This is a genomic window from Streptomyces sp. NPDC052496 (genome assembly GCF_040679095.1).
Taxonomy (GTDB): Bacteria; Actinomycetota; Actinomycetes; order Streptomycetales; family Streptomycetaceae; genus Streptomyces.
In genome coordinates this window covers 57672-115342 of record NZ_JBFAUH010000011.1, presented here as the reverse complement: position 1 = coordinate 115342, position 57671 = coordinate 57672, and the positions used below count along the sequence as shown (strand labels likewise).

General features: G+C 73.7%; 47 protein-coding genes (2 of these 47 cut by a window edge). 16 read left to right on the top strand and 31 right to left on the bottom strand.

The window, feature by feature from the left end; translation table 11 throughout:
• Window positions 1–1191: the 3' portion of a UbiD family decarboxylase gene (locus AB0L45_RS16840; RefSeq protein WP_365840472.1), read on the top strand. Its footprint begins 279 nt before the window's first position; 1191 of the gene's 1470 nt are visible here — the last part of the coding sequence; the start codon falls outside the window, past its left edge; the stop codon is at window positions 1189–1191.
• 232 nt (window positions 1192–1423) lie between these two features.
• Window positions 1424–2383 (top strand): D-2-hydroxyacid dehydrogenase family protein, encoded by a 960-nt coding sequence (locus AB0L45_RS16835; protein WP_365840470.1) that lies wholly within the window; start codon window positions 1424–1426, stop codon window positions 2381–2383.
• A gap of 93 nt (window positions 2384–2476) precedes the next feature.
• On the opposite strand, the gene AB0L45_RS16830 is transcribed toward AB0L45_RS16835, so the two are convergent.
• From AB0L45_RS16830 to AB0L45_RS16815, 4 genes are all read right to left on the bottom strand, one after another.
• Complete coding sequence (locus AB0L45_RS16830; RefSeq protein ID WP_365840468.1) at window positions 2477–2935, bottom strand: peptidoglycan-binding protein; 459 nt, start codon at window positions 2933–2935, stop codon at window positions 2477–2479.
• A gap of 304 nt (window positions 2936–3239) precedes the next feature.
• Window positions 3240–4448 carry a thiopeptide maturation pyridine synthase gene (locus tag AB0L45_RS16825; protein WP_365840466.1) on the bottom strand — a complete coding sequence of 403 codons (1209 nt, stop codon included), beginning with the start codon at window positions 4446–4448 and terminating at the stop codon, window positions 3240–3242.
• Entirely contained in the window at window positions 4445–5485 is a 1041-nt protein-coding gene (locus AB0L45_RS16820; protein WP_365840464.1) for a thiopeptide-type bacteriocin biosynthesis protein, read from the bottom strand. The genes AB0L45_RS16825 and AB0L45_RS16820 overlap by 4 nt, the downstream gene beginning before the upstream one ends.
• A gap of 204 nt (window positions 5486–5689) precedes the next feature.
• Window positions 5690–6766, bottom strand: a complete 1077-nt coding sequence (locus AB0L45_RS16815) for a glutamate--cysteine ligase (protein ID WP_365840462.1) — start codon at window positions 6764–6766, stop codon at window positions 5690–5692.
• A 326-nt stretch (window positions 6767–7092) separates the two neighbouring features.
• Between AB0L45_RS16815 and AB0L45_RS16810 the strand changes: the two genes are divergently transcribed.
• The gene (locus AB0L45_RS16810; RefSeq protein WP_365840460.1) at window positions 7093–7908 is read left to right on the top strand and encodes an alpha/beta hydrolase; all 816 of its coding nucleotides are present in this window, start codon (window positions 7093–7095) and stop codon (window positions 7906–7908) included.
• A 24-nt stretch (window positions 7909–7932) separates the two neighbouring features.
• Here AB0L45_RS16810 and AB0L45_RS16805 read toward each other — a convergent pair whose 3' ends face one another.
• From AB0L45_RS16805 to AB0L45_RS16770, 8 genes are all read right to left on the bottom strand, one after another.
• Window positions 7933–9492 (bottom strand): AMP-binding protein, encoded by a 1560-nt coding sequence (locus AB0L45_RS16805; RefSeq protein ID WP_365840458.1) that lies wholly within the window; start codon window positions 9490–9492, stop codon window positions 7933–7935.
• Window positions 9493–9625: 133 nt separating this feature from the next.
• Window positions 9626–10309, bottom strand: coding sequence for a DUF305 domain-containing protein (locus AB0L45_RS16800; protein WP_365840457.1), 684 nt, complete (start codon window positions 10307–10309; stop codon window positions 9626–9628).
• Between the two features lie 269 nt (window positions 10310–10578).
• A complete protein-coding gene (locus tag AB0L45_RS16795; RefSeq protein WP_365840455.1) occupies window positions 10579–11253 on the bottom strand; it encodes a CBS domain-containing protein in 675 nt (224 codons plus the stop codon).
• A gap of 185 nt (window positions 11254–11438) precedes the next feature.
• Window positions 11439–11837 carry a cyclic nucleotide-binding domain-containing protein gene (locus AB0L45_RS16790; protein WP_365840595.1) on the bottom strand — a complete coding sequence of 133 codons (399 nt, stop codon included), beginning with the start codon at window positions 11835–11837 and terminating at the stop codon, window positions 11439–11441.
• A 217-nt stretch (window positions 11838–12054) separates the two neighbouring features.
• Window positions 12055–13602 (bottom strand): ATP-binding cassette domain-containing protein, encoded by a 1548-nt coding sequence (locus AB0L45_RS16785; RefSeq protein ID WP_365840453.1) that lies wholly within the window; start codon window positions 13600–13602, stop codon window positions 12055–12057.
• 47 nt (window positions 13603–13649) lie between these two features.
• Window positions 13650–14498: an ABC transporter permease subunit gene (locus tag AB0L45_RS16780; protein WP_365840451.1), complete on the bottom strand. Its 849-nt coding sequence runs from the start codon at window positions 14496–14498 to the stop codon at window positions 13650–13652.
• On the bottom strand, window positions 14495–15505 hold the full coding sequence (locus AB0L45_RS16775) for an ABC transporter permease (protein WP_365840449.1): 1011 nt from the start codon (window positions 15503–15505) through the stop codon (window positions 14495–14497). The genes AB0L45_RS16780 and AB0L45_RS16775 overlap by 4 nt, the downstream gene beginning before the upstream one ends.
• A complete protein-coding gene (locus tag AB0L45_RS16770) occupies window positions 15502–16998 on the bottom strand; it encodes an ABC transporter substrate-binding protein (protein WP_365840593.1) in 1497 nt (498 codons plus the stop codon). Before AB0L45_RS16770 ends, AB0L45_RS16775 begins: the two co-directional genes overlap by 4 nt.
• A gap of 376 nt (window positions 16999–17374) precedes the next feature.
• On the opposite strand from AB0L45_RS16770, the gene AB0L45_RS16765 reads away from it, so the two are divergent.
• The 5 genes from AB0L45_RS16765 to AB0L45_RS16745 all read left to right on the top strand — a co-directional run bounded on the left by AB0L45_RS16765 (window position 17375) and on the right by AB0L45_RS16745 (window position 23323).
• Window positions 17375–18370, top strand: coding sequence for a TauD/TfdA family dioxygenase (locus AB0L45_RS16765; RefSeq protein WP_365840447.1), 996 nt, complete (start codon window positions 17375–17377; stop codon window positions 18368–18370).
• A 25-nt stretch (window positions 18371–18395) separates the two neighbouring features.
• On the top strand, window positions 18396–19418 hold the full coding sequence (locus tag AB0L45_RS16760) for an ornithine cyclodeaminase family protein (protein WP_365840445.1): 1023 nt from the start codon (window positions 18396–18398) through the stop codon (window positions 19416–19418).
• Window positions 19409–20791 carry a Y4yA family PLP-dependent enzyme gene (locus tag AB0L45_RS16755; RefSeq protein ID WP_365840443.1) on the top strand — a complete coding sequence of 461 codons (1383 nt, stop codon included), beginning with the start codon at window positions 19409–19411 and terminating at the stop codon, window positions 20789–20791. The genes AB0L45_RS16760 and AB0L45_RS16755 overlap by 10 nt, the downstream gene beginning before the upstream one ends.
• Window positions 20792–20870: 79 nt before the next feature.
• Complete coding sequence (locus tag AB0L45_RS16750) at window positions 20871–21899, top strand: cysteine synthase family protein (protein ID WP_365840441.1); 1029 nt, start codon at window positions 20871–20873, stop codon at window positions 21897–21899.
• A 14-nt stretch (window positions 21900–21913) separates the two neighbouring features.
• Window positions 21914–23323 carry an MATE family efflux transporter gene (locus tag AB0L45_RS16745; protein WP_365840440.1) on the top strand — a complete coding sequence of 470 codons (1410 nt, stop codon included), beginning with the start codon at window positions 21914–21916 and terminating at the stop codon, window positions 23321–23323.
• Window positions 23324–23335: 12 nt separating this feature from the next.
• Here AB0L45_RS16745 and AB0L45_RS16740 read toward each other — a convergent pair whose 3' ends face one another.
• The 8 genes from AB0L45_RS16740 to AB0L45_RS16705 all read right to left on the bottom strand — a co-directional run bounded on the left by AB0L45_RS16740 (window position 23336) and on the right by AB0L45_RS16705 (window position 37409).
• Window positions 23336–24847: an ABC transporter substrate-binding protein gene (locus tag AB0L45_RS16740; protein ID WP_365840438.1), complete on the bottom strand. Its 1512-nt coding sequence runs from the start codon at window positions 24845–24847 to the stop codon at window positions 23336–23338.
• Between the two features lie 7 nt (window positions 24848–24854).
• Window positions 24855–26891 (bottom strand): ATP-binding protein, encoded by a 2037-nt coding sequence (locus AB0L45_RS16735; RefSeq protein ID WP_365840436.1) that lies wholly within the window; start codon window positions 26889–26891, stop codon window positions 24855–24857.
• Between the two features lie 162 nt (window positions 26892–27053).
• Entirely contained in the window at window positions 27054–28226 is a 1173-nt protein-coding gene (locus AB0L45_RS16730) for an FAD-dependent monooxygenase (RefSeq protein ID WP_365840434.1), read from the bottom strand.
• Complete coding sequence (locus tag AB0L45_RS16725; RefSeq protein WP_365840432.1) at window positions 28223–29569, bottom strand: AMP-binding protein; 1347 nt, start codon at window positions 29567–29569, stop codon at window positions 28223–28225. The genes AB0L45_RS16730 and AB0L45_RS16725 overlap by 4 nt, the downstream gene beginning before the upstream one ends.
• Before the next feature lie 48 nt (window positions 29570–29617).
• Entirely contained in the window at window positions 29618–31072 is a 1455-nt protein-coding gene (locus AB0L45_RS16720; RefSeq protein ID WP_365840430.1) for a 3-deoxy-7-phosphoheptulonate synthase, read from the bottom strand.
• Window positions 31073–31074: 2 nt separating this feature from the next.
• On the bottom strand, window positions 31075–32244 hold the full coding sequence (locus AB0L45_RS16715; protein WP_365840428.1) for a 3-deoxy-7-phosphoheptulonate synthase: 1170 nt from the start codon (window positions 32242–32244) through the stop codon (window positions 31075–31077).
• A 59-nt stretch (window positions 32245–32303) separates the two neighbouring features.
• A complete protein-coding gene (locus tag AB0L45_RS16710; RefSeq protein ID WP_365840426.1) occupies window positions 32304–34277 on the bottom strand; it encodes a multicopper oxidase domain-containing protein in 1974 nt (657 codons plus the stop codon).
• A 171-nt stretch (window positions 34278–34448) separates the two neighbouring features.
• The gene (locus AB0L45_RS16705; RefSeq protein WP_365840424.1) at window positions 34449–37409 is read right to left on the bottom strand and encodes an AAA family ATPase; all 2961 of its coding nucleotides are present in this window, start codon (window positions 37407–37409) and stop codon (window positions 34449–34451) included.
• A gap of 129 nt (window positions 37410–37538) precedes the next feature.
• Between AB0L45_RS16705 and AB0L45_RS16700 the strand changes: the two genes are divergently transcribed.
• Window positions 37539–38687 carry an alpha/beta fold hydrolase gene (locus AB0L45_RS16700; RefSeq protein ID WP_365840422.1) on the top strand — a complete coding sequence of 383 codons (1149 nt, stop codon included), beginning with the start codon at window positions 37539–37541 and terminating at the stop codon, window positions 38685–38687.
• Between the two features lie 18 nt (window positions 38688–38705).
• Here AB0L45_RS16700 and AB0L45_RS16695 read toward each other — a convergent pair whose 3' ends face one another.
• On the bottom strand, window positions 38706–40985 hold the full coding sequence (locus tag AB0L45_RS16695; RefSeq protein WP_365840420.1) for a GMC family oxidoreductase: 2280 nt from the start codon (window positions 40983–40985) through the stop codon (window positions 38706–38708).
• Window positions 40986–41407: 422 nt separating this feature from the next.
• Here AB0L45_RS16695 and AB0L45_RS16690 point away from each other — a divergent pair, with 422 nt between their 5' ends.
• The 4 genes from AB0L45_RS16690 (at window position 41408) to AB0L45_RS16675 (ending at window position 44683) form a co-directional block, all read left to right on the top strand.
• Entirely contained in the window at window positions 41408–41824 is a 417-nt protein-coding gene (locus AB0L45_RS16690) for a CBS domain-containing protein (RefSeq protein WP_365840418.1), read from the top strand.
• A gap of 178 nt (window positions 41825–42002) precedes the next feature.
• A complete protein-coding gene (locus tag AB0L45_RS16685; RefSeq protein WP_365840416.1) occupies window positions 42003–42482 on the top strand; it encodes a VOC family protein in 480 nt (159 codons plus the stop codon).
• Between the two features lie 131 nt (window positions 42483–42613).
• A complete protein-coding gene (locus tag AB0L45_RS16680; protein ID WP_365840414.1) occupies window positions 42614–42997 on the top strand; it encodes a DUF6479 family protein in 384 nt (127 codons plus the stop codon).
• 12 nt (window positions 42998–43009) lie between these two features.
• Window positions 43010–44683: a ubiquinol-cytochrome c reductase cytochrome b subunit gene (locus AB0L45_RS16675; protein WP_365840412.1), complete on the top strand. Its 1674-nt coding sequence runs from the start codon at window positions 43010–43012 to the stop codon at window positions 44681–44683.
• A gap of 4 nt (window positions 44684–44687) precedes the next feature.
• Here AB0L45_RS16675 and AB0L45_RS16670 read toward each other — a convergent pair whose 3' ends face one another.
• From AB0L45_RS16670 to AB0L45_RS16660, 3 genes are all read right to left on the bottom strand, one after another.
• Window positions 44688–45074, bottom strand: a complete 387-nt coding sequence (locus AB0L45_RS16670) for a cytochrome c oxidase subunit 4 (protein ID WP_365840410.1) — start codon at window positions 45072–45074, stop codon at window positions 44688–44690.
• Entirely contained in the window at window positions 45071–46783 is a 1713-nt protein-coding gene (ctaD, locus tag AB0L45_RS16665; RefSeq protein WP_365840408.1) for a cytochrome c oxidase subunit I, read from the bottom strand. The genes AB0L45_RS16670 and ctaD overlap by 4 nt, the downstream gene beginning before the upstream one ends.
• A gap of 585 nt (window positions 46784–47368) precedes the next feature.
• Window positions 47369–47734, bottom strand: coding sequence for a hypothetical protein (locus AB0L45_RS16660; RefSeq protein ID WP_365840406.1), 366 nt, complete (start codon window positions 47732–47734; stop codon window positions 47369–47371).
• Window positions 47735–47879: 145 nt separating this feature from the next.
• Between AB0L45_RS16660 and AB0L45_RS16655 the strand changes: the two genes are divergently transcribed.
• Window positions 47880–49268, top strand: coding sequence for a cytochrome P450 (locus AB0L45_RS16655; RefSeq protein WP_365840404.1), 1389 nt, complete (start codon window positions 47880–47882; stop codon window positions 49266–49268).
• 96 nt (window positions 49269–49364) lie between these two features.
• Here AB0L45_RS16655 and AB0L45_RS16650 read toward each other — a convergent pair whose 3' ends face one another.
• Window positions 49365–49694: a DUF6233 domain-containing protein gene (locus AB0L45_RS16650; protein WP_365840401.1), complete on the bottom strand. Its 330-nt coding sequence runs from the start codon at window positions 49692–49694 to the stop codon at window positions 49365–49367.
• Window positions 49695–49704: 10 nt separating this feature from the next.
• On the bottom strand, window positions 49705–50556 hold the full coding sequence (locus AB0L45_RS16645) for a hypothetical protein (RefSeq protein WP_365840399.1): 852 nt from the start codon (window positions 50554–50556) through the stop codon (window positions 49705–49707).
• Between the two features lie 424 nt (window positions 50557–50980).
• Here AB0L45_RS16645 and AB0L45_RS16640 point away from each other — a divergent pair, with 424 nt between their 5' ends.
• The gene (locus tag AB0L45_RS16640; protein WP_365840397.1) at window positions 50981–51364 is read left to right on the top strand and encodes a helix-turn-helix domain-containing protein; all 384 of its coding nucleotides are present in this window, start codon (window positions 50981–50983) and stop codon (window positions 51362–51364) included.
• A gap of 100 nt (window positions 51365–51464) precedes the next feature.
• On the opposite strand, the gene AB0L45_RS16635 is transcribed toward AB0L45_RS16640, so the two are convergent.
• The 3 genes from AB0L45_RS16635 to AB0L45_RS16625 all read right to left on the bottom strand — a co-directional run bounded on the left by AB0L45_RS16635 (window position 51465) and on the right by AB0L45_RS16625 (window position 55277).
• Complete coding sequence (locus AB0L45_RS16635; protein WP_365840395.1) at window positions 51465–52844, bottom strand: FAD-dependent oxidoreductase; 1380 nt, start codon at window positions 52842–52844, stop codon at window positions 51465–51467.
• A gap of 204 nt (window positions 52845–53048) precedes the next feature.
• Window positions 53049–53807: a TetR/AcrR family transcriptional regulator gene (locus tag AB0L45_RS16630; protein ID WP_365840393.1), complete on the bottom strand. Its 759-nt coding sequence runs from the start codon at window positions 53805–53807 to the stop codon at window positions 53049–53051.
• Window positions 53808–54374: 567 nt separating this feature from the next.
• Window positions 54375–55277, bottom strand: coding sequence for a LysR family transcriptional regulator (locus tag AB0L45_RS16625; protein ID WP_365840391.1), 903 nt, complete (start codon window positions 55275–55277; stop codon window positions 54375–54377).
• A gap of 188 nt (window positions 55278–55465) precedes the next feature.
• Here AB0L45_RS16625 and AB0L45_RS16620 point away from each other — a divergent pair, with 188 nt between their 5' ends.
• A complete protein-coding gene (locus AB0L45_RS16620; RefSeq protein WP_365840389.1) occupies window positions 55466–55771 on the top strand; it encodes a DUF1330 domain-containing protein in 306 nt (101 codons plus the stop codon).
• 63 nt (window positions 55772–55834) lie between these two features.
• Here the strand turns inward: AB0L45_RS16620 and AB0L45_RS16615 are convergent, their stop codons facing one another.
• Together AB0L45_RS16615 and AB0L45_RS16610 are read right to left on the bottom strand one after the other, a co-directional pair.
• Window positions 55835–55981: a hypothetical protein gene (locus AB0L45_RS16615; RefSeq protein WP_365840387.1), complete on the bottom strand. Its 147-nt coding sequence runs from the start codon at window positions 55979–55981 to the stop codon at window positions 55835–55837.
• Between the two features lie 1430 nt (window positions 55982–57411).
• On the bottom strand, window positions 57412–57671 hold the end of the coding sequence (locus AB0L45_RS16610; protein WP_365840385.1) for a hypothetical protein. Its footprint extends 670 nt past the window's final position; 260 of the gene's 930 nt are visible here — the last part of the coding sequence; its start codon lies beyond the right edge, outside the window; its stop codon occupies window positions 57412–57414.

Here is a 57671-nt window from a genome sequence, read left to right as displayed (position 1 = left end):
GAGCTGATGGACGGCCTGGTCGCCGCGCAGGCGGCGCCGCCCGTACCGCCCGTCACGCTGGACTCCGGACCGTGCCAGCAGAATGTCCTGCTCGGCTCCGACATCGACCTGACGCGGCTGCCGTTCCCGCTGCTCCACCAGGGCGACGGCGGCCGGTACGCCAACACCGTCGGCACGTTCGTACTGCGCAGCCCGGACCGTAAGTGGACCAACTGGGGCATCGCCCGCGCCATGCTGCACGACGCGCGCCGCATCGTCGCCTTCACCGGCTCGCCGCAGCACATCGGCGTCATCGACGACATGTGGCGGGCGCGTGGCGAACGCACCCCCTTCGCGCTCGTCCTGGGCGCCGAGCCGGCCGTCCCGCTGGTGTCGACCATGTCGCTGCCCGAGCACGTCGACGAAGCGGCCTACCTGGGCGCCTACTTCGGCGAGCCGATCGAGGTCGTACGGTGCAAGACCGTCGACCTCGAAGTGCCCGCCACCGCCGAGATCGTCATCGAGGGCTACATCGACCACGACGAGCTGCTGCCGGAAGGCCCGATGGGCGAGTTCGCGGGCTACGTCCCCGAAGGGAGCTGGTCGCTGCCCGCCTACCACGTCACCGCGGTCACCCACCGCGACGACCCCGTGATGCCGGTGGTGTGCGCGGGCAAGCCGGTCGACGAGGACCACACCCTGATCGGCCTGACCCACTCGGCCCGCTGGACCCACTACCTGCGCGAGGCCGGCATCCCGGTGGCCGCCGCCTGGATGATCCCGGAGACCGCCGTGCACGTGCTGGCCGTCACCGTCGACCGGGACTGGCGCGAGCGTACGGGGTTCACCTCGTCGCAGGAGCTGTGCCGGGCGGTCGGCGAGGCGGTGGACGCCTTCCCGCACGGCGGCTGGTGGGTCACCCGCATCATGGTCCTGGACAGCGACATCGACCCGACGGACGTGCGCGACGTGCTGTGGGGCTTCGCGACCCGCTCGCACCCCACGGACGGCATCCACGTGCTGCCCGACACCGCGATCATGCACCTGATGGTCTGCTACCACGAGAAGGAACGCGCCTCCGGCACCGGGCCGACCGTCGTCTTCGACTGCGTGCGAGAGGACGAACTGCGCAGTACGGCCTTCGCGGACAACTACCCGGCCGACGTGCAACGCCGTACCTTCGAACTCCTGGCGGGCGCCCGGCCGTTCTGAGCGCCCCGGCAGGCCCTCCGGCCACCCTGAGGCTCCCGTTCCCCGTGGCGGGAGGCGGGCCGCCCGGCTGACCGGCCGGGCGGCCCCCGCGACAGCGCGCACCGGACAGCCGAGGTCGTTACGGCAGTCGCCGGCTGCCGTTCCCCGGCGCCCCCGCCCGCCGTAGGGTGATCGTTCTGCCGTGTGCTCCCCGGGGCACCACCAGGAACCGGACCGACGAAAGACGACTGCCATGCACCTGCGCTGTGCCGTGCTCGACGACTTCCAGGACGTTGCCACCACGGCCGCCGACTGGTCCCCCCTCCAGGACCACGTCGAGGTCACCTCCTTCCCCCGGCACTTCGCCGACGAGGACGAACTCGCGGCGCGGCTGGCGGATTTCGACATCGTCGTCACCCTCCGTGAACGGGTGCCCTTCCCGGCCTCGCTGTTCGCCCGGCTGCCCCGGCTGCGGCTGCTCGTCGCCTCCGGGATGCGCAACTCCGTGATCGACTTCGCCGCGGCGGCGGAGCACGGGGTGACCGTGTGCGGTACGCAGAGCGCCTCGGCCCCGCCCGTCGAGCTGACCTGGGCGCTGCTCCTGGGGCTCGCGCGCGGCGTGGTGGCCGAGAGCAGCGCGTTGCGGGAGGGCGGCCCGTGGCAGTCGACGGTCGGCGCCGACCTGCACGGCCGGCGTCTCGGCCTGCTCGGACTCGGCAAGATCGGCAGCAGGGTCGCCCGGATCGGTACGGCCTTCGGCATGGAGGTGGTGGCCTGGAGCCAGAACCTCACCGCGGAGCGGGCCGGAGAAGTCGGCGTCGGCCTCGCGGCGAGCAAGGAGGAACTCCTCGCCACCAGCGACTTCGTCTCGGTCCACCTGGCGCTGGGCGACCGCACCCGGGGCCTGCTCGGAGCGCCCGAACTCGCCCTGCTCAAGCCCACCGCCTACCTGGTGAACACCTCCCGGGCGGCCATCGTCGACCAGGAAGCCCTGCTCGACGCGCTGCGCCAGGGCCGGTTCGCCGGTGCCGGCATCGACGTCTTCGACATCGAGCCGCTGCCCGCCGGCCACCCGATGCGCACGGCACCCCGGCTGCTGGCCACGCCCCACCTCGGCTACGTGTCCTGGGACAACTACCGCACGTACTACGGCCAGGCGGTCGAGGACATCCAGGCGTACCTGGCCGGCGCACCGGTACGCCTCCTCGGCTGACGGGCCGCGGACGGCACGACCGATCGAGCGGCGCGCCCGGATGGCGCGCCGCTCGGCGGTGTTCAGGTGCCGCTCACCTCAGGAGCCGGGGCTCTAGAGGGCGTTGGCGAACCGCTTGAAGGCGGCCTTGGTCTTCGTGCCGGGGTCTCCGTCGATCTTGCCGGTGTAGCCCCAGCTGTCCTTGAGCAGGCGCTGCAGCGCCTTGACCGTCTCGGTGCCGGGCTTACCGTCGATCTTCCCGCGGTACTTCCAGTGCTTCTTGAGGCAGCGCTGGAACGCCTGCCAGCTCTCGGTGCCCAGCGCCCCGTCGATCTTGCCGGTGTACTTCCAGTGCTTCTTCAGCCAGCCCTGGACCTTCTTGGCCTGCGCGGCGCTCAGACCCATGTTGTTCACCGCGAGCGGCGCGACGGCCTCGGCCGACACCGCGGACACCGCCGGCTGCGCGGCCGGCGTGGCGGCGAAGCCGGTGCCCGCCCCCGCCAGGCCGCCGGCGGCGATGCCGACGGCGGCGGTGACACTGACCAGAGTCCTCTTCACAGCGTTCGGTCGCATGGTCTGCTCCCCCTTCGGGTCATGGGGGCGCCGCCTGACACGGCCGGCGCGTACGTCGTCGGACGCGTCGGCGCACCCCCTCATGGCCGTACGGCGCCAAGGCGGCTCTGGCGGTGGTGCTCCCCGTTCGCCTCGGCGCGGTACGGGGAAGAAGCTATCCGCCGGAGCGGCGGTCCTCGTCAGCCCACGAGTTGAGATCGGCGTGACCAGGAGATGACATCGGCCGTCCACCGAGCGCGGTAACGCCGGCAGATGTACAACCCCCGCGGTACTGCCCACCCGGACAAACCACCAGCGAAGCCAGTCATTTGGCCTCGCCCGCCCCCTCGGCCCACCCCTTGCTCAGCCGGGACCACTCAGGGGTGTCCGCGGCGGGGGCGGTGACGACATGGCGCCGGAAGGCGTCCTCCGCGGTGATGCCGTGCACCGCTTCGACCGTGTCGGCCGCCAGGTGGCACAGCAGGCCGCGGTCGGCGGGCTTGAGGCCGAGACGGTTGAGGTGGAGGTAGAGGTAGTTCACCACCAGCCGGAAGGAGGCGAACCAGGTGTCGTCGCGGAGGAAGTCCGCGTGACCGTGATCGGTCTGGAGGAGCCGGTGGAAGTCGCTGAGCTGCCGGGTCGGCAGCCTCGGGGCCCGGCCGGCGCCGCTGAGCGTCAGCTCGCCGGACTCCAGCAGCGGGTACGCGATGCGCTGGTACCGGCGGACGGCCTCGGCCCACTCGCGGACGAACGGCACGGTGGCGTCCGGAGCGCCGGGGGTGCCGGGGGCGCCGGGTTCCGCGGCCAGGACGGACTCCACCGTACGCAGGCGCGTGGTCAGCGCGTCGGCCTGCCGCCGGAAGCGCTCGTCGAAGGCGGCGCGGTAACCGGCCGGGTCGTGGGTGCGCGACAGGAACGCGTCGGCGTGGGACCGCAGGGACAGGAAGCCGCGCGCGATCGGCGCGCTGTCCGCGTCGAACGGGACGGCCGCCACCGACGCCGTGGTCCACATCAGGTCCAGTGCCAGTACGGGCAGCGCCCCACCGTCCTGAAGGTGCTCGTACATCGCGAACGCCAGGTCGTTGGTGTCGCTCAGGAAACCGGCCAGCACCGCACTGCCGCACCTCGACCCCAGCACCGGCAGCCGGTGGTCATAGGGCTGTTCGAGCACCGTGTTGTCGGGCACCCAGGGGTGCCGCGGCCCGGTCTCCATCTCCAGTTCCGCCAGCCGCTCGTGCACGGGGGCGAGCGCGGCCTCGTCCAGCCGGGCGGTCGAGGGGTGCTCGCGTACGTACGCCTCCAGCGTGGCGACGACCCGCGGGCGTACGTGGGCGGCCCACTCCTGCGGCGTCGTGCGGAAGTTCAGGCGCAGGTGCGGGCCGCGCAGCCAGTGCCGGCCGAACCAGGCGCCGCTGACCGAGGCCCGCACGGCCTCGAACGCCGGGCGGACGGCGTTCAGTACGAGCGCGGGCTCGGTGCTCTCGTCGTGGTGATGCACATGGATGCTGTGCCACTCGGCGGGCGCCCCGCTCACGAGACGGTCAACGCCTCGGGCAGTCCGGCGAGGACCCGGCCGACGAGGAACCGCACCTGGCTCTCCTGCCACAGGGTGAGCCCGATCCGGTTGTTGATCAGGTGACCGCAGCGCAGCAGCACCAGGCTCGTGGCCGGGTGGGCGATGTCGGCCAGTTCGAGCGGACCGGCGAGCGGTGAGGCCGGCCACTCGTTGGTGAAGGAGCCCGCGTCCTCCAGCGCGTGGAGCGTGTGCCGCAGCCGGCGCAGGGACGCCGTCCAGTACGCGCGGTGGCCGGCGCCGGCGGCGGTGAGCGTGTCCTCGGGGGCCGTCGCCAGGTGCCAGACGCGCCGGGCCCGTTCTTCGAGCTGCGCCCGCTGGGCGCGGTACCGCGGCTCGACGTCGGCCGCCTCGGGGCCGCTCCCGAAGGGCAGGGGCGGGCCGCCGTGCCGGGACCACCGGCCCCGTACCTCGTCGCAGAGCGCGAACACCCCCACGACCAGGTCGAACGCCAGCATCGCGCGCTGCTCGACGGTCGCGCCGGTGCCGACGGCGGACAGCGCCAGCTCGCTGGACTCGCGGAAGTGCTGCTCCACGGCGGTCATGGCCGCGCCGTACCCGAAGTCGGCGTTCTCCCGCTCGTACGGCCGGAAGTCCAGGGTGTTGTTGGGCCGTACCTCCTCCTGCTCCTCCTGGCCGGACCGGCCCTCCAGACTGGCCAGCCCCTCCGAGACCTCGGCGAAGCGCGCGCGGTCCACGACGTCGGCAGCCGGGACGGCCTCCAGGTACGCGCGGACGTGGCGGCCGGTCACCTCCTCGATCCCGGCACGGTCGGCGCTACGGGCGGGCAGCAGGCGCAGCCGGACGTGCGGGCCGCCTTCCCAGTACCGCAGGAAGAACCACCGCTGGACGAGACCGTCGGCCGTCAGCCGCGCGACCAGCGGGCGGACACAGTCGGTCAGCAGCGCGTCCTGGCCGGTGTCGTAGAAGATGTGGGCGCCCACCCAGTCGGAGCCCTCCGCGGTACCGGGGTCCAGCCGGTCGCTTCCGGTCTGCATCTCGCCTCCGTCGATCTCGATGGTCGCCGGTCCCCGCGTCGGCAGGGACCGGCCGCCCCGATTCTCGGGCGGGGGACGGGCAGCGGTCTTCACGGTACGACCACGGGGTGACCGAAGACCGCACCGCAGGGCACCGCAACGGGACGGCACCGGCACCGCAGTCCGCACCGCAGGCCGGGCCCGGCACGGGAGCACAGGCGCACGTCACAGCGTCGTACGCCGCACACACTCCGCGACGACCGCCTGCAGGCTGCCCGTCCGGCGCAGCCGCTCCCGCTGGATGTGCGCCCCGTTGCCGCGCCCCATCAGGGTGTCCAGGCGCTCCTTCGCGAGCCCGAGGTCACCGGTGTCCTCCAGGGCCTCGCCGACGTGGTCGAGCAGGGCGTGGACGACGGCCTCGGCAGGGGCGGGCGTCCAGGTGAGCGGGTGGATGAGGCGGCCCGACAGACCGGACCGGCCGGCCCGCCAGGTCGCCAGCCGTAACAGGCCGATCCCGGCGGGGTCCGGCGGCTCACCCGCGCGCCAGGCGCGGGCGGCCGTCTCCACCAGCCCCCGGGTCAGCGCGGCGAGCAGCACCGTGTCGTCGGACTGCAGACAGACGTCGGCCACCCTGATCTCGACCGTGGGATAGTGCCGGGACAGCCGGGCGTCGAAATAGATCATGCCCTCGTCGAGCAGGGTCTCCGTCGCGAGCATCTCCTGCACCCGCCGGTGGTAGTTCGCCGCGCAGCCGAACAGCTCCACCGGACCGGAGGACGGCCAGCGGCCCCACACCCGGCTCCGGTAGCTGCTGTACCGGGTGTCCTTGCCCTGCCAGAAGGGCGAGTTGGCGCTCAGGGCCAGCAGCGTCGGCAGCCAGGGGCGGATCCGGTCCAGTACGGCCACGCCCTCCTCGTCCGACTCGACGGACACGTGGATGTGGCAGCCGCACGCGAGCTGTTCCTGCGCGGTACGGCCGAACTCCTCCTCCAGCCGCTGGTAACGCTCGTCGAAGTTGAGGGACGGGACGACGGGCAGGGGAGAGGTGGCCAGCGCCACCAGTTCCGTACCGGCCCGGCGGGCCTGCCGCGCCGCTTCACCGCGCCAGCGCGCGACCTCGGCGGCCAGGTCCGCCATCAGCAGCCTGGGGCGGGTCGCGATCTCCAGCTGTTCGCGGTGCAGTTCCTTGTCCAGGGTGGAGTCGTCCGGAGTCGCGGCCAGTACGGTCCCTGAGACAGCTCGCGGCTTCCCTGAGTGCGGGTCCACCAGGAGAAGCTCTTCTTCCACTCCCACACTCCGCATACGACAGCCTCTCTCGACCGGCGACGGTCAGCAGGACGGCTTTTCCGTGTCTGCTGACATGGGAAACGCTGGCGGGGCACGGCACAAGGGGGCGGGCGGCCACGGAGTGGCGCGATGCGGGCGGGGCCGAGCGGCAGCGCGGTGCGGCAGCGCCGTACGGCGGCAGGGGTACGCCGCCGGGCGCCCGGCGGGCGGGTTCCTGCCAGGTGGGACGACGTTTCGTCCCAGTGCCGGAGCGGAACCCGCCGGACACCTCCGCGCCCGGGGCCGGACCTGCTCTGATGGAGGGACGCGCCATCAGGCGCGGGCGGACGGAGGGGCGGGCCATGCCGGTGGTGCGGAACGACGGAATCAGTCTCGCGTACGACGAGTACGGTGCCGGGGAGCCGGTCGTGATGGTCACGGGCACCGGGGCGCCGGGGCGGGTGTGGCGCGCGCACCAGGTGCCCGCGCTGACCGCGGCCGGGTACCGGGTGATCACCTTCGACCACCGGGGCATCCCGCCGAACGGCGGTGCCGGCCGGCCCTTCACCCTCGACGACATGGCGGCCGACCTCGCCGCCCTCATCACCCACGTGAGCCCGGGGTCCTGCCACGTCGTGGGTTTCTCGCTGGGGTCGGTCGTCGTACAGGAACTGCTTCTGGCCAGGCCGGAACTGGTCCGCAGAGCCGTGCTGCTGGCGGCCGTCGGCCGCGCGGACCCGCTGATCCGCGCGATGGTGGCGGCCGAGACCGACCTGTACGACAGCGGGGCCGCGCTCCCGCCCCGGTACGCGGCGTACGTCCAGGCGCTGCAGTACCTGTCGGGCGAAACGCTCGGCGATCCGGAGCGGCTGCGCGGCTGGCTGGACGTGTTCGAGATGACGGCGGCGGCGAGCCCGGTCCCCGGAATGCGCGGGCAACTGGAACTCCAGGTGATCGAGGACCGGCGGCCCGCGTACCGCAGCATTTCCTGTCCGTGCCTGGTCATCGGATTCGCGGACGACCGGATCGTCCGCCCGTACCTGGCCGAGGAAGTGGCCGCGTGCATTCCCGGCTGCCGGTACACCGAGATTCCCGGGTGCGGCCATTTCGGATACCTGGAGAAACCCGGCCCGGTGAATTCCGCGATCATCGGTTTCCTCACGGAAACGGGGCGTTGAGGGGGCGCGGCGCGTACGGCCCGTTCATGCGCCGAGGGTGGCCCGGATGCGTTTCTTGTCGGGCTTCCCGACGGGCGTCAGCGGGATCTCGGTGACCAGGTGCAGCCCGGAGGGCGCGTACATCGCCCCCTTGTGACGGGTGACGAAGTCCCGCAACTGCTCCAGGTCCAGCGGGTGTTCCGCGGCGGGGACGACCGCGACGTGCACCTCCTCGCCGGCGTCCGCGCGGCGCACACCGAACGCCGCGCAGTGGGCCACGGCCGGGTGGGTGAGCAGCAGGTCCTCCAGCTCACCGGTGTAGACGTGGCCGCCCACCACGATGATCATGTCCTTGAGCCGGTCGACGATGTACAGGAAGCCCTCCTGGTCGAGATAGCCCAGGTCCCCGGTGTGCACCCACCCGTCGCGCAGCACCTCCGCGGTCAGCCCGGGCTGCTTCCAGTAGCCGGTCATGGCCTGGCCGGAACGGACCCGGATCTCGCCCACCGCCCCGACGGGCACGGGCTCGCCCCGCTCGTCGTGGAGGGCGACCTCGACACCGGGGACCACCCGGCCGACCGTGGCCTGCCCCTCCTCGGGCATGTCGCGGTGCTCGTCCGGGCCGATGACGGTGACATGGCCCGCCTCGGACTGGCCGTAACCGCCGAACAGCACCGCGCCGAAGGCCTCGTGCGCCTGCCGCAGCCGTGCCGGCGAGGCGGCGCAGCCGCCGTAACTGATCCGCTGGATGCTGGACAGGTCGGTGCCGGCCAGGCCGGGGTGGTCGAGCAGCCGGTAGATCAACGGGGGCAGCAGCCACAGGTGGGTGATGCGCTCGCGCTCGACGGCGGCGAGCACCGCGCCGGGGTCGAAGGAGTGCTGGAGGACCACGGAGCCGCCGGCCAGGAAGGTGGCGTCGGCGATGTTGCCGGCCACGTGGGCGAGGGTGGTGCAGGCCAGGAAGCGGGGCGGCGTACCGGCGCCGACGGAGCCGAAGGCGAGCATGTCCTTGTAGGGGCCGTGCGCCATGCGGACGCCCTTGGGGACGCCGGTGGTCCCGCCGGTGTGGCGGATGCACCAGTCGTCCTCGGGGCGTGCCGCGCTCCGTACGGGCAGCGGTGCGTGCCGTGCGGCGCGCGCCAGCAGGTCCTGGCCGTGCGGGCCGGGGCCGAAGGAGAGGACGTACGGGGGCCGGGCGTGGGCCAGCAGGCTCTCGGTGGCGTCCGGCAGGTCGGGGTCGACCAGCAGCACCGCGGTGTCCACGCTCTCCGCGATGTGGGCGAGGGCCTCGGGGGCCATGCCCTGGTAGAGGAAGACGGTCCGGGCGCCGAGCAGGTTGGCGGCGTACCGCGCGGTCAGGGCCTCCGGCCGGTTCCCGGAGAGGAGGGAGACGGTGCTGCCGCGCCCGACGCCCCAGCCGGCCAGTTCCCGGGCGATGCGGTACACGCTGTCGCGGAATTCTCCGGCGGTGACCTCCCGGCCGTCCGCCGTGGTGACGACGGGCCGGTCCGGAGTTGTCGCCATGACGTCGAGAAGGCATTCGGCGTAGGTGCGGAAGTCGGTCGTCGGGGAATTCACCTCTGCGGCAGTGGAATAGGTGGTCATGGGGGGTCTCCCTACCGATGTAGGCGATTACTGCTTTTCGGTAAGCTAACAACTGGTTGCCGTATGAAGGTGTCCTGCTGATGAACAGCGTGTGATGTCTGAAAAGTGACTGGCGCGGCGCGCAATTCTCCGGTCAGCGGTCCGCGAGCCGGTCGTGGATCTTCTTGAGCTGAGCCACCTGCGCCGACTGGCTCCGCACGACGGCGCCGGCGAGCCGCTGCACATCCTCGTCGCGGCCGAGCTCGCGCTCGGTGCGCGCCATCTGGACCGCGCCCTCGTGGTGCCCGGTCATCAGCCCGGTGAACTTCCGGTCGAAGTCGGCGCCCTCCGCCTTCCTGAGGGCGGCCATGTCCTGGTCGGACACCATCCCGTCCATCTCCGCCCCGTCCCGTCCGACCTGCCCGTGGTCCATGCCGTGCGGGCTGTGCTCGGCGGACGGCGTTCCCAGATCACCGGAGCCGGTCGCGGCCGCCTCCGGCTCGCCCCAGGACTTCAGCCACCCCCGCAGGGTGGCGATCTCGGCGGCCTGGTCCTTGGCGATCTTCGCAGCCAGATCCTTGACCTCCTGGTCCGAGGCGCGCGCAGCCGCGGGTTCCGCCATCTCCACGGCCTGCCGGTGGTGCGGGATCATCCGCTGTACGAACCGCACGTCCGCGTCGTTGTGCGCGGCGCGCGCCGGAGAACCGCTGCGGGACGCCGCGGCCGGGCTGCCCCCGCCGCCGTCGCCGCTCCCGCAGCCCGCGAGGGCCAGCGCCCCGGCGGCCAGCGCACCGGCCAGTGCGACACGGCGACAGAAACGTCGCTCGCCGGCATGCATGATGAGCCCACCTCGATCCCTCAGCACACGGAGAACGCCCCCGCGCGCGCGTCGGCCTACGCCCGCACTACCGACGCGGGCAAGCGATCGAAGCGCGTGACGGCGCGGCACGCCGCGAAGGGATGAGCGGCCCACTCACGCGGTTGACCGGAGCCGGCCACCGCCCGCCCCGTCCGCCCCGGCATCCTCACCCACGGCCCCGGACCCACGGCGAGCAGGGGCGGTCAGCCACGGCCGCCCGCCCCCGCCCCGTGTCCGTGCCGTCTGCCTCAGGTGCGCCCGTCGCCGCTCCTGAGCTGCATGTCGACGTCGACCACGCCTTCGACGGCCCGGACCAGGCGGGCCGCCACCGGTATGAGGGAGGTGTCGGTGATGGTGCCGGCGAGGGTCACGATGCCCTGGGAGACCTCGACGGTCAGGTGCTGCCTGCGGGCGGCGAAGAGCTGGCCGACGACCGTGCGCCGGACCTCCTCGGCGATGTCCTCGTCCTCGCGGAGGAAGACCTTGAGGAGGTCGCTGCGGCTGACGACGCCTTCGAGGCGGCCGAAGGCGTCCACCACCGGCATCCGCTTGATGCGGTACCAGGCCATGGTGCGCGCGGCCTGCGCGAGGCTGGCGTCCGCGTGCACGGTGACGGCGGGGGCCGTCATCAGCTCGTCGGCCGTGACGCCACCGGACTTGATCAGGGCGTCCAGGACGCGCATCTGCTCGATGCGCGAGGGGGTGTGGTCGCGGAACTCCTCCTTCGGCAGCAGATCGGCCTCGGACACCACACCGACCACCCGGCCCTCCCCCTCCACGACGGGCAGTGCGCTGACCTTCCACTGGTCCATCGTGCGGACGATCTCCTTGAAGGGGGCGGTGCGGCCGATACTGATCACGGTGCGGGTCATCACGTCGCCGACGGTGCGGGGGTTGTTCCCTGGCGTCACGGGTTCCTGCATCACGGACTCCTTCAGCGCGGGCTCCTACCCCCAGAGTTGTGCCTCACGGGCCCGTGCACCACACACCCGTCGATGCGGACCGAGGCCGGAGCCGGAGCCGGCGGTGTGAGGAGGATCCGCCGGCTCCGACGGCCGGAACCTGTGTCCGGGCTCCGGGCGCCCGGCCGGGGCCCGGACACAGGTGGTCAGTGGACGCCGCTCCCGTACGGCCCGTAGAGGTCCAGCAGCCGGGTCCGCGCGCACCGCAGCCGGTCGCCGACCACCTCGGCGTACCGGAGCACCAGCGCGTGCCCGAGCTCCGGGTCCGCGTGGCACAGCGCCCGTACGTCCTGCGCGTCGAACTCCCAGGCGCGTACCGGACTCAGCGTCTCCGCGCCCAGGTGCCAGCTGTACGGCGGGAACAGCCACGACCAGCCCAGCAGGTCGCCCGGGTGCAGCGTCTCGACGACCGCGGCCCGGCGGCCCGGCACCCGGAGGTCGAGCTGGACCGACCCGGTACGCAGGATCCAGAAGCGGTCGGCTTTCCGGTCCTCCTCCAAGAGCCGCGTGCCGGCCGGGAAGGAGACCTCCCGGGCCAGCGCCATCAGCCGCTCGCGGTGTTCCGCGGGCAGCGCACCGAGCCGTCCGGTCGTCGTCCTCACCGCTCCACCTCCGCATCCTGCGCGGCACCGGCGCCCGTGGTGTACCGGGCGGGCCACCGGCACCGGCGGTTCCCATGTCCTCAGGATCCGCCGCCCGCAGCCGCCCCGGGACGGGCCGAACAGCCCTTTCACCGGGCCGAACAGCCCCGCCACGGGTCCGTCACGCCGAAGCGGCTCCCTCCCGGCGCGCCGCGGGCCGCACGATGCGTCCGGACCGCAGGAGGTGGACCGTGCCGGTGTAGGCGGTGACCAGCTCCAGTTCGTGGCTGACGAGGACGAGCGTCAGTCGCCGCTCGGCGCGCAGACGGGTCAGCAGGTCCAGGACCGCGGTGGCGGTCGCCGGGTCGAGGGCGGAGGTGACCTCGTCGCACAGGAGGAGGTCGGGTTCGGTGGCGAGGGCGCGGGCGATGGAGGCGCGCTGGCGCTGTCCGCCGGAGAGTTCGTGCGGGTAGCGGTGGGCGAAGTCGCGGGGGAGGCCGACGGCTTCGAGGAGGCTGCCGACCCGCTCGGGCAGCTCCGGCGGGGTGACGACGCGGTGCAGCCGGAGCGGGCGGGTGAGCGTGGCGCCTATGGTGCGCGAGGGATTGAGGGCGCCCAGCGGGTTCTGCGGGACGAACTGGATGCGCCGTTGCTGGTCGCGGCTGCGTTTGCGGGCGTTCGCGGGCAGCGGCCGGCCGTTCCAGGTGAGGGTGCCGGTCCGGGGGACCTGGAGGCCGGCGAGGGTCCGCAGGAGGGTCGTCTTGCCGCATCCGGAAGGGCCGGTGATGCCGGTGGCGGAGCCGGCGGGGATGTGCAGGCCGGCGCCCTCCAGGGCGTGGTGGGTGTGGCCGCGGTGGGTGAAGGCGACGTGCAGGTTCTCCGCGTGCAGCCCTTCGGCCACGGCTGCGGGGTCTCCGGCCGGTGCGGAGACGGTGGCGGGGCGCCGTGCCGGGCGGCCCTGGGCGGGGAGGACGGCGGCGGGCGCGTACGGGGACGGGGGGACGGCCTCGGGCGCGTGCGGAGCCGGGGGAGGCGCGGCCTCGGGCGCGTACGGCGTGGCTCCGGCCTCCAGGGTGACGACGGAGTCGGCGCAGCTCTCGACGACGTGCGGATCGTGGCCGGCCATGACGACGGCGAGGCCGTGCTCGGTGGCGAGGCGGCGCAGGAGCGCGGTGATGTCGTCGCGCAGTTCGGCGTCGAGGCCGGCGGTCGGCTCGTCCAGCAGCAGCACTTCGGGACGCCGGGCGAGGGCGCGGGCCAGCGCGAGCCGCCGTTGCTGGCCGCCGGAGAGCGCGCCGGGGCGGTGGTGGGCCAGCGGCCTGGGCAAGTGGCACTCGGCCAGGATGTGGTCGACGGCCTCGGGGGACGGGTCGGCGGCCAGTTCGGTGATCAGCCGGCGGGCCGTCATCCGGGGGTTGAGGGCGGAGCCGGGGTCCTGGCCCACGTAGGCGACGTGCCGGCGGCGCAGGGTGCGCAGTGCCTCGGGGGCGAGGGTGAGGACGTCCCGCCCGAGCACGTCGATGCTGCCGGAGGTGACGTGAGCGCCCTGCGGGAGTTCGCCGATCAGGGCGCGCAGCAGCGTCGTCTTGCCGGAGCCGGACGGCCCGGTGAGGGCGGCGATCCGGCCGGCGTGCAGGGTGAGGCCGGTACGGCGCAGGAGTACGGGCCCGGTGGCGAGGGCGATTTCGAGGTCGGTGACGGTGACGGGCGGCGGCGGGGAGTCGGTCAAGGCGAAGTCCTGGGGAGCGGGCGCGCGGGCGCGGGGCGGCCGGAAGTTCAGCGCAGGGCGGCCCTGCGCGCGGTGACGGGTGCCAGGGCGTTGGCGGCGAGGTTGACGCTGATCGCGAGCAGGCCGATGGCCAGGCCGGGCGCGACCACCGCCCACGGGTTGAGGAGGATGCCGGGCCCGTTCTCACGGATCATCAGGGCCCAGTCGGCCTCCGGCGGCCGGGGGCCGAGCTGGAGGAAGCCGGCCATCGAGATGACGTACACCGCGTCGACGAAGCGCAGGCCGAACAGGGCGAGGAGGGTGGCCCGCAGGTGGGGCAGGATCTCGCGCAGCGCCAGGTACCCCAGGCGCTCGCCACCGGCGACGGCAGCTTCCACGAACCCGGAGGCGGCGACCGGCGCCGCCGCACCGGCCACGATCCGTACCGCGTACGGGACGCCCAGCACGACGGCGGCCACCGAGATCGCGAGGCGGCCGCCGCCCGGCCAGGCCAGCGCGAGCAGCATGATGCCCAGCACCGGCGGCAGCAGGATCGCGGTGTCCGCCGCGCGCTCGACCAGCCGTCCCAGCCGCGGGCTGAGGACGGCGAAGCAGCCGAGCAGGGTCGCCAGGAAGGTGACCACGACGGCGACCACGAGGGCGCTGCCGATCAGCGCGCTCCCGCCGTGCAGGAGGCGGCTGAGCACGTCGCGGCCGAGCTGGTCGCCGCCCAGCGCCGCGCCGTCCGCGCCCGCCGCGCCGTACGGAGCGGTGACCGGCTTGTCGACCGGGTGTGCGGCGAGCAGCGGGCCCGCCAGGGCCAGTGCGACGAGCAGCGCGGCGGGGGCCACGGGAGCCAGGACGCGTGGCCGGGGGCGGCGTACGCGGGGCCGGGCGGACAGCGCGGCGGTGCTCATGAGCGGGCTCCCAGGGTGCGGGCGCGTACCAGGTCGGCCAGCAGGAGGACGACGGTGATCAGGGCGGCCGAGCAGGCGACGACGGCGGCGACGACCGGGGTGTCGCGGTCGGCGACGGCCCCGGCCAGCACCGTGCCGATACCGGGATAGTTGAAGAGCGTCTCGACGACGACGGTGCCGCCGAGCAGCATGCCGGTGGACGTGGCGACGCCGGTGGCGATGGCGGGCCAGGCGCCCGGCAGCGCGTGCCGGAGCAGCACCTGCCGGGTGGGCAGGCCGTCCAGGCGGGCCGCTTCGACGTGCGGGGTCGCGGCCTGGTCGGCCAGGGCGCCGCGGACGATGCGGGTGTTCCAGCCGGTCTGCGGAACGGTCAGCGCCAGCACCGGCATCACCAGCATCGTCCAGTCGGCGGGCGCGCCGTCGGCGCCGGTGACGGTGGTGGCGGGCAGTCGGCCCGTCCACAGCGACAGCACGAGCAACAGGCCCACGGCTACCACGAATTCCGGCAGGGCGAAGGCGGCGGTGGAGGTGAGGTCCACGACCCGGTCCACGAGGCCCTTCGGGCGCGCGGCGGCCCCAAGGCCCAGGGCCAGCGCGCCGAGGACGGTCAGGACGAAGGCGGTGCTGCCCAGCAGGACGGTGTTGGGCAGCGGCGCCGCGAGCAGGTCGCCGACGCGTTCACCGCGGGCCGAGGTGCCGAGGTCGCCGGTGGGCAGCGCGGTGATCCAGTCGCCGAAGCGCTCCCAGACCGGCCGGTCCAGGCCGAGCAGGTGGCGGCGGGCGGCGAGGTCCGCCGCGCTCTCGCCGCGTTCCGACGTGGCGGTGGCCGCGTCGCCCGGCAGCAGTTCGATCGCGGCGAAGACGAGCGCGAGCAGCACCACCAGCATCAGGAGCCGCTTGGCCAGGACGGCCGCCATCCGCGCGGCCAGGGCCCCGGCGCGCCGCCCGGCGGGTTTCGGCACCGGCCGGGCGGCGGTCTCGACGGGCCGGGTGCCGGTCGCGGTCACGGGGCGAGCCAGACGTTTTCGAGCTGGACGCGCCCGTAGCCGGGCAGTGTCGGCAGGCCGTGCACCTTCGGGGCGGCCAGGTCGATGCCGTCCGCCATGCCCCACAGCAGGTAGCCGGACTTCTCGTGCTCGATGCGCTGGAGGTCGCGCAGGGCGGCGGTGCGGGCCGTGCGGTCGGCGGTGCCCATGACCTTGCGGTACGCGGCGTCGAACGCCTTGTCGGACCAGTCGGCCTCGTTCTGCCCGGCTCCGGTGGTCAGGGTCTTGGAGGCGAAGAACACCACGGAGTCGTTGGTGCCCCAGTAGGCGGTGTAGAAGTCCCCCTTGAGCCAGGTCTTCTGGTAGAAGGCGCCGGACTCCTGCTTGACGACCTCGATCCTGACGCCGGCCTCGCGGGCCTGGGAGGCGAAGAGGGTGGCGGACTCGGCGAGTCCGGCGACGTCCTCGGTGGTGACGAGCTGGTAGGTACGGGAGAAGTCGAACCCGGCGTCGGTCAGCAGCTTCTTGGCCTGGGCCAGGTCGCGCCGGCGCTGCGGGATGTCCTTGGCGTACGCGGGGTCGCCGGTGCCCAGGATGTCGTTGGCGACCGTGCCGTACCCGGACAGCACCTGCCGGACCATCGCCTCGCGGTCCACCAGCAGTTTCATCGCGTCGCGGACCCGCGGATCGGCGAACGGGCCGCCGGAGGTACGCATCACGATGGGCATGGCCATGTCGTCGGGGCGCCGGACGACCCGGATGTCCTGCCGCGCCTTGGCCGTACGGGCCGCGACCGCGCCGACGTTGGAGGCCACGTCGAGCTGGCCGGACAGCATCGCGTTGGCCATCGCCTGCGGGCTCTGGAACATGGTGACCTCGATGGCGTCGAGGTGGACCGCGCCGCCGTACCAGTGCTTGTTGCGCAGCAGCCGGGCGTTGCCGCCGCGGTACCAGTCCAGCGTGAAGGGGCCGGTGCCCGGGGCCTTGGCTATCGCCTTGTCGGGGGTGTCCTTCTTCAGGACGAAGGTCGACAGCCGGGTGAGCAGGGGGAGTTCGGCGTTGGCGTAGTCCGAGACGAGGACGACGGTGCGCTTGCCGTCGGCGGTGATGCGGTCCGCCGTGACACCGGGCAGCCGGGCCGCCCCGGAGGGGGTGCCGCGCAGCCGGCGCAGCGACCAGACCATGTCGTCGGCGGTGACGGGTGTGCCGTCGTGGAAGGCGGCGCCTTCGGCGATGGTGAAGCGCCAGGTCTTCAGGTCCTTCGAGGGGGTGAAGGCGGAGGCCAGGCGGCCGACGGTGTTCTCCTTGCCGCCGGGCGCGGTCAGCGTGTCGTACACGAGGGCGATGACGAGGTAGTCGCTCTCGTTGCCCTGGGTGCCGTGCGGGTCGCGGGTGAGGGCGGAGGGGCGGCCCAGGGCGCCGATGCGCAGGGTGCCGCCCTGTCGCGGGCCGCCGGCGGCGGGTTCCGGGCCGCTGCCGCCGCCGCACGCGGCGAGGAGCGCGGCCGCGCCCATGCCCCCGCCGACGGAGAGCACTTGACGCCTGTTGAAGTCCACGCTGCCTCGCTCTGTTCGGTCGGTCACTTAGGGTTGCCTACCCTAATGAGAACTGTTCCCGCAAGGGCGCTCGCCGCCGAGTGCGCCTATTGGGCGTCGTCAACTGGGCCTTAATGGGCGGGAGTTACCTGAAGGCGGGCAGGCGCGACAAATAAAGTGAGGTTTGCCTTACCTAAGTTAGATGGGTAGCGTCGTTACTGTCCGCTGGACCCCGGACACGGAGCGGCAGCCATGGCCGCCCCCTGCCCGGGCTGTCGAGCGCGCCACGCCCTGCCCGCGCGGCGTCGCACCCCGGACCCGATTCCCACCCTCCACGGAAACGGACTGTCTCGACATGACCACGGGAGCCGCACCCGTCCGCCAGCTCGACCCCGCCGACGCCACGGAACTGCGCCGCACCGCCGAGCGGATCCTCGGCGCCACCGGCACCTCCGCCGCCTCGCCGCAACTCCTCGCCCACGTCGCGGAATCCGCCGCCGTACTGCCCGGCACGCTCCGCCACCAGCTCCGTCCGGTCGACACCGACGACGGCCTGTTCGTGCTGCGCGGCCTGCACGTCGACGACACCGAGCTGGGCCCCACCCCCGTCGGCTGGGCCGCCGCCGGTGACAGCGGCGCCGTGCACGACGTCGTCCTGCTGCTGCTCGCCACCGTGATGGGCAACCCCATCGCCTGGCACGGCCAGCAGGCCGGCCGCTTCGTGCACAACATCGTGCCCGCCCCCGGTCACGAGACCGAGCAGACCGGCGCCGGCAGCACCGCACTGCTCAGCCCGCACACCGAGGACGCCTTCCACCCCGGCCGCGCCCACCTGCTCATGCTCAGCTGCATGCGCAACCACGACCGCATCGCGACCACCGCGGCCGGCATCCGCAACGTCCGGCTCGCCGAGGACGACATCGCACTGCTCACCCGGCCGCTGCTGCCGATCCTGCCCGACGACGCGTACGCCGAGGCCCGGAACTTCGACGGCGGGCCGCCGCCCCCGGTCCCCACCCTCCACCGGACGGACGACGGCCTGACGCTGCGCTTCGACCCCGCCTACACCCCCCTGGACGACGCACCCACCGGCCACCGGGCCGCCTACGGACGCCTGGCGGACGAACTCGCCCGCGTCTCACGCGCCGTGTGTCTCGCACCGGGCGACGTGCTCGTCGTCGACAACGACCTGGTGGTACACGGCCGGGTGCCCTTCCAGGCCCGCTACGACGGCACCGACCGCTGGCTCAAGCGTGCTTCGGTCCGTGTCCCCGCGCGCCGTACACGCCCCCTGGCCGAGGCATCGGAGCACGGTTACGGTCAGGCCGCCGTCGAAGCGCACACCGGATGACAGCCGCATCTCCCCGAGGACGGACATGACCGACAGCACCCTGGCCGCCGACCCCCGCTCCATACCCGACGACCGCACCCTGCGCGTCCTGACCACCAGCGACCTCGCCGGCCTCGGCATCACCCACGCCGACGTCGTGGCCACCGTCGAAGGCGCCTACCGCACCCTCGCCGCGGGCGGCTCCGACAACCCGCGCAAACTCACCGTCAAACCCGCCGACGGGCACTCCGTCGCGTACGCGATGCTCGGCCGGGACGGCTCCCGCGACGCCGTCGCCGTGAAGACCTCGTACAAGCACGGCCTGGACAAGGACCGCGGAAACCAGCACTACTACACGACCCTGATGCTCTACGACGACGTCACCGGCCTGCCCGTCGCGATGATGGACTGCGGCCGCATCGGCTCGCTGCGCACCCCGGCCGTCTCCGCCCTGCTCGCCCGCGAGTGCGCCCCGCCCGGCGCCCGCAGTGCCCTGGTCATCGGCACCGGCACCCAGGGCCGCCTGGCCCTGCCCTTCCTGCTGACCACCCTGCCGGACCTGGAACGCCTGATGCTGTACGGCAGCCACCCCGACGGCATCGCGGCGGTACGCGAAGAACTGCGCGCCCACCACCCGGACCGGGACGTGGAACGGGTCACCGACCTGCGGGCCGCGGCGGGCGACGCCGACGTGCTCGTGGCGACCGCGGGCGGCCACACCACGGCGGCCGTCGAGGCCGGCTGGCTGCGGCCCGGCGCGCTGTCCGTCCTCGTCGGCCACGGCCTGGCGCCGTCCACCCTGCACCGCGCCGACCGGGTGGTGGCCACCAGCGAGGCGCAGATGAAGGTCACCGGCACCGACATGGCCGACGAGGCGGGCCGGTTCCCCGCCGTGGACGCCGAGTTCCCGGCCGTCCTGGCCGGGACCGCCACCGGCCGCGGCAGCGCGCGGGAACGCATCTTCGCCTACAACAGCGGGCTCGTCGTCACCGACATCGCCCTCGGCCACCGCTTCGCCCAACTCGCCCTGGACCAGGGGCTGGGAACGCAGGTGGCGCTGTGGCGGTGACCGGCCCGCGCCCCACGGACGTACCGACGCTGCCCGCCCACCCCGACCCCGAGACCGACCGGGTCCTGGACAGCGGCCTGCTGCACGAACTGTCCTACGCCTTCGACGGCCCCTTCCACTTCCTGCTCCCGCACCGCTTCGACGCCAACCTCGCCGCCTTCCGCACCGCCCTCGCCGACGCCGGGGTGGCCGGGCGGGTGTACTACGCGAAGAAGGCCAACAAGGCCGCCGTCTGGGCGGAGCGCTGCGCCGCGCACGGCGCGGGCGTCGACGTGGCGAGCGTCCCGGAACTGCGCGAAGCCCTCGGACACGGCGTACGCGGCGAACACCTCGTCGTCACCGGCCCGGCCAAGAGCGACGCGCTGCTGCGGCTGGCCGCCCTCCACGGCTGCCTGGTCGCCGTCGACTCCCTCGACGAACTCGACCTGCTCATCACGCTCGCCCTGACCGGCACCGCGCGCCCGGCCCGCCTGCTGCTGCGCCGCCTGCCGCCCGCGCAGCCGCACAGCCGCTTCGGGATGACGGCCGCCGAGCTGGAGACCGCGCTGGACCGGTGCGTACGCGCCGGGGGCGCCGTACGCATGGAGGGCTTCAGCTTCCACCTGTCCGGATGCGCCGTCCGGCCGCGCGCCGACCTCGCCGGGCTGCTCCTCGACCACTGCCTGCGCGCACGGGCCCTGGGCCTGCGGGCCGACCGGATCAGCATCGGCGGCGGCTTCGCCGTGGACTACAGCAGCGCGCACCACTGGCAGACGTTCCGCGCCGCGCAGCGCCCCGAGCACTACCACGCGCACAAGACGTTCGAGGCCGACAGTTTCTATCCGTACCACTCACCCGTCGCGGGCGGCGACGCCCTGCGTGCCGTCCTGGACACCGTCCCCGCCGGCGGCCGCACCAGCCTGGCCGGACGGCTCCAGCAGACCGGCACGCTGCTGATGGCGGAACCCGGCCGGGCCCTGCTCGACGGCGCCGGCGCCTCCGTCTTCCGCGTCCAGGGCGTCAAGGAACGCGACGGCTACCGGATCCTCACGGTCGACGGGACCAGCCTGAGCCTGTCCGAGCAGTGGTTCAACAGCGAGTACCTGCCCGAGCCGTACCTGGTCACCCCGGAGGGGCGGGCCCGCGGCGACGCGGTGCACCCCGCGTGCGTCGGCGGCGCGACCTGCCTGGAAGCCGACCTGCTCACCTGGCGCAAGGTCCCGTTCCCCGCCCGGCCCCGCGTCGGTGACCTGCTGGTCTACCCGAACACCGCCGGATACCAGATGGACTCCAACGAGTCCCCCTTCCACGGTCTGCCGCTGCCGCCCAAGGTCGTCGTGGACCGCCTGGGCCCCCGGCCGCGCTGGCGCCTCGACCGGCACCCCGCCCGCTGAAGCAGCCGGCCGGGTCCGGCCCGCCGCCGGCCTGCACAAGACCCGTGTGACCAGCCCTTCCCCGCTCAGGAGCCGCCCCGTGAAAGAGGCCCTCGCGCACCCCGCCGTGGTCTCCCGCATATCCGACCTCATCGGCCGCACCCCCCTGTTCGAACTGTGCCGCACCGAGACGGGCAGCCGCCTGCTGCTCAAGCTGGAGATGTTCAACCCGACCGGCACCGCGAAGATCCGGATGGCCCGCCAGATGATCCTGGACGCCGAGGCGCGCGGCGCGCTGCGGCCCGGCGGGCGCATCGTCGAGTCCACCTCCGGCAACACCGGCCTGGGCCTGGCAGTCGTCGCCGCCGAGCGCGGCTACACTTTCACCGCCGTCGTCGACCACCACGCCTGCGCCGACAAACTGCGCGCCATGAAGGCCCTGGGCACCGAACTCGTCCACGTCACCGACGACGGCACCGAGGAACTGGCCACCGCGGCCCGCGAGGAACTGGCCGCGGAGCTGGCCCGCGGCCAGGACAACACCGTCTTCACCGAACAGCACAACAACCCCAGCAACGGTGTCGGTTACTTCCCCGTCGCGCACGAACTCCACCAGGCCCTCGACGGGCGGATCGACGTCCTGATCGGCGCGGTGGGCACCGGCGGCGCCCTCTGCGGCACCACCCGCGAACTGCGCACCCTCGTCCCCGGCTGCCGGACGGTCGGCGTCGAACCCAAGGGCTCCATCGCCTTCGGCGGCCCGGCCCACCCGTACCACCAGTCCGGCACCGGCACCCCCGAAGGCGCCGAGATCGGCGCGCTCGTCGACTTCGACCTGATCGACGAGGGGGTGAAGGTCGGCGACGCCGAAGCCTTCGCCACCGCCCGCGCCGTCGCCCGCGTCACCGGACTGCTCATCGGCGGATCCGCCGGCGGCGTCGTCCACGAGGCCCTGGCCCGGCTCCCCGCCGCCCCGCCCGGCACCACCATGGTCGCCCTGGTCAACGACGGCGGCGAGAAGTACCTGGACACCGTCTTCGACGACGACTGGATGCGGGCCCACGCTCTCCTCGACCCTGGCCTGGAACACGAGATCGACGAGACGCTGACCAAACTCCGCCGGATGTGAGCCCGTTCATGCAGGTGACCACGCTTCTCCGGGACAGCCGCGCGCTCGCCGCCCTGGCCGTCCCCCTCGTCCTGACCCAGCTCGCGCAGGTCGCCCTGACGACCACCGACACCGTCATGATGGGAATGCTCGGCACGGCCGACCTCGCGGCGGGCGGACTGGCCATCGTCATCTTCAACCAGCTGCGCACCATGGGCGTCGGCCTGGTCACCTCCGTCGGCAACGGCATCGCCGCCGCTTCGGCGCGCGCCGAGACGGCGGGGGAGCGGGCGGACACGGACCCGGGCGCGGGGGACGCGGAGGTCCGAACGATCGTCCGCGCCGGCCTGGCCGTGGCCACCTTCGCCGGGCTGGCGGGCGCCGTCCTGATGCTGCTCATCGGCCAGGCGCTCGGCGTGCTCGGCCAAGAGGCGGACGTCGCCGGCCGGGCGCGCACGATGCTGCTCGCCCTCGCCCCCGGGCTGCTGCCGTGCCTGTGGTTCCAGGTTGTGCGCCAGTTCACCGTGGGCATGCGGCGGCCGCAGGCGCTGCTGCGCATCACCGTCGTCTCCGTCGCCGTCAACGCGGCCCTCAACTGGGGTCTGATACACGGCACCTGGGGGCTTCCCGAACTGGGCCTGCCCGGCGTGGGAGTGGCCACCTCCGCCGTCCACCTCCTGTCCTTCCTGGCGCTGTACGCCGCCGCCGGACGCGACCGTGTGCTCGGCCCCCACCTCAGCCTGAACATCGTCAGGGCCGATCGCGCCGCGACCGTCCGCATCGTCCGGCTCGGTGTGCCCATCGCCGCGACCTACGGGTCCGAGGCGGGCTTCTTCTCCGTCACGGCCCTGATGACCGGCTCGTTCGGCAGCGCCGCGCTGGCCGCGCACACCGCCGTCAACCAGCTGGTCTACGTCGTCTTCCAGGTCGCCGTCGGCCTCTCCCACGCCGCGTCCATCAACGTCAGCCGCGAACTGGCCCTCGGCCGTACCGCCACCGCGCTGCGCATCAAGAACACCGCGCTGGCCTGCGCGGGCGCCGTGATGGCCGTCGTCGCGACCGTCTACGCCACCCTGCCCGGACTCGTCCTGCGCCCCTTCTTCGACACCGGCGGGGCACGGGACGCCGAAGCCGTCTCCATCGCCACCCACCTGCTGCTCGTCGTCATGGTCCTGCAGTTCTTCGACTGCGCGCAGAACATCGGCGTCGGCCTCCTGCGGGGCCTGGACGACACCCGCAGCGGCTTCCGCATCACCCTCGTCGGCTACTGGGCCGTCGGCCTGCCCGCCGCCTGGCTCCTGGGCTACGCCGCCGGACTGCACACCCTCGGCATCTGGCTCGGCCTCCTCACCGGCCTCGCCACCACCGCCGTCCTGCTCCTGCGCCGCTACGGGGCGAGCCTGCGCGCCAGGACGGCCGCCGCGCAGCCCGTACGGACGGCGTGAACGGTGCCGCCCCTACGGCCACACCACCTGTTGGAAGGCGTACGAACCGTCCGGCTCCAGCTCCACCAGCGCCAGCGGCTTGCCCACCGGATCGCCGCGCTCGTCGAACCGGACCGGCCCGCTGACCCCGTACACCGGCTTGCTGCCGCTGATCTGGAGCAGCATCTGGCGGGTGCTGCCCGTGGTGACCGGGCCGGTGCCCTGGCGGCCCGCCCCGTCACGGATGGCCACGCCCAGGGTGAGCAGGGCGTCATGGCCCATGATGGCCTGCCCGTCGGCCAGTTCGTCGTCCGTGCGGCGGATGTCCTGCCGGTAGGCGTCGCGGAACTGCGGCAGCGGGTTGCCGGCGCCGGGGTAGGTGTCCGTCCACTGGTCGGGGTGGGCCAGCACGGTGTGGCGCACGGTCACGCGGCTGCGCTCCCACACCTTGCGGAACGCCTGCCGCGACTCGTAGCTCTCCGGGACGTCGAAGACGCCGACCGCGTCGTCCGCGGTGACCACCGTGGTCGGGCAGCGCCGGCCCGCGGCGGCCATCGCCTCGATGAAGACCCGCAGATCGCGCCCGCGGCCCGTGAAGTACACGGCGTCCGGCCGGTCGGAGCACACCCGGTCGGCGAGGGCGGAGAAGGCGTTGGCGATGGCGGGGTCGTCCGCGCTGTAGGCCAGCCCCAGGTCGGTGACCTTCAGGCCGTGCCGCGCGGCGGCCGCGGTGAAGCCCCGGTACAGGGAGGTGCTGTAGGTGTCCTGCTCGCTGCGGTCCCTGAGGGTCGTCACGCGGTACGGGCGCTGCCGCCCGGGACGGTTCTGCACGGCCCGCAGGTGGCGCACCGCGGCCGACGCCTGGTCGGAGTTGGTGGCCGCGACCCGCCAGAACCCGGTCTGCCCCGGCCGGTTGACGGCATCGGCGGTCACGGTCGAGCCCATCATGGGGATCCTGGCCTCGCGCAGCGCGTCGATCGCCTGCTGGGTGGTCCGTCGGCTCTGCCCGAAGCCCGCCACGGCGACCAGGTGCTGGTCCCCGTCCTTCATCTCCTTGAGCTGGTCCACCAGCGGCTCCCACTGCGCGGACCCGGCGCCGCTGTTCGCCAGCAGCAACGTGATCTGCGGGGAGTCGCCGCGCCCGCCGCGCCGTGGGTCGTTCAGCTCGCGCTGGGCCAGGTAGGCGCCCTCCAGCTCGCGCCGTATGCTGTCCCGTCCCTTGTCGCCGGTGCCGGGCGTCAGCGGCTGCAGGTAGGCCACCGAGACCCAGGGCTTCCCGGACTTCGCCACCCGCCGGTTCTCGTCCAGGATCTGCCGCGAGATGTCCCGCAGCGCGGGGTCGAAGACGTACGAGCCGTCGGTCACGCCCACGCACTCGTCGCGCGGCCCCTGCTCACGCACCCCGTCGGCACACTGCTCGAACACCTCGTCGTACAGCCAGTACCCGCCCCCGCCCAGGGCGCCCGCGACGGCCACCGCGACGGCGGCCCGCAGCCATCTGCGGGGCCGCGCCCGCGGAACCGTGAGCTGGTCCTCGTCACTCATCCGACGGTCACCACGGCTTCCTCTCGTAGGCGGCCGCCCGCTGCCACAGCACGTCGTGGTCCGTCTCGTCGCTCAGCCGGCCGCTCAGGGTCTGCAGTGCATCGACAATCTTCGGGTACAGCTCGGCCGCCGGATCGCCCAGCGGGTCGGACCACAGCGCCGCGTACGGATCGGTCGCCGGGTGCGTGGTGATCCACCCGGCGACCAGCAGGCGGGTGACCATGAGCCGGTCGGGCGGGCTCTGCGCCCGCGCGAGCCGGTGCTGGAACTCCGCACCCGCCGAGCGGCCCAGCGCCTCCGCCTCCCAGCGGCGCGGCGCGCGCTGGATCCAGGACAGCTCCTCGCACCACGCCCGCGCCGAGCCGGGGCCTTCGCACACGTCGAGGAAGCGGTCGTACAGGTAGTTCACCGTGCCCTGGACATCGCCGGACGCCAGCCCGTGGTAAGCGCCGACACGCCCCGACTCCGCCGCGTCCCGCAGGATCTCGTGCGTACGGTCCCACGGTGACGCGGAGGCGTCGGCGGCCGGCGCCGGGGCCAGCGACAACCTGCCCAGCAGCAGCCTGCGCACGAGATCGGGGAGCGCACTGTGCGGCTGCCCGTCGAAGGTGAGCCGCCGGGCGTGCCGGTCGTCGTGCGCCAGCCCGCGCAGCAGGCGCGGCGGTACACCGTCCTGCCACAGGCCGGCGGTGCTCGCGGCCTGCCCGAGGGTGACGGCGGCGGCCGCGCGGGGCAGCGCCGCCTCGGCCAGCTCCTGCGGCAGGTCCTGGAGGAGCAGTTCCAGCAGCGTGTCCGCGACGGAGTGCGGCCCTTCGGGCGCCATCACCATGCGCAGCCGCCGCCCGCACGGCACTCCCGGGGCGAAGTCCTCCAGCGCGTCCAGCACCGCACGGGTCGCGGCCGGGTGGCCGCGCGTCAGCTCGTGGACCGTACGGCCCAGCCAGGCCACCGGATGCGCGATGCCCGCCAGGGCCGCCTGCGGCATCCGCTTCACGCACGGGCTCGCCTGCTCCTGCACCTCGGCCCGGTCCAGCGGACGCAGCTGCGCCACCTCCAGACGGGCACCGCCACCGGGCCGGGCCACCACCCGCGGTACGAACAGCTCCGGCCCGTCCTCCCGCTCCGGCGGCTGCCAGCACGACAGGTACCCGCCCAGCTGCCGGGGCCCCTGCTCCAACTGCCGCAGCACGTCCGGCGCGCGACGCGCGCTCGCCACCACGACCAGCGGGTCCGGGTGCTCCGGCCCGGTAGCCCGCGCCTCGACCAGGGCCTGGAGGAACGCGTCGCCCAGCTCGCTGTCGGCGTTGTCCAGCAGCACCAGGCAGCGCAGGGTACGGGTGCGGTCGCCGCCGTGCCGGGTGTACGCGCCCTGGAGGTCGGCGAGGAACGCCTGGAGCAGCACCGACTCGGCGCGCTCCCGCTGGGCCGCCGTACCGTGCCGGAAGTGCTGGTTCAGCTCGACGAGGGCGTCCGCCGGGGCCTGCGGCCGGGGGCCGCCGCGCGGCACCCGCCGCAGCCGCCGGTGCACGCCCCACCACACCCGGGCCCGCTGCCAGCCCTGTATCAGCGGCACCACCGCCGCCGACCAACCGGGCAGCCCCATCGGCACGCCGACCGAGGTCACCAGCTCCCGCAGCACCGCCAGCGAGTGGTCCTCCGCGCGGCCGGTGCGCAGCGCCTCGCGCGTCTGGGCCAGCGCGGCGTCCCGGCTCTCCGGGTCGGCCTCGGCGGACAGCGCCATCAGCAGGACGGCGAAGGAGGGCAGCGCCAGCGGCGGGAAGTCCGGCCGGCGGGCGTTGAGCTGGAAGGCGATACGGGCCAGTACGTCGACGGGATGGTGCACCCCGTCGTCGAGCGCCGCGAGGTCCAGAGCGGCCAGCGGCGCCCGGCGGCCCCAGGTCTCCAGCTGGTCCGACAGCGTGGACTTGCCGCTGCCGCGGGGCCCGAGGAGCAGCAGAACCGGATGCCGGGTGTGCTCACCGGCTGCCCGGACGAGCCGCTGACCGACGAACTCCCGGATCATCAGATCACGTCGGGACTGCACCGTGCCCCCTCGTGGCCACCGTCGCGAGGGACCAGGATGCAGCAATTGACGTCGGACGCAAGGCGGTTCGGGCTCCTGGGTGACCACTGGGCCGTATGAGGCCGGTGAGGCGTGACGGAACGTTCCCGTCCGCGTCGCCCGCGGGACGGACGAGACCGGCGCTCAGTAGCGGCTCCCCGGAATGCCGGCGTCACGCGGGCCGTACGGGGCGCGGTCCAGCCAGCTCCCGGCACGGCGGGAACAGGGCGCCGCGGCGGCCGCCAGCCGCTGGGCGGCGTGCCGCCAGGGCGCGGCAGCGGTCAGGTGGGCCAGCGCGCACCCGGCTGCCTGCCGGTTGAGCAGGGCGGCCCGGTGGCGGGCGGCCGCGAAGCCGGCCACGTCACCGGTGACCGTCGCGGCCGCGGCCGCCGCCGCGTCGGCGATGCCCGAGTTCAGGCCCCGCGCGCCGAAGGGCGCGAAGAGGTGCCCTGCCTCCCCGGCGAGCAGCACCCGGCCGTACCGGTCGGTGAGGCCGTCGGCGACCACCTGCTGGAAGCGGTAGTGGGAGGACCAGGTCACGGCGCAGGCGTGACCGTCCGGCAGCAGGCCGGGCAGCCAGTCCGCCGCGGCCCCGGCCAGCGCCTCCGGATCGTCGTCGGGACGGCACTGCACGTCCACGCGCAGTCCGCCGCGGAACGGCACGGTCAGCACGTTGCGCCCGGCCATGCGCGGGTCGCGGTAGTGGAACGCCCGCTCCCGCGGCAGCGGGCGCCCGGGGTCGTCGGCCACGTCGAGCACGAGGAACGCGTGCGGGGAGCGGGGGCCGCGCAGCCGTACGCCGATGGCCCGGCGCACGGCCGACCTGGCCCCGTCACAGCCGACGGCGTACGCGGCACGGTGCCCGGCCTGCGGAGTGCGCACCGCCACGCCGTCGGGTGAGGAGACGAGACCGGTGACCGGGGCGCCCCAGTGGATCTCCGCTCCGGCACGGCGGCAGGCCGCGCGCAGCAGTTCCTCCATGACCGGCTGCGGGAGGCTGGAGAACGGCGCGCGGTCCGCCGGGGGCGGGGGGTACGTACGGCGGTGGATCTCCCGGCCCTCGTACGAGGTGCATCTCGCGCCCCAGACCAGCCCGGCGGCGACCAGTTCGGTGCCGAGCACCGGGTCGGCGGCGGCGAGCGTGGCCAGCGACTGCCGGTGCAGGAAGATCGCCCGGCTGCCGGGCCGCGGGGCGTCTTCCGCCGCCGCCTCCAGGACGGTGACGGCCGAGCCGCGGGCCCGCAGCAGCAGGGCCGTGGCCAGCCCGACCGGGCCCGCACCCAAGACCAGGACAGATGGTGTCGCGGTGGTGTTCATGACGCCTCCTGACGGGGCAGCCGGCCGCGTGCGACCTTGCCGCCCGCGGTGGTGGGAAGTTCGGGCAGGAACGTCGTACGGCGGGGGACCTTGTACGGCGCCAGGTACGCCCGGCAGTGGGCGAGGATCGCGGCCTCGTCCGCGGCCCCGTCGGTGACGGTCGCGATCCAGGCCCGCGGGGACTCGCCGCGTACCGCGTCCGGCATGGCCGTCACCGCGACCGCGGCCACCGCCGGATGACCGGCGATCACCCGCTCCACCTCGGCCGGGTAGACCGTGTAACCGCCGCACAGGATCACGTCCTTGAGGCGGTCCAGGACGGTCACGTCACCGTCGTCCGTCACGTGGCCGACGTCCCCGGTGCGCAGTGCGCCGCCGGGCGTCAGGACCTCCGCGGTGGCCTCGGGCGCGCCCAGGTAGCCGGGGGTGACGAAGGGCCCGCGCACCAGCAGTTCACCGTTCTCGCCCGTACGGACCCGGGCGTCCGGTACGGGCGGGCCGGACGTGCCCGGGTGGCCGGGGTCGTCGGCGGGGGTGAGCGCGGCCAGGCCGGCCAGTTCGGTCATGCCCCAGCCCTCGGCGAAGACGGCGCCGGACCGTTCCTGCCAGGCGCGGGCGAGCTGCGCTCCGGCGGGCTGGCCGGCGGAGAGCGAACAGCGCACCGACTCCAGCGGCAGCTCCGTACGGACCAGCAGTCTGCGGTACATCGTCGGCACCCCGGCCAGCACGGTGGGGCGGTGGCGGCGCAGTGCCTCCTCGACCGCCTCCTCGGTGAAGCGGGTGAGGAGGACCAGCGCCGCCCCGGCGGACAGTGCGGCGTTCAGCACGTTGGTGCCGTACGTGTGCGCCAGCGGCAGCGGACTGAGCACCGTGTCGCCGGGGCCCAGCGCGAGACGCCGGGCGATGTTCTCCCCGCCGAGCCGTACCGCGCGGCGGGTCTGGAGCGCTCCTTTGGGGCGGCCCGTGGTGCCGGAGGTGTAGGCGATGGTCGCGATGCCGGAGAGACCGGTGGCGGGGGAGCGGGGCGGGCCCGGTGGCGGACGGCCGGGCCCTTCGGGGGTGAGGAGGAGGACGGCGCCGCTGTCGGCGGCCGCGTGGCGGATCTCGTCCGGCGCGGACGCGGCGTTCAGCGGAACGCTCACCGCGCCCAGCTCCGCCAGCGCGAGGTAATCGGTGACCCACGCGCGGCCGTTGGGGCGGCAGAGCACCGCCCGGTCGCCGGGGCGCAGCCCCGCCGCGGCGAGTTCGGCGGCCCGGCCGGTGACCGCGGCACGCAGCGCGCGGCGGGTGAGGGGGCCCTGCTCGTCGATGAGGGCGATGTCGGTGTGGTGTCGGTACGACATGGGAGGCTCGCTTTCGTACGGCTGAGGGAGGTGGAGGGGGAGGGCGGGTCAGGCCGCCGGCTGCCAGGCGGACGCGGCGGCGTGGACCGTCCGCAGTACCTCGGCCGGGGTGCGGCCGCTCTCGTCGAGCAGCAGACCGCCGGGCCGGCTGCCCAGCGAGTAGTGGGTGTCGAAGAACGTGTCGATCTCGGCCGCCGCCGTGGCCCCGCCGGGCCGGGGCGCGCAGACCCACGTCACCGGAGTGCCCGTGGAGGCCACGGCCTCGATCAGCGCGGGCAGCTCGGCCAGGATCCGGTCCGGGGCCAGCCGTACGGCCAGCAGCAGCCGCCCGGGCACCCGCCCCGGGTTGAGCGCGGCGCACCGCGCGGCGACCTCGCGGGGGTGGCAGCCCGGTCGGGGGCACAGTCCGGTCACCGCACCGGACGGCGGCACACGGTCGCCGTCGGCCGTCCACCGGACCTGTCCGGCGATCGGCGGCGGGCAGGTGTCGAGGAACGTCATCAGCTGCGGGAAGTCGCCCAGCCAGGCGGCGGAGCCGGCCGCCGCCCGGTACTCCTCGGCGACCCACCGCGCCTCCCGGGGCAGCACACCCGGCGGGGCGTGCCCACCGGTGACGACGGTGACCGGGACGCCGGCCACGTGGTGGAGCAGCGCGGTGGCCGCCGTCGTCAGCGCGCCGGTCGCATGGCGCCCGAGCTGCAGGAGGAACGCCTCGCCGCGCACCGTCGGAGCCAGCACCGGATGCGGGTCCGGTACGGCGGGCCCGGCGCGCCCGATCTCCTCGGTGAGCGGACGAGGACGGCCCAGGAGCCGCTGCCGCGCGGGCGGCGACGGAACGACGACCGGCGGTGGCCGGACCGGTGCCGGACCGCCGTTCTCGCCGCTCTCGTCGTTCTCCAGAGCGGCGGGCACCAGCCGCGGGTTGAACAGCTCGCGGAGGAACAGCCAGGGCCGGTCACCGTCGAGCACCACGTACGACTTGAACACGGCGGACCGGACCCGGCCGTCGTGCTCCCATCCGGCCACGCCGACCTCCACCAGCCGCCGGCCGCGCATCGCGCCGGCGGCCCGCAGGCCGTAACCGATCGGCGTACGGCCGCTGGTCAGGCACGCGGCCAGCGCCGGGTCGTCGGGCACCAGCCCCACGACGGTGTTGAGCGAGACGGGCGTCAGCGCGGCGTCGGCCAGTGCGGAGCGGCGTACCAGGACCTGTTCGTCCCGGCCCAGGCTCAGGCAGCGGCGAGTCAGCGCGTCCTGCGCGGCGGCGGGCGCGGTGCCCTGGTGCAGCACGCGCAGCCGCAGGGGCGTGGCGAGCGCGGACTCCAGCAGGGTGGTGGTCAGCCCGTCGCTGGCGAGCAGCATCCGGGTCAACGGGCTGCGGAACCGGGCGACGTCACCGAGGTCGAAGGGGCGCGGGGCCGGCCGGTCGGGGGACCGGTCGCCGGCGGCACAGCCGTCCGGCAGGTGGCGGTCGGTACTGGGGTAGCGGAGCGGGGTGAACACGGTCAGGTCCTTTCCAGGGGAGGGGCGGTACCGGGGACGGCCGCCGCCCGGGGGTGGGGGCAGGTGGAGCGGCGGCGGGCCCGTGCCGCGCCGGCCAGCTCCCGCAGCAGCTGGGCGGTGCCGCTCCAGCCGATGCACGCGTCGGTGACGCTCTGTCCGAAGACCAGCGGGCGGCCGGCGCCGGCGTCCTGGCGGCCGGGTACCAGGAAGCTCTCCAGGAGCACGCCGCGCACGGTCGTGTCGCCGTCGGCGATCCGTACCGCCAGGTCTTCGGCGACCGCGTGCTGCCGCTCGTGCTGCTTGCCGCTGTTGCCGTGGCTGGCGTCCACGACGACGCGGGCCGGCAGCCCGGAAGCGGCGAGCAGCTCCACCGCCCGGCGGACGTGTGCCGCACCGTAGTTGGGGCCGTCGGCGCCGCCGCGCAGGACGACGTGGCAGTCCGGGTTGCCGCTGGTGCGCAGCAGGGACACCGGTCCGGCGCCGGACGCGCCGAGGAAGGTGTGCGGTGCGGCCGCGGCCCGTACGGCGTCGACCGCGACCTGGACCGAGCCGTCCGTGCCGTTCTTGACGCCGACCGGCATCGGCAGGCCGCTGGCCAGGTCCCGGTGGACCTGGCTGGCTGCCGTACGGGCCCCGATGGAGCCCCAGGCGACGACGTCGGACAGGTACGCCGGGGTGGCCGGGTTGACCCATTCGCAGCCCACCGGCAGCCCGGTCTCGGCGATGTCGAGCATCAGGGACCGGGCTTCGGCCAGGCCGCGGCCGAGGTCGGCGCCGCCGTCCAGGCCGGGGTCGCCGACCAGGCCGGGCCAGCCGAGGCAGGTGCGCGGCTTCTCGACGTAGACCCGCATCACGACGAGCAGGTCGTCCGCCAGCGAGGCCGCCGCGTCCCGCAGCCGGGACGCGTAGCCGAGGGCGGCCGCCCGGTCGTGCACGGAGCACGGCCCGGCGATGACGAGCAGCCGGTCGTCCCGGCCGTCGAGGACCCGTACGGCGTCGTGCCGGGCGGTCATGACGGTGTGCGCCGCGTGGTAGGTGAGCGGCAGCCGTTCGCACAGCTGCGCCGGGCTCTCCACCGGCAGGACGCGGGTCCGGCCGCCGGTGGGGCGGACCCGGCGTCCGTCGGGGTGGTGGAGGCGGGGGGTGTCCGGGGTGGCTGTCGGGGTGGGCATGGCGGTTCGCTCCTTCGGGGCGGTGCGGTCGGTGTCCTGCGGGGTGGACGGTGGATACGTCATGAGGAGTGACCTCCGTGTCCTCCTGAGCCCCCATGGCCTCCTGAGCCCCCGTGTCCCCCTGAGCCCCCATGGCCGCCGCCGTGCATTCCGGGGTGCATGTCCATCACCGGTCCCGGCATGACCGTGAACGGGCGCATCATCGACTCGTCCTCGTGTTCGAGGATGTGGCAGTGGTACATGTAGCGCCCCGAGCCGCCGTCGAACCGGCCCAGTACGGAGACCAGTTGGCCGGACCCGGCGGGCGCCGGCCTGGTGTCGCCGACCCGTACGGTGTCCTTCCAGCCGAGGTCGGCGCCCTCGACGGGCAGGTCCCCGGTGAAGGTGACGGGGGTGACGGTGCCGTGGCCGCGCACCGTGCCGTCGCCGTGGTACAGCCGCTGGAAACCGCGGGCGTCGTAGTGCTGCCGCCGGGTCTCCTGGAAGCGGATCAAGTGGATGTGGAAGGGGTGCACGGGGCCGCCCAGGTTCAGCACGTTCCACTGTTCCCAGCCGCCTTCGCGCGCCATGATCGTGGTGGTGTCGTTGAACATCTCCGCGACCCGGCGCAGCGTCAGCAGGGGCTGTCCCGGCCGCTGCACCTGCACGATGCCGTCGCTGGGGATCTCCACCGCCGAGGCGTCCTCGACGGTCTCCATCTCCCACATCATCGGCATCCCGGTCGCGGCGGGCGGCGTCAGCACGATCCACCGGTGCTCGTGGTCGGGGGCCGTGGCGTGGCTCAGCCGTACGTAGGACGGGCTGATCCGGCCCGGCAGCGTGAACGGGTCGTCCGCCGCCTCGTCCGCGACCCGGAACTGCAGCACCTCGGGCGCGGGCGCCGGGCCGGGCGGGGTGGTGGCCGCGTCGGCCCAGTGGACGCGCATCCCCCGCAGGACGGAGAAGTCGGCCAGTACGTCGGCGCGTTCGGCCGGTGCCAGGGTCAGGCCCTGCTCCGGCAGCGGTGCCGGCTCGGGCAGCAGCCCGCTGTCCGTACCGATCTGGTGGAAGGCGCGGGCGACCAGTTCCGGGTCGACCGGTGTGCCGTCCTCGTGGCACAGGCGCAGGGTGAAGAACCGGGCGTTGGAGCCGTTGACGATCCGGAAGCGGTACCAGCGGGCGGCCACCTCCAGGTGCGGCTGGACGACGCCGTTGACGACGTTGTACGGGCCGAAGAACGGCCGGGGCACGTCCTGGGCGTCGCGCAGGACCTTGTGCAGCAGCACGCCGGTCGGGCGGCCCTTCCAGTCGGTGTCCACGTTGCGGTCGCACAGGACGAGCGGGATCTCGCGGTCGCCGTCCGGCAGGCCGAGCGCCGCTTCCTCGTCGTCCCTGATCCAGTACATGCCGGCCAGGCCCGTCATCACGTTCAGCGCGGTGATGTTCATGGCGTGGTCGTGGTACCAGAGGGTGCAGGACGCCTGGTCGTTGACGTACTCGGAGAGCTGGGTCTCGCCCGGCGGCACCGCGTTGTCGGTCCAGCCGTCGTTGACGCCGCTGGTCCGCGCGCCGTGCAGATGCACCACCGTCCACGGCGGCAGTGCGGCCACCTTGCGGTCGAAGGTGTCGGCCGCCGGGTCGTAACCGGGCCGCATGGTGTTCGCCGGTACCCGCGTCTCCACCTTGATCAGGGGGTACGGGCCGCTCAGCCCGTTCTCCCAGGACACCCGCAACCGGGTGCCGCGCCGCACCTCGATCGTCGGTCCGGGGACCTGGCCCTCGTACGCCCACATCAGCGACGGGGGGAGTTGCGAGTGCAACGAAGTGTGGACGGGGCGGGTCCGTACGGTCAGCTCGGCGCGGCCGGTCTCCGGGTCGGGCTCCGGCCGCAGGACCGGCGGGATCCGCAACGGGTCCAGGAACGGTTCCAGCGGCGGCGGCGCGGGGGCGGCCGGGGTCTGCGGGACCACCAGGGGGTCCGGAGTGACCAGGGGGTCCGGGACCGGAGAGGTCTCCAGGGCCACCGGGGCGGGGTTTTCGATCAGCTCAGGCATTTCGGGGGCTCTTTTCGGGGAGCTGGAAAGGTTGACTCCCTCACCGTGCGCCCCGGCGCCCCCTCACCACATCGGGGAAAACACGGGCCCCACTACTGAACCGCTACGGATACGGAGACCGCCCTACTGAGCCGGCCCCCGGACCCGCCCCGCAGCCCGCCCACCCGCCCCTCAGCCCTCCGGCCCCCGCACCCCCGCCAGCTTCCCCGCCACCGCCGCCCGCGACGACACCCCGAGCTTCGCGAAGACGTGCGCCACATGCGTCTCGACCGTGCGCGGGCTCAGGAACAGCCGCTCCGCGATCCGCTGGTTGCTGAACCCCTGCCGGACCAGCTCGGCCACCTCCGCCTCCCGCCGCGAGAGCCGCCCGTCCGTCTGCGCGGCCCCCCGCCCGGCCCGGACCCCCAGTTTCCGCTGCTCGCGTACGGTCCGGGCGTGCAGCCCCAGCGCTCCGCACGCGCCGAAGACCTCCGCCGCCCGCGCCAGCTCCGTACGCGCCGCGGCCTTCTGCCCGCAGCGGGCGTGCGCGGTGCCGGCCCGCAGCCACGCCCGCGCCGCGAACAGCCGCTCACCGGTCGCCGCGAACAGTTCCGCCGCCCGGCCCGCGCCGCGTGCCGCGGCGGCCGGATCGCCGTCCTGCTCCGCGTGCGCCCGCGCCAGCACCGCGTGCCCCGACCCCGTACCGCCGCCCGGGACCGCCGCGGCCCGGTCCGCCCAGCCCGCGGCCGCCGCCGGCCGGCCGCGCTCGGCCTCCGCGTCGGCCATCGCCTCGCAGCACACCAGCAGACAGCTGCGTTCCAGCAGGGGGTCGACGAACTCGTCGCACGCGGCCAGCACCTGCGCCGCGCCCGCGTCCACCTCCTGGAGTTCGACCAGGGCCAGGCCGCGGCCGACGGCGCCGAGCCGCGCCCACCACTCCCGGCGGCCGTCCGCGTGCCGGATCGCCTCGTCGGCGAGGGCCAGCGCGGCGGCGGCGTCGCCCGTCCAGCGGACCATGAGCGACTTGACGGCCAGCGCCAGGGCCACGCACTCGTCGGAGCCGAGCAGCCGCGCCGCGTCCACCGCGTCCTCGGCCCGGTCGACGGCCTCCGCGAGCCGCCCCGTCCGGCCGCACGTGAACGCCTGGGCGGTCAGCATCCAGGGCGACAGATAGCTCTGCCCGGTGGCGTTGGCGATGGCCAGGCTCCGCTCGACCGTGCGGGCGGCCTGCGGCAGCCGGCCCATCATCGCGTCGATCCAGCACAGGAAGGACAGCGACTCCAGCCACGGGGCCAGCTCGGCGTCGGTGGCCTCCTCCGTCAGCCGTTCGGCCGCGGCGGCGAGGCCGTGCGCGGCGTCCAGGTCGCCCGCGCCGTACGCGCAGCCGAGCCGGAGCACCACGAGCGGCACCCAGTCGTCGGGCGCGCCGCCGCCCGCCTCGGTGCCGCCGCCGGGCCGGGAGAGTACGGCGGTCAGCCGGTCCAGCTGCTCGGCGGCGGCCGCGAAGTCGGCGCGGATCAGGCTGTCGCCGATCAGCTGGAGGTGCAGCGGTACCGCGTCCGCCGCGTGCTCCGGCGGCACCCGGCCCAGCTCCGAGCGGAGCAGGGCGCGTCCCTGCGCCTGCCGGTTGAGCAGCCGCTCCAGGATGGCGCAGAACCGGGCGGCGCGGGCCCGCTGTGCCCAGGCGTCCGGCGGCAGCAGCCGCAGCACCTCCAGGGCGGTGTCGCGGCCCTGGACGAGGCGTCCGCCGACGCCCTGGAGCCGGGCCAGTTCGACCAGCAGGGAGAGCCGGTCGGGCGCGGGCCCGGCCGCCGTGCCGCCGGGTTTCTCGGGGAGCAGGTCCAGGGCGGTGCGCAGCCACTGGGCGGCGGTCGCGGGGGACTGGTACGCGGTGGCGCGGGCCGCCTCGACGAGTACGCCGACGGACAGCAGGTCGCCGAAGCGCGCCGAGCGGGCGATGTGGCGGGCGCGGGTGACGGTGGGCGCGTCGCGCTCGTCCAGGGCGGCGGCGACGCGGGCGTGCGCGGCGACCCGCCAGCCCGCGCCGGAGGAGGCGTACGCGAGGTGCCGGACGACGGGGTGGCGGAAGCGGAAGCGGCCCGGGGCGGGCGCGCAGCGCACCACGTCCCGTACCGCCAGCTCGTCGAGGGCCGCCAGCGCCTCCGCCTCGGTCGTGAGCGCGGCGACGGCCACCATGCCCGGCTCGAACTCGTCCCCGAGCGTGGCCGCGGCCTGGGCGGCCAGCCGGGCGTCGGCGGGGAGCGCGGCCAGTTCGGCGGCCAGCGCTTCGCGTACCGCGTTCGGCAGCAGCCCGTCGTCGGGCGGGGCGGCGCTCTCGGCGGCGCTGCCGGCGGGCGTGGCGGCAGCCGGTGCGGAACGGGCCAGCGCCTCCAGGTACAGCGGATTGCCGCCGCTGGCCTCGTAGAGCGCGCGGCGGCGCCGGGCGCCGACGGAAGGGCCGAGGAACTCACCGGTCTCCCGGAGGGTGAGCGGTGCGACGTCGATACGGGTGCGCAGGCCCGGCGCGGAGTCGGCGAGGGCCGCGGTCAGCCGGGGGCCCGCCTGGCGGGTGCGGTAGGTGACGGCGAGCAGGAGCGGGCCGCGCGGCGGGTGCCGGGCGAGGTGGGACAGCAGCTCCACCGAGCCCTCGTCGGCCCAGTGCACGTCGTCCAGCAGGACGGCGAGGCCGCCGGGCGCCGCGAGGGCTTCCAGCAGCAGGCGTACGGCACGGTGCACGCGGTAGCGGTTGAGGCCGGTGCTCGGGGCCGCCGCGGTGTCCGGCCCGGGGCGGTCCGCCGGCAGGGCGGGGAAGACGTCGGCGAGCAGCCGCGCGCTCTCCGGGTCCAGGGCCGCGCGTACCTGCTCGGCCCGGTTCTCCACCTCGTCGTCCAGGGCGTCCACGGCAAGTGACAGGGGCACGTCGTTCTCGTACTCGGTGGCGCGGCCGCGCAGCACGGTCAGCCCGTGCCGCGACGCGGCGCCGGCGGTCTCGCCGAGCAGTCTGGTCTTGCCCGCCCCCGGGTCTCCGCTCAGTTCGACGAGCCGGAACTCGCCGGCGGCGGCCCGCTCGGCTTCGGTGGCCAGCAGGCGTACGACCTCCGTACGGCCGACGAGTGCGCCGTTGCCGTGGGGCGGTGCGGAGCTGTCGGGCATCGGGCGGGCCGGTTTCGTTCGAGGGGGCGGACGGGTGAACGGCGGAGGTCGCCCCAATGGAATATTTTGGTCTATGGAGACTTTCCGGGCAATCTCTCGGAGTGGCGGGGCTGAGGAGGCCAGAGCCGTATGCAGCGCCGCATCCCCCTGTTCACCAGCGAAGGCGTCCGTGACGCCGAGGTCACCGTGCACCCGTTCGCGGCCGGCGACGGGCTGGGCCTGACCCTGACCCGCTACCGCCGCCGGCCGGCCACCGGCTCCGCACCGGCCACCGGCTCCGTACCGTCCGCAGGCCCCGCACCGTCCGACGCGGTGCTGCTCGTGCACGGCCTGACCACGTCGAGCGACATGTTCGTCATGCCCGAGCACGACGACCTCACCACCTACCTGCTCGACCACGGCTACCCCGACGTCTGGGCCCTCGACCACCGGATGAGCAACCGCTTCCCGTACGACCTGGCGGCGCACCGCTTCACCCTCGACGACGTGGCCCTGCACGACTTCCCCGCCGCGTTCGCCGAGATCCGGGCGCACATCGGCCCGGCCGCCCGGTTGCACGTGATCGCGCACTGCCTGGGCGGGGTCACCTTCGCCATGAGCCTGGCCGCGGGGCTGGTCACCGGCGTGACCAGCGCGGTCATCAACAGCTCCGCCCTGGTCCTGCGGCCGCCCCGGTGGTCCCGCTGCAAGCTCTACGTCGTCCCCGGCCTGACCGAGTACGTGCTCGGCCTGCCCTACCTGAACCCCGCCTGGCCGCTGGACGCCCCCTTCACCCGCGGCCGCATGATCGCCCGCCTGGTGTCGCTCTTCCACCCCGAATGCCGGGAGCCCTCCTGCCACATGGTCAGCGCGATGTGGGGCTCCGGCCGGCCCGCGCTGTACGACCACGACCTGATGTCACCGGTCACCCACGAGCGCGTCGCGGACCTGTTCGGAGCCACCGGCCTGAACTACTACCGGCACATCCGGGCGATCGTCCGGGCCGGCCGGGCCGTCAAGTACCGGCCCGGCGACCCGGCGTACCGCGAACTGCCCGACGATTACCTGGAGGCGGCGGCCGGCCTGACCACCCCGCTCCTGCTCACCACCGGCGACCGCAACCACGTCATGGCCGGCTCCAACCCCGCCTGCCAGCGCGAACTCGCGGTCCGCGCACCCGGCGTGTCCCGGCTGCACCTCTTCCCGGGCTACGGCCACCAGGACGTCTTCATGGGCAAGGACAGCGCCCGCGACGTCTTCCCGCACCTGACCGCCTTCCTGGACACCCACGCCCGCTGAACGTCCCCGAGGGCGGCGCTACCGCCCCGGCCCGTACACCCCCCACAGCTCCCCGGCGAAGAACTCCCCGAACCGGGCGAGCGCCGCGAGCGGAGCGGCACCCGTCGCGCGCATGGAGGCCAGCTGCCGCACGAAATCCAGACGGCCCACGCGCACCACGCCGGAACAGAGCGGCGCCTGCGCGGGCACCTCACCCGGCGCGTGCCGGCCCCGGCGGACCTCGACCGCGAGCGTGGTGGTGTCCGCCCACAGGTCGGGCCCCGGATCGTCCCCCACCTCCTTGCGGCCGGTGAGGGTCAGCGGGTGGCCCCCGGGCCCGTCCAGGTTCAGGTGGTAGAGCATCCGCCGGCGCCCGGGGAGCCCGCTCGGCACGAACAGGTTGAACCAGCCCTCCCGTACGGGCAGCCGGCCGCCCAGCGGATCGCAGTCGACGGTGCCGCGCACGGCGGCCCGGTGGTCCGGCGCGTCGATGAAGGCGTCCACGTCGTCGACGGTGACGGTCAGCCGCAGGACGAGCCCGGGCCCGTCGGCCAGCGCGCCGCGCATCACCTCGGCGAACGTCAGGGTGGTGGCGGGCGCCGGGGCCGGGCGGTGCGCCCGCCGGGGCGGCCGGTTCTCCAGCAGCCGGGTGCTCATCCGGTCCGCCAGCGCCGCGATGGTCAGCGACGGGTTGACCCCGACCGGCCCCGGCAGCGCCGCCGCGTCCGCCACGTACAGGCGCGGATGCCCGAACACCTCGCCGTACGGGTCGCAGACGGCCTCCTCCGGGCGGTCGCCGAGGGGCGCGCCGCCCACCGGGTGGACGGTGACGACCCGCCGCCACCACCAGAGGGGGTTGTCCAGGTGGCCCGCGCCCATCGCGTCGGCGAGCCGCCGCATGGTGGTGCGGACGCCCTCGTAGTACGCCCGGCTGGTGGCGGTGGTCCACCGCACGTCCAGCCGGCCGCCCCGCAGCCCCATCACCCCGTCGGGCACGTCCCGGCCCACGCCCAGCAGCGGCAGCACCCCGGGGAAGCCGTTGCCGGACCCGAGCAGGGCGGCGATCTCGCCGGAGAGGTTGCTGTCCGCCGAGCCGAGGACGTGGTCCCGCGCCAGGCCGGCGGCGAACGCGGCCAGCCGCCCGGCGCCTCCGGCGAGCCGCACGCCTTCCGCGAGCCAGTTCAGGAAGCCGGGGTAACCGCCGTCCTGGACGATGTGCCCGCGCCCCGTACCCCCGTCCGCCTCGCCCACCACACCGGTGATCACCGGCCCCCGGTCCGGGCGCGGCACCGGCGTGCCGCCCCGGCCGTACAGGAACGTCAGCAGGTCGCCGTTGCCGCAGAACCGGGTGCCCAGCGCCGGGCCCAGACCGGGCAGCCGCGCCCGGTTGGCCAGCAGCAGGTGGACCGTGCCGTACGTGCCCGCCGCCAGCACCAGCCGGTCGCAGTCGAGGTGGCGCCGCGGCAGGTCGGCGGTGCGCACCGGCGGCCCCGCGCCGTCCATCGCGTGCACGACGTAACCGACCCGGTATCCGCTCTCCAGCGGCTCCACCGTGACGGCCTGATGCCCGGTCCGCAGGTCGGCGCCGTGGTGCCGGGCGGCGGACAGGTAGGTGTGGTCCAGGGTGTTCTTCGCGCCGTTGTTGCAGCCCAGGTCGCACTCCCCGGTGAGCGCGCAGGTGCCGCGCGGTACGCCGTGGAGGTTGCCGTACGGCTCGTCCGCGAGCGGCAGGCCCGGGCCGGGCGGCGCGCCGGGGCGCGGGGCGAAGCTGACCGCGAGCGGCGCCGGTGACCACGGCAGCCCCGCCCGGCCGGCCGCCTCCCGCAGTGCCCGCGTCTTCGGCGTACGGGCGTACGGTTCGGTGTCCGCCGGGTACGGGACCGGGCGCAGCACCGACTCGACCGCGTCGTAGTGCGGGTCGAGGTCCGCCCGGGTCAGCGGCCACGACTCGTGGCCGCCACCGGGCAGTTCCTCCCGCGGCACGAACCAGTGCGGCTCCTTGCGGAGCAGCACGTTGGCGTAGATCAGCGAACCGCCGCCCAGCCCGCTGGAGACGAGCGAGTCGCAGCCCCGGAACCGCCAGACGTCGAACAGGCCGTACAGCCCCTCGCTCGGATCCCACAGGGCCCGCCCCAGCTCCGCCGGCGTCCGGGGGAAACTCCCCGGCGGGTACGCCCGGCCGCGCTCCAGGACGACCACGGACAGGCCCGCCTCCGCCAGCCGGTACGCCGCCACCGCACCGCCGAAACCGGACCCGACGACCAGCGCCTCGACCCGCTCGGGACGTCCCGTCCCGCTCCCCGGCGACGCCTCGGCCACGGCCCGTCCCTCCAGTTCGGCGACGGCCGCGCGGTCCGCGGCGGCCGGCCCTCCCAGTAGAGCAACGGTCCGCCGCGCCCACATCCGGAACGCGCGACGGCAGCCCGGGCACCGCGACGGACTTCCGCCTGCTGCCGAACTCCCCGCCGGGGCGCGCCGCACCGGCGTACGACGACGGGTGAACCCGCCTGGCTGCCGATGGCCCACCGCCTGGACCACTGGCTGCGCGACCGCGGTGAGAGCCTCGGCGGCGGCCTGGACCGCGGCACGGCATCCGGCGCAATCCCCGGAATCCGACGTTAGCGATCCGAGCAGCGGGGAACGCGTGTGCTGGCGGCCGGAACAGCGTGTTCACCCCGCCCCACGAGCGGTTTTCCGGTCGCGGTCACGCACCGGCACATCTGACGGAGAAAGGCGGAACCATGCCTGCTGCACGCGACATCATGACCCCCGGAGCCGAGTGCGTCGGCGCCGAGGAGAGCGTCCTCGACGCGGCCCGCAAGCTCACCGACCTCGGCGTCGGCGCGGTCCCGATCTGCGGTACGGACGACCGGCTCAAGGGCGTCCTGACGGACCGGGACATCGTCGTCAAGGTGCTGGGCCAGGGCAAGGACCCCGCGCAGACCAAGGCCGGTGAACTGGCCCAGGGCGAGGCGGTGACGATCGGCGCCGACGACGGCGCGGACGAGATCCTCGCGACCATGGCCCGGCACAAGGTCCGGCGCCTGCCGGTGATCGACGGCCACCGCCTCGTCGGCATGGTCGCGCTGGCGGACGTCGCCCGCGCGCTGCCCGACTCGAAGGCCGGTGACCTCCTCGAAGCCCTCTCCACCGACTGAGCGCGCCCCGCGCACCGCGGGTACGGAGTGCGCCCACGCCGGACCGTAGGCACGATGGTCCACGCGGCGTGGGCGTACGTCCGTCAATCACCGTGCACCGCGGTTCGAACACCGGTTTGGTTATGGCGCCGCCCCCGCCGTACGGGTATACACAGGCCCACACGACGGGAGGCACACCATGGCGATCGACGGTTTCACGACCTGTCTGTGGTTCGACGGCCAGGCCGAGGAGGCGGCCCACCACTACCTGTCCATCTTCAAGAACTCCCAGCTCGGCGATGTCGTCCGCTACAACGAGGCCGGACCGGGCACGCCCGGCGAGGTGATGGCGGTCGAGTTCGTCCTCAACGGCCAGAAGTTCATGGGACTCAACGGCGGCCCCGAGTTCACGTTCAGCGAAGCCGTCTCGTTCCAGGTCCGCTGCGCCGATCAGGAGGAAGTGGACTACTACTGGGAGAAGCTCGCCGACGGCGGCCAGGAGGGCCCCTGCGGCTGGCTGAAGGACAAGTACGGCGTGTCCTGGCAGGTCTTCCCCACGGAACTGCTGGCCCTGGTCAGCGACTCCGACCCGGCGAAGGCGAAGCGGGCCACCGAGGCGATGCTGCGCATGCACAAGATCGACCTCGCCGCCGTCCGCTCCGCACACGCAGGGGAGTGACGAGGCACCGGGGCGGGGTGCGGGCGTCCGTCCGCACCCCGCCCTCGCGGCGTCCGCACGCCCCGCCGGCACCTCCACTCGTTCGGCGGTGCCTTTGATGGCAAACCGGGACCAACGGGTAAGCAGCCCCCATGTCTCTCGATGCTCCCCTGACGGCCGCGCCCCTGCCGGTCGAAGCGCCGACGGCCGCCTCCCACCTGGCCATCGGCATCGGCCCCCTCATCGCGGGCATCGTCGTCGTCATCCTGCTGATCGGCGCCGTCGGGTACGGCTACCGGCGCCGCGCACGCCGACAGGACCGCCCACCGCGCGCCCACGCAGGCCCCCGCCACGCCAAGAGGACGGGCAGGAACGGCACCTCGGCACGGGCGGCCGACGGCGTGTCCCGGGAGAGCCACGACGAGCAGCCGCCGTCCGGCGTCGACGACATGGGCCGGTACGGCACGCGCCCCGGCAACTCCGACGAACCGCCGCCGTGGAACGAGGGGAAGAGCGGCTCCTTCGGCAACGGCTGAGGGCCGCGGCCCATGGTGTTCCGCCGCCGGAAGGCCCCCGCACCGGAACCGGCGCGCCCCCGTACCCGTACCGGTCACCTGGCACACGCCGCGTTCGAGGCGCTGGACCGCCGCCTGCCGCTCGCCGAGGGCGGCAGGTCCCTGCTGCGCAAGGCGTTCCCCGACCACTGGTCGTTCCTGCTCGGCGAACTGGCGCTCTACGCCTTCCTCGTCCTCGTCCTCACCGGCACGTACCTGACCCTCTTCTTCGACCCGGTGACCGCGCAGACCGTCTACCACGGCCGGTACACCCCGCTGTCCGGGCTGCCCATGTCGCACGCGTACGCCGCCACGCTGCACCTCAGCTTCGACGTCCGGGGCGGGCTGCTGCTCCGGCAGATCCACCACTGGGCCGCGCTGGTCTTCCTCGCCGCCATCGGCGTCCACCTGCTGCGCATCTTCTTCACCGGCGCCTTCCGCCGGCCCAGGGAGGTCAACTGGATCATCGGGGTGACGCTGTTCCTGCTGGCGCTGGTGGAGGGGTTCGCCGGGTACTCGCTGCCCGACGACTCGCTGTCCGGCACCGGCCTGCGCACCGCGAACACCATCGTGATGTCCGTCCCGCTCGCCGGCACGTACCTGAGCTTCTTCCTGTGGGGCGGCCCGTTCCCGGGAACGGACCTCGTCAACCGCCTGTACGGGCTGCACATCCTGCTCGTCCCGGGCATCCTGCTCGCCCTGATCACGGCCCACCTGATCCTCGTCGTCCACCTCAAGCACACCCAGTGGAGCCGGCCCGGCACCACCAACCGCAACGTCGTCGGCCGCCCGATGTACCCGCACTTCGCCGCGAAGTCCGCCGGCCTGTTCTGCATGACCGCGGGCGTCCTGACGCTCCTCGGCGCCCTGGCCCAGATCAACCCCGTCTGGGAGTACGGCCCGTACCGGGCGGACCAGGTCGCCACCGACGCACAGCCCGACTGGTACGTCGGCTTCCTGGAAGGCGCGCTGCGCCTCATGCCGCCCTGGGAGAGCGACCTCTGGGGCCACACCGTCCTGTGGAGCGTCCTGGTCCCGGCGGTGATCCTGCCCGGCCTGCTCTTCCTCGCCCTGTACCTCTGGCCGTTCTGCGAGGCGTGGCTGACCCGCGACACCCAGGAACACCACCTGTGCGACCGGCCGCGGAACCGGCCCACCCGTACGGGCCTCGGAGTCGCCGGCCTCGTCTGCTACGCCGTCCTCCTCGCCGCCGGCGGCAACGACGTGACCGCCTTCGGCTTCCGCGTCTCGGTGAACGCCCTGACCTGGTTCTTCCGCGTCGCCCTCGTGGTGGCCCCGGTCCTCGCCTTCCTGCTCACCAAACGCCTCTGCCTCGCCCTCCAGAGCGAGGACCGCGACGCGCTGGTGGCGGGGGAGGAGACGGGCGAGGTGACCCAGGACGTGAGCGGCGGACTCGGCGAGGAGCGCCGCGGCCTGTCCGCCGAACGCCGGTACCGGCTGCTCGTACGCGACGTCCCCGAACCGCTCCCACCGCCCGCCGACCCGGCCCGCCTCGCCCGGCGGCAGCGCGTACGCCTGGCCCTGAGCACCTGGTACCACCGCGACCGGATCGACCTCCCGGCCACCCCCGAGCAGCGGGCCCGCATCGCCGAACGGACGGCCGGGCCGGGGCACGGCCCGGGCCACCGGGGCGGCGACCGCACCTGACGCCTCACGTACGCCCGGCGAACTCCAGCGCCATGCCGGCCACCGCCGCCACCAGCAGCCCCACCCCGATGAGGAACAGCCACAGGCCGAAGACGACCCCCAGCGCGGTCAGCGCCACCGCCAGCCCGGCCAGCGGCGGCCGGCCGCTGCGCGGCGGGAAGAACCCCAGCCCGCCGGAGCGCTCGCGCACCTCCGCCTCCTTGCGGTCCTCCGGCCGGGCCCCGCGCCGACGGTGGTTGACCGTGCAGAAAGCACACACGAGCGACGCCATCAGAAAGGAGACGGCCAGCGCCGCCGTACCGGCCGGTTCCCGCGACCACAGCGCGTAGCCGAGACCGGTCACGAAGAAGAACCCCGCCACCCCGGCGAAGAGGAACGCCTCGGCCTTCACGGATGACGCTCCCGGTGCGGATCGGGGGTCGGCCCGGCCCCGCCGCGCTGCGGGGCGGGCAGCCGCAGCACCTCCGGATGGTGCAGGTCGAAAGCGGGGGAGTCGGAGCGCACCCGGGGCAGCGCGTGGAAGTTGTGCCGGGGCGGCGGGCAGGACGTCGCCCACTCCAGCGACCTGCCGTACCCCCACGGATCGTCCACCGCCACCTTCGGCGCCCGGCGCGCCGTACGCCAGACGTTGTACAGGAACGGCAGCGTGGAGAGCCCCAGCAGGAACGCGCCGGCCGAGGACACCGTGTTCAGTACGGTGAAGCCGTCGGCGGCCAGATAATCGGCGTACCGCCGGGGCATGCCGCTCGAACCCAGCCAGTGCTGCACCAGGAACGTCAGCTGGAACCCGGCGAACAGCGTCCAGAAATGCACCCGCCCCAGCCGCTCGTCGAGCATCCGGCCCGTCAGCTTCGGCCACCAGAAGTAGAAGCCGCCGAACATCGCGAAGACCACCGTCCCGAACAGCACGTAATGCAGATGCGCCACGATGAAGTACGAGTCGGTGACATGGAAGTCCAGCGGCGGCGACGCGATCAGCACCCCGCTCAGACCACCGAGCAGAAAAGTCACCAGGAATCCGCCCGCCCACAGCATCGGCGTCTCGAACGACAGGCTGCCCCGCCACATCGTGCCGATCCAGTTGAAGAACTTCACCCCCGTCGGCGCCGCGATCAGAAAGGACATCAGGGAGAAGAACGGCAGCAGCACCGCGCCCGTGGCGAACATGTGGTGCGCCCAGACGGTCGCGGAGAGCATCGTGATGGCGATCGTCGCGCCCACCATGCCGATGTAGCCGAACACCGGCTTACGGCTGAACACCGGAATGATCTCCGTGATCACCCCGAAGAACGGCAGGGCGACGATGTACACCTCCGGATGCCCGAAGAACCAGAACAGGTGCTGCCACAGCACCGCTCCGCCGTTGGCGGGGTCGTAGACATGCGCCCCGAACTTCCGGTCCGCCTCCAGGGCGAGCAGCGCGGCGGTCAGCACGGGGAACGCCAGCAGCGCCAGGATCGAGGTGAACAGCACGTTCCAGGTGAAGATCGGCATCCGGAACATGGTCATGCCCGGCGCGCGCAGGCACATGATGGTGGCGATGAAGTTCACCGCGCCCAGCGTGGTGCTGAGCCCTGACACCACCAGCCCCATGGTCCACAGGTCGCCGCCCGCGCCCGGGGTGCGCACGGCACCGTTGAGCGGCGCGTAGGCGAACCACCCGAACGACGCGGCGCCCTGCGGGGTCAGGAACCCGGAGACCACGATCAGGCCGCCGAAGAGGAACAGCCAGTACGTCAGGGCGTTCAGCCGCGGGAAGGCCACGTCGGGGGCGCCGATCTGCAGCGGCATCACCGCGTTCGCGAACCCGGCGAACATCGGTGTCGCGAACAGCAGCATCATGATCGTGCCGTGCACGGTGAACAGCTGGTTGTACTGCTCGTTGCTGACGATCTGCAGACCGGGCCGGGCCAGTTCGGCCCGCATCACCATCGCCAGCACGCCCGCCAGCAGGAAGAAACCGAAGGCGGTGACGAGGTAGAGGTTCCCGATCACCTTGTGGTCGGTGGTGGTCAGCCAGCGGCGCACCGCCCGGCCCACCGTGTCGCGGGGCGCCGCTCCGGCCTCCGTACGCGTGCCCTGCCGAACCTCGATGACCATGAACCTCCGCCCGGCCCGCGCCGAAGACCGGCACGGGCACGCCGACACGTGCCGGGAGGCGGGCACGGACCGCCTCCCGGCGCGCGGCCGCCGACCGGCATCCGACAGCCTGACACCAGCGGCGGCCGGATCGGCGGCGCCCACGGCGCGGGGCGGCCCGCCGCCACCCGGAAGGGTGCACCGGACCGCGTACCGACACCGGCACTCAGGCCCGGCGCGTCACCTCGGAGGCCGCCGGCCCGCGGCGCAGGGCCGACAGCCGCAAGCGCCAGAGGAAGCCGGGCGTGCCGGCTGCGGCGGGTGGTGGGGCCGGGGTGGGGGGTTGGTGAGGGGCGGGGACGGAGGATCGGCGAGCGGGCTCGTGGTCAGGGCCGGCTTCGTGCTCCGGGCCGGACCCCGCGCTCGGGGCGGACCCGGGCCGCGAGCCGGAGCCGGGCCTCTGCTCCGCTTCGTACGGGGCGTAGCTCAGGGCGCGCAGATAGCCTGCCAGCGCGCGTTGGGGATCGATGGGCATGACGCACCTCACCTGCTGATCGCTGCTGCGTGGTGCGGAAGCGCCCCGCGGAGGCGGGAGCGCGGTCCTGATCAGCAGCGCAGGACGGTGTGGCGCGCGCGGTCACCCGCGGCGTCGGGGACGCCCGGGCGCAGATCGGTCCAGCGGGCGAGAAGCCGGTCCAGCCGTCCGGCCCGGCACGGCAGCGACGGCATGAGGGCCCGCGCCGTGGGGGAGCGGTCGGTACGTCCGGTCCGGGGCGCCCGGAGCGCGACGCTCTGGGGAAGGTTGTCGTCGGCCACCGGATCGGGCACCGACATCGCGGCGACCTCGGACGGCCCGGCACCCGGTTCGAAAGCCGCGGGCACGGAACCGCACAGGGCGATCAGCACGGCGACCAGCATCAGGACACCGGCCCGTGCCACGGACCGGTGGACCTGGCAGCCCCCTCGGTTCATGCACAAAGGGTAGTCGTTCGACTACTGTGCGCGCATGTCATCGAATGGGTGAGATTGGCGCCGCGCGAACCGGCCGAGACACATGAGTGGCGGGAGACCGCCGGTCCGTGGCCGCCCGCGACCCGCCAGGGCCCACCGCCTCACCATGCCCGGAGGAGCCGTATCCGTGCCGACCGTCCCGCTCCGTCCCGTCCCCGGTCCGCGCGGCCTGCCGTGGCTCGGAAATCTGCCCGCCTTCGGGAAGGACCCCCTGGCCTTCATGGCCCGGCTGCGGGACGAGTACGGGGACGCGGTGCTGTGGTCCCTCGGCCCGCGGCGCAGCCTGTTCCTCTCCCACCCGCAGCACATCGCCGAGTTCCTCGCGTCCCGCGAGTACGCCTACGGCCTCCTGGAGGTCGGCTGGGCCTTCCAGCAGATCGCCGGCAGGAGCGTGGTCCGCAGTACCGGCGCCGACTGGCGTCGCAAGCGCGGCCTGGTCCAGCCCACCGTCCGCCCGCGTCAGGTGCGCCGCTACACCCGGACCATGGTCGACAGCGCCCTCGCTGTCGCCGACCGCTGGCGCGCGGGCGAACGCGTCGACGTCCGCCAGGAGATGGTGCTGCTCACCCAGCGTGTCGTGCTCCGCACGCTGTTCGGCAACGACCTCGGGGACCGGACCCGGGCGCTCGGCGAGGCGATGGCGGTGGCCGAGCACGTGATGGGCGCCGAACTGCGCGGTATCGGCCTCTTCCTGCCGGACTGGGTGCGTACGCCCGACCGACGGCGCCTGCTCCGGGCCGTGGCCACCATCGACGCCGAGGTGCACCGGCTGATCGTCGCCCGGCGCGAGGCGAAGGGCGGGGGAGGGAGCGAGGGGGAGGGCGACGACCTGCTGGCCCGCCTTCTGCGGGCCGCCGACGAGGACGGGCGGCCGCTGTCCGCCAAGGAGGTCCGCGACGAGGCGGTGACCCTCTGGACGGCCGGCCACGAGACGACGTCCACCGCGCTGACGTGGATCTGGTACCTGCTGTCGCGGTCGCCGGAAGCCCGGGCGCGGCTCGACGACGAACTCGACCGCGTCCTGGCCGGCCGGCCGCCCACCGTCGACGACTACGAGCAGCTCGCCTGGACCCGGCAGGTCGTCAAGGAAGCGCTGCGGATCTACCCACCCGCCTGGGTGATCCCCGCGGTGGCCCGGGAGGGCGCGGTCCTGGGTGGCCGCGCGGTCCCGGCCGGTACGACGGTGTGGTGCAGCCAGTGGACGGCCCACCGCGATCCGCGCTGGTTCCCCGACCCGACGGCGTTCCGCCCCGAACGCTGGGACGCCGACGCGCCCGACGTCGTCCCCGACCACGCCTGGTTCCCGTTCGGCGGCGGTCCGCGCGGCTGTATCGGCGCACGGTTCGCCCAGGTGGAGACGGCGCTGCTGCTGGCCACTCTGGGGCAGCGCTTTCACCTGGACGTCACGCCGGCGCACGCGCCCCACCGGATCGGCATCCTCATCCAGCCGGCCGTACCGCTGGTGGCCACCTTGCGGGCGCGCCCGGCCCGGTGACGTACGCACACGTATGCCTGCATGCACGTGCGCCCGCAGGCACGCACGTACGCACGGGGCATCGCGCGGTGGCACCGCCCGGCCGCTCGCGCGCTCTCAGCCGAGCATGCCCAGCTCGGTGTCCGGACGGCAGCCGTAACACGCCTCCACGCCCTGGCTCAGAGCGTCGACCGCCTGCTCGCGGCTGATGGCCCGGCCGCGGGCCTGGCCGCACCCGCCGGCATGGACGCGGACCGGGCGCCCGTTGCGGCCCCCGAGGCGTTCGGTCTCCAGCAGCCAGTCGGGCCGGGGCGGCCGGACCGGAGCGGGGCGCTGGCGTTCCTGCTGTTCGAGGTGGTGGATACGGGTCCGTACGGCGGCGAGCTGCAGGCGCAGCCATGTCTCCAGGGTGCGGAGGCGCGGCAGGTCGGGGGGCAGTTCGCTCACATGTTCGAGTCTAGCCGTCCCGGCCGGTGCTGACGGGCGGGGGAGGCGGGGAAGCGGCGCGGGCCGGGGGCCGGCAGGCCACCGCGGCGCACAGCAGCGCGGCGGCGATGCCGCCCAGGTGGGCCCGGCTGGAGAGGGTGGAGGTCACCACGCATTCCAGTGAGAAGGTCACCACCGTGCCCACGACCACCACGGAGGCCCGGCAGGCCCACCCGGTGCAGATCAGCAGCCCCACCACGGCCGCGGAGGGGCCGGTGTCGGCCAGCGTCGCCTCGTCCGGGGGGACCGACAGCGGATGGCCCGGGCCGAGGGTGAGCAGGAAGCGCGCGAAGAACGTCGCCGCCGCCGTGACGAGCAGGGACACGGTCGCCGTACGGAGCGTCCCGAGGGCGCACTCGGCCACCCCGAAGATCACGATCACCTGGGCGAGCGCGCCCCACCACGGAAGCCCCGGCGCCGGCGCGAACAGCGACAGCGGCAGCCGCAGCAGCACCAGCCCGACCGGAACGTCGGCCCGTACCCCCGCGAGCGACCAGACCAGCCGCTCACCGGCGTCCGTCAGCGCGAGGGCGTGGAAGGTGATCACGAGGACCGTGGAGACCGCCGTCAGCGGTACGGCGGCGAGCCGGCGACGGCACAGCGCCGCCCAGGTCGGCCCGGCGAGACGGTGCCACTGCGCGAGGAGTGCGCGGCCGACGCGCGTCCACACGCCGGGCGCGCACTCCCGCGCTCCGTCGTCGCCCGCACCGCCGGAGCCCGGCGGACGGCGGCCAGGCGGCGCCGCGTGGTGCCGGGGCTGCTGCCGCTCGGCCAGGGGCCCCTGCCGTCCGGTGCGGGAGACGCGCCGATGCGGCTCCGGCACCTCCCCTTCCCGGCGCGGAAGGGGCCACCATGCGCCGGTCACCGGCCGGTCCTGTTCTTCATCGCGCCTCCGACACGAACCGGGCGACCGGGTCGCGGTCCGACGATCGTGGTCAGTCGTCACTCCACGCGTACATCGCTCCTGCGTCACGCGTGCCGCACACGTGACGCACGCATGCGGCACTCGCGCCGCATGCGTACCTCACAGGTACCTCACCGGCTCCCGGCCCGGCTCCCGCGGCCCGCCGGTCTTGGCCGGTTCACTCTTTCGCCACGGGTGCCCCGTCGGGCTGAGTACATGTCAGTCGCGGGGCGGCCCGCCCGCCCCGTGCCGTTCTGCGAGGATGTCAAATTACGACGTTCCTCGTACAATGGTGATCCCCGGCTGGAACCGACCGCCCGAAGCCGACTCCAGGAGCCGCGCCATGACGACCACCACGACGCCATCAGCCGACCGGCCCGGTGCCCGCGTCCTGGACCACCCGGACCGTGCGGAGATCCGCCTCGAAGACGTACTGCACGCCCTCGCCGACCCGATGCGGCTGCGGATCGTACGCCGCCTGGCAGCCGCCCAGGGCGAACTCTCCTGCACGGTCATCGAGCTGCCCGTCAGCAAGTCCACCTGTACGCACCACTACCGCGTACTGCGCGAGCACGGCGTCATCAGCCAGATCTACCGCGGCACCGCCAAGATGAACGTGCTGCGCCGCGCGGACCTGGACGCCCTGTTCCCCGGACTGATCGAACGGGTCCTGGAAGCGGCGGAACTCCAGGAGGGACGCCTCGGCGACGAACACCCCGGCGACTGACCGGGCCCGGACGCGCCACGCTGCGCCTCCGGGACTCGCCGGTGCGCCACCACGCTCACCGACGCTCGCCGGACTTCCACGACGACCGGCGAGGCGGCGCTCAACGCCCCCCGTCCTCCGCCGCCGCCAGCAGCTCCGGCCACTTCGCGATCTTCACGGTGGTCCGGCCCAGGCCCCGGCCGAGCGCCGCCTCCGCCGCCTCGATGCCCAGCCAGCCACGCCAGGGGACCGGCGCCTGCCCGGCCCGCCGCAGCGCGGTCAGCGGATCGTCCGGCAACGGCTCGCGCGCCAGCGCGTCCGCGTCCGCCAGCAGCGCGGCCGCGGTCTGCTTCGCACACGGACGGTTCGTGCCGATCACCCCGGTCGGCCCCCGCTTGATCCACCCCGCCACGTACTCGCCGGGGCAGGGCACACCCTCCCGCAGCACCCGCCCCTCCACGTGCGGCACCGTCCCGGTCGCCGCGTCGAACGGCAGGCCCGCCTGCGGCATCCCCTGGTACCCGACCGAGCGCAGGACCAGCTGCGCCGCGATGTCCTCGTACTGCCCGGTCCCCGTGACCCCGCCCGTCCCGTCCGGCACCGTCCGCTCGAACCGCACCCCGCGCACCCCCGACTCCACGTCGCCCAGCACCTCGACCGGCCGCAGGAAGAACCGCATCCGGATGCGGCGCCGCCGTTCGAGCCCCCCGCCCGCCCCGTCCTGCGCGCCGCCCTTCCCCTCGGCCCAGCCGCGCAGCACCTCCACGTTGCGCCGGTTCACCGCGGGCAGCCCCGAGGGATCGCCGTACGCCGGGTCCAGTGCCAGCTCCTCGGGCCGTACGACCACGTCGGCGCCCGGCAGCGCACCCAGCTCGCGCAGTTCCTTGGTGGTGAACTTCGCCTGCGACGGCCCGCGCCGGCCCACCATCCACACGTCCGTCACCCGGCTCTCCGCGAGCGCGCCGAGCGCCGCCTGCGGCACGTCCGTACTCGCCAGCTCGTCGGCCCCGCGGGCGAGGATCCGCGCCACGTCCACCGCGACATTGCCGACGCCGATCACCACCGCCGACCGCGCGGTCAGCGGGAAGCGGCCGTCCGCCGCGTCCGGGTGCGCGCTGTACCAGGAGACGAAGGCGGTGGCGGAATGGCTGCCGGGCAGTTCTTCGCCGGGGATGCCCAGGTGGCGGTCGGTGGCGGCGCCCACGCAGTACACCACCGCGTGGAACATGCGCCGCAGCTCCCGGGGGCCGAGGCCGTCGGCCCCCACGTGGACGTTGCCGAGGAAGTGCACGCGCGGGTGCTCCAGCACCGTACGGAGGTTGTGCTGCAAGGACTTGATCTTCTCGTGGTCGGGGGCGACCCCGTAGCGGACCAGCCCGTACGGACACGGCAGCCGGTCGAGCACATACACCTCGACGTCCGGTACGGCCTCTTGCCCGACCAGCGCCTGAGCGGTGTAGACGCCACTGGGTCCTGAACCGATCACTGCGACACGAAGCACGGAAGGCCCCTTCCCGCGGAGTACTTCCAGAATCGCACCGGCGTGGGGTGCGCGGGAGGTGTGCTGCCCGGGTCGCCCGGCGAAACGGCGAGGAAAGGCCGACAAGGGTGAACTCCACGCGGGAATCAGCCGTCACCCGCCCGAGCGATTCCCCACGCGGCCCCGAAGCACCCCGAGACCGCCCTTCGGAACCCCCGGCCCTCCCTACCCCTCCGCCACCAGACCTTCCCGCCCCGCCAACGGCGGCTCCTCCGCCGGCCCCAGGACCTCCACCGGTGGCGGATCCTCCACCGGTCCCAGGTCCTCCACCGGCGGCGGATCCTGCAACGGCGGCGGGCCTTCCAGCGGCGGCTCCGGCCCCTCGCCGGGCGGGGTGCCCAGCTCCCAGTCGAGCCCGTACCGCTGGAACAGTTCGGCCCGCAGCCGCGCGGCCGGCATCGGCGCCCCCGGCAGCAGCACCGCCACCACCGCCCCCATCAGCAACGCCCGCAGCAGCCGGTAGTCCGTGTCGGCGTCCTCGGCGCCGTACCGCTCCACGGTGTCCCGCAGCAAGAACGCCAGCCGCTGCTGCTCGGGACACTGGATGAAACCTTCCGCCGTCAGGATCCCGGCCATATGCGTACGCATCAGCAGCGGCCGCTCCTGCGCCAGCCCCAGAATCGCGTCGATCGCCCGCGCCAGCCGCTCCCGGCCCGCGTCCACCCCCGCCGGCACGGGCTCACGCTCCAGCGCCGCCTGCAAGCTGTGGTGCATCAGCCGGTGCACGGCCGACTGCAACAACTGCCGCTTCCCGGGAAAATAGTACGAAATCAGCCCACGCGCCGACCCGGCACGGGAGGCGATGTCCCCGAGCGTCGTCGCTTCGTACCCGCGCTCGTCCACCAGCTCGACGGTCGCCTGCAACAAGCGCTCCCGGGAACGCCGCCGCAACTCTTCATTGACCGAGGGGCTGCGGGGGGACATGCTGTTAACTCCTGCGTTGACTGGCTGAGAGCCAATATACTCAGCACGTCTCCGGATGTCCGCCCCGACGCGGCCACGACTCCGGTGAAGCTGCCTGAGTCGGGCGACGCGGGGGATCGCCCGACTCAGGCGCGTGCGGTGTCGGACACGTCCCTGGTGACCTGCATTTTTGCAGGTCACCAAGGGCGTGGCGGGGCGCGGCGGGGTGCAAGTTCGATCGCCTCTGGTCACCTCGAGTCGGGATCCGGCCTCGGGGAGCAATGGAACAGTGGTTGGCGTCAAGCACGGACGCCGTTGACGGCGGGCGTTCCCGCCGGTTACCCGTGCTTGTCCGGTCCGGCGTCGGCGAAGGCGCGGTATCCGCCGAGATCTCGGCTGGGCGAGGACGTCGCCGCGGTGTACGACTCGGACCGGACCCGGGGCCATCATCGGATGCTGACCCACCGGCGTAGCGAGGTCGTGTCGGACATTCAGCAAGACCGCCGTCGTCATCACCACGAAGTCCGCCGAGCGCAAGCTCTTCGGCCTCGCCACCGCAGGCGTCCCTCTCGCTTGACCTCTTGCGCGTCAGCCCGGCAGCCAGTGCAGCTCGTGCGCCAGGGTTTTGGCGACGGCACGGATGCGGCGGTGCAGCGGCGACTGTTCGCGTGGGAGGACCAGGTGGATCGTCAGGCTGGGCGCGCCCCGCAGCGGTCGCCAGGTGAGACCGGCCGGTTGTGCCGTGACCGCGGCTTCTCCGGCCGGGGCGAGGGTGAGCCCGTCGCGCAGGTCGCGCTGAGACATGTCGAAAGAGACTGCGGGCGTGTGGAATCGGGGGTGTGGCCGGGTGTCTCGGAACAGTGCGGACAGCTGATCGTGGATCACGGGGTTGGCTGCACGGTCCGGGAGTCGCAGCGGATATGCGGCCGCGTCGGCGATCTCGATCTCCGGGTGTTCGGCCAGCGGATGGTGCTGCGCCAGCTGGACCCCGACGCGCGCACGCCGCAGCAGGAACCGGCGCACGCCACGGCCCGGCTGCTCACCACGGGTGATCCCGGCATCGATGCGGCCCTCGGCGACCGCGGGGGAGATCTCCGGTGTCGCCATCGGGACCGCGCCGACCTGGAGTCCGCTGTTGCCGCGAATCAGCCTGTCCACCAGGGCCGGTGCCGTCTCGGCCCCGGCGCTGAGGCTGTATCCGATGCGCAGCGTGCCCAGTTCACCGGCCGCCGCGCTCTGGGCGGTGTCCCATGCCCGGTCCAGCGCCGCCAGCGCGGGCGGCGCGGACTCCGCCAAAGCCGCACCGGCCGTGGTCAATACGACGCTACGCGTGTCGCGGATCAGCAGGGCCGTACCGAGTTCCGCCTCCAATCGGCGCATCCGGGCGCTGAGTGCGGGCTGTGCGATACCGATCCGTGCGGCCGCGCGGGTGAAGTTCAACTCCTGCGCCAGCACCAGGAAGTACCGCAGGCTCACCGTATCCGGCGCCACGTGCCCTCCCTGCCGATTGATAACGATCCGTTCTGAGTCTATCCCGTACCGGTATTTCCCTGGACCGAACATCGAGCCCTAACCTGCGCATATGACGATTCAACTGACCGCAGTACCCGTCGCCGGGATCGATCGATCTGAGTGTCAATTCGAAGTCAGACGTGTCCGGCCGAACAGGGGAGGTTTCCATGGCTAAGGGCTACTGGGTCAGTGTCTACCCCGCCATTTCCGACCCTGAGGGGCTGACTGCCTACGACAAGCTGGCCGGTCCGGCTGTCCAGGCTGGGGGCGGGCGCGTCCTGTCCCGGATCCCGTCCCGTGGCGGCCGAGTCGTCGCCCACGAGGCCGGAATCACGCAACGCGTCGTTTTGATCGAGTTCGACAGCTTTGAACAGGCCGTCGCGGCATACGAGAGCGAGGCATACCAGAAGGCGCTGGTGGCCCTCCCCGACGGCTTCGAGCGCGATTTCCGCATCATCGAAGGCATCGACTGACCGGCGGGCCCAGCCATCGCTGCGCACCCGTCACCTGATACGCACACGGTGCTGAACGACGACTCACGAGACGAGTTCGAAGCCACGCGCCCCACGTCCCAGTCCGTCGTCGACGTCCTCGACGGCCTGATCCCTGTCGGGCGGATCGAAGAAGCGACGCGACGTCCGGGCCAGCTGGACTGTCTCGCTGACCTCGTCGACGAAACTCACCCTCGCCCGAAGCGAACCGTGAACCGCTTCTCACACGACAGATCGGTCCAACGAACACAAGGCTTCGATGACCAGGGGCGCATCCTGCATCCATCTGTCGTGTGCCCCGTCGGGGCTACGCAGAGTACTGCTATGCAGTTTGAAGAACCGCAGGTCAAGACCTCTTTCGAGAGGTTTCGATCTGCGGTTCTTCTGTTGTTGAAGTAGCCCAGGGGCGCGCCTGGCTGCGCCAGGATGGCGCACTGGAGCCGGCCGCCGTGCGACGCTGACCATCCGAGGAGCAGCCCTCGATCACGGGCGAGACGGTCTCACATGGACACGTCTCATGCCGGGCTACCGCCCGTATCCGATGCGGAGGGCGGCGCTCGGGGTGTCGGGGTCGACGGGCGCGGGCGCCGGGGCGCCGCCATGGCTGGCCGGGCTCGCGGTCGGCGGGGGAAGGCACGCGCAGGAGTTTCGCGAGCGGGGCGCCTTGGTGAAGCGGCCGGCGTGACAGGTCCCGGCGACCGCGCCGGAGCGCGAGCGACAGGGTGAGTCCGGCGATGCGTGACAGCGTGGGCAGGGGTAGCGCTCGACGTCGTCCGCTCAGGACGATCTCGGACGGTTGCAGAGGAAGCAGCCCTCCCAGTGCGGCAGTGCGCTGAGCACCCGATGTCGTGCGCACGAGGCCACCGCACGTTCCTCCGGAGACGGAAAGGCGGATCGTAATTCAACTCGCTCCACCGGTGGCGGCTCAGTGCCAGTTCGGCGGTGCGCAGTACGAAGTCCTTCGATCGGGCGCGCTCCGCCGTGGACGCGCCCCACGCGATGTCCCGCAGGTCGAAGCCGACGGCTCCGCGCCCCATCACGTTCTGGTCCTGCAGCGTCAGGAGAGCAGCGTTGCTCACCCTGAGTCCGACCTGCGACATCAGCTTCGATGTGGTGTAGTTCCGCGCGGTCGGGGCGAACTCGCGGCAGGTCGCCAGCTCGCGGCCCCAGCCGGTGGACAACGTGTGATCTACGGATCGGTCGGCGGAATTTGCCGAGCCGCCTCCCTGGACCCCCGCGGCACCTTCCCGAAGTACCCGTCGGTGTCGGCCGGTTCCGTATCCCCACAGCGGCCGGCCGAACCATGCCCGCATCTGGTCCAGGTGCCCGATGTCCCCGCGGATGGTGCCGTCCGCCAGCCCCGCCGAAGCCCTCGCCAGGATGAACCCGGCAAGCACATCGGTCGCGAACCGCTCCAGTTCCTCCGCCGAGGCCGGATCGCGGAACTCGCGCAGGTCCCGTACGGCTGCCAGCGCCAACCCGAGCCTCCTCGCCTTCACCCCGATCACGGATCGGCAGGACGAAGCGAGAACGATTCAAGGCTCCTGACGGCATGTCACCGGCTCCAGGCGCACCCGAAGGAGACAGAACCCCTGGTCACGGAGAGAAGGACTCAGCAGGGCTCAGGGGAGTTCAGGGGATGTCGCACACCTGGCGGCCTCCGGATCGGCGGACCGCGTGTCTCCCATCTCCACGCGGAAGGGGTATGTCCTGGCTGCGGTGAACGCGTCGTGGATCGGCATGATGAGCGAGGTGAGGCGACGGACGTCGGTGTCGCCGATCGGCGTCCAGAGGGCGGCGCAGTGCTCGTCGGTCTCGGCCTCGATCTGCTCGCGTGCCGCGATGCCGGCCTCGGTAGCGGTGCCGTCGGCGTGGAGCCAGC

Bases quoted from the DNA above. Each gene is read 5' to 3' on its own strand.
- AB0L45_RS16835 (WP_365840470.1), top strand. From the start codon at position 1,424: ATGCACCTGCGCTGTGCCGTGCTCGACGACTTCCAGGACGTTGCCACC.
- AB0L45_RS16830 (WP_365840468.1), bottom strand. From the start codon at position 2,935: ATGCGACCGAACGCTGTGAAGAGGACTCTGGTCAGTGTCACCGCCGCC.
- AB0L45_RS16820 (WP_365840464.1), bottom strand. From the start codon at position 5,485: ATGCAGACCGGAAGCGACCGGCTGGACCCCGGTACCGCGGAGGGCTCC.
- AB0L45_RS16815 (WP_365840462.1), bottom strand. From the start codon at position 6,766: ATGCGGAGTGTGGGAGTGGAAGAAGAGCTTCTCCTGGTGGACCCGCAC.
- AB0L45_RS16810 (WP_365840460.1), top strand. From the start codon at position 7,093: ATGCCGGTGGTGCGGAACGACGGAATCAGTCTCGCGTACGACGAGTAC.
- AB0L45_RS16805 (WP_365840458.1), bottom strand. From the start codon at position 9,492: ATGACCACCTATTCCACTGCCGCAGAGGTGAATTCCCCGACGACCGAC.
- AB0L45_RS16800 (WP_365840457.1), bottom strand. From the start codon at position 10,309: ATGCATGCCGGCGAGCGACGTTTCTGTCGCCGTGTCGCACTGGCCGGT.
- AB0L45_RS16795 (WP_365840455.1), bottom strand. From the start codon at position 11,253: ATGCAGGAACCCGTGACGCCAGGGAACAACCCCCGCACCGTCGGCGAC.
- AB0L45_RS16790 (WP_365840595.1), bottom strand. From the start codon at position 11,837: ATGGCGCTGGCCCGGGAGGTCTCCTTCCCGGCCGGCACGCGGCTCTTG.
- AB0L45_RS16780 (WP_365840451.1), bottom strand. From the start codon at position 14,498: ATGAGCACCGCCGCGCTGTCCGCCCGGCCCCGCGTACGCCGCCCCCGG.
- AB0L45_RS16770 (WP_365840593.1), bottom strand. From the start codon at position 16,998: ATGGGCGCGGCCGCGCTCCTCGCCGCGTGCGGCGGCGGCAGCGGCCCG.
- AB0L45_RS16765 (WP_365840447.1), top strand. From the start codon at position 17,375: ATGACCACGGGAGCCGCACCCGTCCGCCAGCTCGACCCCGCCGACGCC.
- AB0L45_RS16760 (WP_365840445.1), top strand. From the start codon at position 18,396: ATGACCGACAGCACCCTGGCCGCCGACCCCCGCTCCATACCCGACGAC.
- AB0L45_RS16740 (WP_365840438.1), bottom strand. From the start codon at position 24,847: ATGAGTGACGAGGACCAGCTCACGGTTCCGCGGGCGCGGCCCCGCAGA.
- AB0L45_RS16730 (WP_365840434.1), bottom strand. From the start codon at position 28,226: ATGAACACCACCGCGACACCATCTGTCCTGGTCTTGGGTGCGGGCCCG.
- AB0L45_RS16725 (WP_365840432.1), bottom strand. From the start codon at position 29,569: ATGTCGTACCGACACCACACCGACATCGCCCTCATCGACGAGCAGGGC.
- AB0L45_RS16715 (WP_365840428.1), bottom strand. From the start codon at position 32,244: ATGCCCACCCCGACAGCCACCCCGGACACCCCCCGCCTCCACCACCCC.
- AB0L45_RS16710 (WP_365840426.1), bottom strand. From the start codon at position 34,277: ATGCCTGAGCTGATCGAAAACCCCGCCCCGGTGGCCCTGGAGACCTCT.
- AB0L45_RS16705 (WP_365840424.1), bottom strand. From the start codon at position 37,409: ATGCCCGACAGCTCCGCACCGCCCCACGGCAACGGCGCACTCGTCGGC.
- AB0L45_RS16700 (WP_365840422.1), top strand. From the start codon at position 37,539: ATGCAGCGCCGCATCCCCCTGTTCACCAGCGAAGGCGTCCGTGACGCC.
- AB0L45_RS16690 (WP_365840418.1), top strand. From the start codon at position 41,408: ATGCCTGCTGCACGCGACATCATGACCCCCGGAGCCGAGTGCGTCGGC.
- AB0L45_RS16685 (WP_365840416.1), top strand. From the start codon at position 42,003: ATGGCGATCGACGGTTTCACGACCTGTCTGTGGTTCGACGGCCAGGCC.
- AB0L45_RS16680 (WP_365840414.1), top strand. From the start codon at position 42,614: ATGTCTCTCGATGCTCCCCTGACGGCCGCGCCCCTGCCGGTCGAAGCG.
- AB0L45_RS16675 (WP_365840412.1), top strand. From the start codon at position 43,010: ATGGTGTTCCGCCGCCGGAAGGCCCCCGCACCGGAACCGGCGCGCCCC.
- ctaD (WP_365840408.1), bottom strand. From the start codon at position 46,783: ATGGTCATCGAGGTTCGGCAGGGCACGCGTACGGAGGCCGGAGCGGCG.
- AB0L45_RS16660 (WP_365840406.1), bottom strand. From the start codon at position 47,734: ATGAACCGAGGGGGCTGCCAGGTCCACCGGTCCGTGGCACGGGCCGGT.
- AB0L45_RS16655 (WP_365840404.1), top strand. From the start codon at position 47,880: ATGCCCGGAGGAGCCGTATCCGTGCCGACCGTCCCGCTCCGTCCCGTC.
- AB0L45_RS16640 (WP_365840397.1), top strand. From the start codon at position 50,981: ATGACGACCACCACGACGCCATCAGCCGACCGGCCCGGTGCCCGCGTC.
- AB0L45_RS16630 (WP_365840393.1), bottom strand. From the start codon at position 53,807: ATGTCCCCCCGCAGCCCCTCGGTCAATGAAGAGTTGCGGCGGCGTTCC.
- AB0L45_RS16620 (WP_365840389.1), top strand. From the start codon at position 55,466: ATGGCTAAGGGCTACTGGGTCAGTGTCTACCCCGCCATTTCCGACCCT.